Below are 57,343 nucleotides of genomic sequence, written 5' to 3' on the forward strand. Positions count from 1 at the left end.
CGTCTGCATCGCCGACTGCGGCGTGCGCGTAAAAAGCGGCGGATCGTCCGGCTGCTGCACGCGGCAGTTGTACTTCGCGAGATCTTCCTTCAGCGCCCGGCGGGCAGCTTCGTCGATCATGGTTTGTTGTCGGGCCATTGACTTCAAGCCTCCGCGATCACAGCGTCGTAGGAAATCGGCGGCCGCTCGCCCGCGACCGCCCCGCGCACGGTGGCGACCAGGGTCGCGACGTCTTCGGGGAGGGCGTCAGCGCGCCACGCCACTTGCCCGTCCGGGCGCACCAGCACCAGCCGGCGTTCATAGAGCTTTTCGACGGTCTCGCCCACGAGGTCGACCACTCGCAGCGGCAGCGGCACCCTGGCGGCCGCTTCACGAAGCCGGTCGACCGCTGGCGGATTCGCGCCCAAACGCAGCAGCACGAACCCCTGGCCGAACAGGTCCAGCGTCGACTTGCCTTCGGCGATCCAGGCGTGCGGCGCGCGGGAACCCGGCCGCGCCGTCGGCGTGTAGCTCGAGGTTTGAAGCGGGGGGGGCGGCGTTCCGTCCGGCACCACGATGGGCGAACCTTCATAGACATAGCCGAGGTGTATGCCGATGGAGAACCACTCGCGCCGCATCATTTCCGTATACCGCTGTCCGTATTCGCGCCGCGCGGCCTCTGCCGCGGGATCGCTGCTGTCGAACATGCGCGGATCCGGCTGCAGGATGCGCGGCGACAGCATGCGCCGCAGGTTCTCGGTGGCCTCGCCCACGTTGCGGACTGCAACCGGGAGCTGTTCCACTTCGTAGCTGTCCAGCAGATGTTCACCGCCCCAACCTTCGATGACGGCAGCCAGCTTCCACGAAAGGTTGACCGCGTCGAGCAGGCCGGTGTTCATGCCGAAGCCGCCCGTGGGCGAGGTGAGGTGGGCGGCGTCGCCGGCGATGAAGGCACGGCCCTTGCAGTACTGCCGCGCCACCAGCTGGCGCCTCACCCACGGCAGCATGGAGAGGATCTCGAATTCAAATGGCCTGCCCACGGCACGAATGATCGCGGCTCGCGCTTCCGCCTCGGTCAGCGTGCGCTTGTCCGCGTCGCCGATCAGGGAGAACCTCCACTGGTCGCGCCCGTTGATGGCGACCAGCGTGGCCCAGGTGCCTTCCGGTCCGATGAAGATGAACCGGTAGCCCGGCTTCTTGTCGTGCAGTTGCTCCAGGTTGTCGCAGCGGAAGATGATGTTGGTGGTGTAGGTGAGCACCGCCTCGCCCACCATCTCGATACCCAGTTGCTGCCGAACGATGCTGGCGCCGCCGTCGCAGCCGACCAGGTAGTCGGCCCGCACCGTGCGCGTCTCGCCGGTGCGAACGTCGCGCACCCGTGCCACCACGCCGTCGCCTTTGTCGTCGAAGTCCAGCAGTTCCGTGTTGAACTCGAGGGAGACGCAAGGGGAGCGGCGGGCGAAGCGCTGCAGCACGGGGTCGAAGAAGTTCTGCGGGCAGCGCTCGCGCTTCTGCGGGCTGTGCACCGGGGGCTTTTCCTGGCTGATGGCGGGAAATGGCTCGCGCCCGAATTCGTAGCCGTTGAGGTCGGTGACCCACGCGCAGTCCTGCGGGTAGTCACGGTTGTAGCCCGCCGACTCGACCCAGTCGACGATGCCCCAGCGGCGACAGAACTCCATGGACCGGATGCCGACCATATCCATTTTCGGCTGGGCAACGGTGCCGTCGCCCTTCTCGACCAAGGTGCAGGAGATGCCGCGCCAACCGAGATCGCCGGCCAGCGCCAATCCGATGGGGCCGCCGCCGATGATGAGGACTGAGGAGGAGGAATTCGCCATGGTAGTGAAGCGGGTAAAAAAAATGGTCAGACCATGTTGGTCAGACCAAGATGGTAGGACCAGGTCGGCAAAAGCGCAAATCCCGAGTCGGCGGCTGGGTTATTGGCACGACCACGGCCGCATGAGAGCCATCCGGATGGGCCATGCGTCGGCCGCGTGGATTCTTCTTCTCCGATGCGCATGCGCGTTATAGGCGCAGCAGCAAACCCGCAAGTTCATGCTGTTACGTGCTTGAGGCGCAAGCGATGGCCCCCAGCGCGGGGCTGCGAGTCGCGCAGATACCAGTTCAGGAACGTCAGCGTGCGGGTCCACGCCTCGCGTGCCGGTAGGCGGGCCTGAAATCCTCGTCGAACGCGTGGGGCGCGCCCGCGTAGCGGAGCAGTTCGGAGGTGCGTCCATGCGCGTCGAGGGCGCTCTCGAGCGCGTCGACGTCGGCGGGCGGAACGAATCAGTCGACCGAGCCGTAATGTGAGAGCTCCAGCGGCTCGATCGGCTTGCGGCTCGAGAGGGTGCGATAGCGCAGCCCGTCCCACCTGGCAGCCAGCCAGTAGCGCTTAACTGCCGCCGATGCAGAAGCCCAGCGCGCCGACGCTGACCGCGTTCTGGTTCTGCAGCTTCCGCACGACCGCTTGAACCTGCTGCAGGACTCGACCGTCTTCGACCTGATCGACTGCGGCCAGGATCTTCTGCGGGGAAGAAAGATCCGGCGCCGCGCCGCCTTCGAAGTCGTTCACGGTTTCGGTCGGCCATCCGGCCCCGCCCAAGCGCCGTGCCAGAAGGCTGACCCGCCGTTGGACCGAGGGAAGACCCTATGGTCAGATCCAGCGACGCAAGATACAAACCGGTGGGTCGGTATTTAAAAACCGACGGGTCGGCAACTAACCGGGCGCTGAAGGGGCCCGTGAACCAAGGTCATGAATTCTTCCTCTGCCACATCTGTTCTGCCCTGCATTCGCGACCTCGACGAACTCATCGAGACCATCGACGCGAAAAACTGCACGCCTGGCTGGATAGACCGTGCCCATCCGCTGATGTGGCCGCGCCCGCAGTCCTCGTTCGTGCCGGTGCACTGGCGCTATGCCGAGATCCGGCCCGCGCTCGTCGCCGCCGGCAGGCTGATCGGGACGGATCTGGCAGATCGACGCAATTTCGTGTTGCGCAATCCAGTTGCAGGCAATGATTTCGCCACCACGCGAACCCTCGTCGGCGCGTACCAGTCGATCCTTCCTGGCGAGCGAGCACGCTCCCACCGTCATTCCGCGAACGCGCTGCGCATCATCATCGAGGCGCGCGGTTCGTACTCCGTCGTGAACGGCAAACGTCACTTGATGGAAAGCGGCGACATCGTGCTGACGCCGGGCGGTTGCTGGCACGGGCATGGCCACGACGGCTCCGAACAGGCCTTTTGGTTCGACTGCCTCGACCTGCCCCTGGTGCACCTGCTGGAACCCATGACGGCGGAGGAGCATCCGGATCAGTGGGAAGCCGACGCACAGGAGGAGTCCGCTTCGCCGATGCGCATCTCCCATCACAGTCTGCTGGCCCGTCTGGGGTCTGCCGAAGCCGCCGACCCGTACTTCGGGCGCACCGTCGAAGTCAGCTCTCCAGCGATGCGCACCGTCACGATCAAGGCGCACCAATGGCGAGCCGGGTGGAGCAACCGGCCCTACCGCCAGTACGCGAACCAGATCTATGTGGTGCTGGGCGGAGCAGGCACCAGCGAGGTAGGCGACAGGCGTTTCGATTGGTCCTTCGGCGACGTGTTCGTCGCTCCGCTGGCGACGCGCATCGCGCATCGCATTCGCGAGGACGCCCTGCTGGTGGCGCTCAGTGACGAAGCGCTGATGAAGTTCTGCGGCTTCCACCAGCTGCAAGCCGCTTGAGGGAAAAGCACATGGACAAGCGCATGGAAGAGCCGCCGATCATTGTCGTCGGCGGCGGGCTGGGCGGCGTCGCCAGCGCGCTGGCCCTTGGGCAGCAGGGCCGGGCGGTGCGTCTCCTGGAGCAGTCAGCCGAAATCGCGCCGATCGGTTACGGGGTCCAGATCGGGCCGAATGTGCTGCCTGTCCTGGCGCGGCTCGGCCTCGCAGAGGAAGTGCGGAGCGCGGCCTATCTGCCGGATGACCTGCTGCTGCTGGATGCCTACTCTGGCCAGACGCTGTTCCGAATCCCGTTGAAGGGCGCAGCCTTCGAACAGCGGTTTGCGACTCCATACATTGCGATCCACCGGGTGGATCTGCACGAGATCCTGCTGCGTGCGTGCCGCCGATTGCCGAATATCGACCTGAACCAGGCCACCACTGTCACGGGCTTCAGCCAGGACGGCAATTCCGTGCAGGTGCATGCTGCCGACGGCCGCACCATCACCGGATGCGCGCTCATCGCGGCGGACGGCCTGCGTTCCCGTTTGCGCGCGCAACTTCATCCGGCCGACACATGGCGGGATACAGGGTATGCCGCATACCGCACGATCATTTCCCGGGACGAGGCTCCCCAGAGCATGCGGAACCGGCGCGGCGTCACGATGCTGACGGCCGACGGGTTTCACGTCATCTATTACCCGCTGAGAGGCGGCAGCGAGATCAACATCGTCGGTGTATTCCAGGTGCCCGGCAGCAATGACGCGACTGAAGCTGCCCATCACGACCTGGTCAAGGCGGTCACGGCGCACGCGGTGCCGGAAGTCCATGACGTGGTGAGTGTGCTCAACCTGACCCGTCGCTGGTCGATCGCCGATCGCGAGCCTGTGCGGCGCTGGCACCAGGGACGCATGACGCTTCTGGGTGATGCCGCACATGCGACGCTGCAGTCGCTCGCCCAGGGAGCAGGCATGGCGCTGGAGGATGCCGTCACCCTCGGCGACCTGATGGCGGCCTACCCCGCCGACCCGGCGCGGGCCTTCGCGCAATTCGAGCGCGAGCGCTTTCTGCGCACCACCCGCGTGGTCCTGGAGTCACGCGCGCTGTGGACCATGTACCACTGCGGGGGCCTGGAGGCGGAAGTGCGCAATCAGCAACTGCAGGAACGCACGCCCGAAGACTACTACCGCTGCCTCGAATGGCTGTGGCAGCCGAGGAAGGAAGCTCAATGAAGTTGTGTCGATTCAACGGCGACCGCCTGGGACTCGTCGAGGGCGATCAGGTTCTCGACGTCACGGCCGCACTCGATGTGCTGCCGCCGGTGCGTTGGCCGGTTCCGCTCGGCGATCCGCTGGTGAAGCACCTTGATTCCCTCGTTGCCGCGGTCCAGCGCGTGCGAGGCACTGCCAAGCGGCTGCCGCTCTCTGCAGTGCTCCTGAACAGCCCCCTCACGAACCCCAGCAAAGTGATGGCCGCACCGGCCAACTATCGCCTGCACGTGGAACAGGACACGAAGGATGCCGGCGTCGACCAAGGCGTCCACCGCAAGGCCCTCGAGGGCGTGGAGCGGCCGACCGAGACATACGGCCTGTTCCTCAAGGCGACGTCCGCGATCGTGGGCCCTGCGGAGGGGGTGCAGGTGATCCTTCCGGAGCGTCGCACCGACCACGAGGTCGAGCTGGCCGTGGTGATCGGAAAGCCAGGCCATTCGATCTCCCGTGCCGAAGCGATGAATCACGTCGCGGGGTACTGCATCGGCATGGACATGACCGTGCGCGGAGCCGAAGACCGCAGCTTCCGCAAGTCCCCGGACAGCTACACCGTGCTCGGCCCCTGGCTCGTCACCGCGGACGAAGTTCCCGACCCGCACGCGCTGACCCTCTCGCTCTGGGTGAATGGGCAAAGGCGCCAGCACAGTTCCACGGGTGCGATGACGGTGGACATTCCTGACCTGATCGCGATCGCTTCGTCTATGTACACCCTGCACCCGGGCGATGTGATTCTGACCGGTACGCCCGAAGGCGTCGGCCCCGTCCTGCCTGGAGACGTGGTGCGGGTCGCGTGTGAACCGCTTGGAGAAATGACCTTCAACGTCTCTGCACATGGATAGATGACCATGAAAAAGCCACAACAGGCAGCCGAGAGGCCGCGGCGACACCGGACGCAGGCAGAGCGGACCCAGGAAACGCAGGAAAGTCTGATCTGCTCCGCGATCGAACTGCTGAAGAAGCGCCGGTACGCGGGCTTGCGCACCTCGGACGTCGCGGAGCACGCCGGGGTTTCCAAAGGGGCCGCGACGCACCACTTCCAAACAAAGGACTCACTGGTGCTGCGTGCCCTCGAGGAGATGTATCGCTACACGCAGCAGCGGGCACTCAACCGTCTCGCCAGCGCCGGCCTCGCCACGGACAAGCTGCTGGAAGCCATGGTGGAGGACAGCAAGGCCTTCTTTCTGAGCGACGATTTCCTGCTGTCGCTCGACCTCGTGATGGTCGCCCCCGATTCGGAGCTCGGCGCCGCAGTCAAGGAACTGGCCCGCGCCTACCGCATTCCTGTCGAGCAGGCCTGGATCGACGCCCTGCTGCGTGCCGGCCATCGCCGGCAAGACGCGGAGAACGTCGTCCGCCTCACGTTTGCGGTTGCACGTGGTTCCGGTATCCGCCAATTGATCGCAGGTCCCGAAGCGGCCGCCGACAGCCTGATGGACACCTGGCTCGAGATGGCCGGATCGATGCTGCGCACGACGCCGATCACTTCACCTCCACAAGGACTCGAGGAGACATGATGAGACATTCTTGCCACCCCACCCGCCGGAGCGCTCTGCTGCAACTCGCTGCCGGCGCAGCGGCCTTGTGCCCGTCACTCCAGACACTGGCGCAACCGGCAGGTACTTACCGGGTCGTAGTGGGCAGCCCTCCGGGCGCACTCGGGGATGTGCTGGCCCGACTGGTCGCACAAAAGCTCGGCGAGGCCACTGGACAGCCCGCGATCGCGGACAACAAACCCGGCGCAGCGGGCGCGATCGCCGCTGACACCGTCGCCAAATCGGCCGGTGACGGCCGCACGCTGCTGGTCTATCCCGACGCCGTGATGGTGGTGAACCCGTTCGTCTATCCGAAGCTTCCCTATGACCCGCTCAAGGATTTCCAACCGGTCGCGTTGCTCGGGAAAGCTTCTTTCGCACTGATCGTCAGCCCGAAGTTGAACGTGAAGACGATCGCGGAGTTCGTACAGTTGGCGAAATCACAACCGAAGGCCATCAACTTCGGCAGTGGGGGCGCGGGACACCCGACGCACATGGTGATGGAGTTGTTGAACCAGAGGCTCGGGATTCAGCTGACCCACGTCCCGTATAAAGGCACATCTCCGTCGATCCAGGCGCTGCTCGCCGGCGACGTGGGTGCCATGATTACCGGAGTGGTCGAAGCCATGCCGCACATCAAGGCCGGAACCGTTCTTCCGCTTGCTGCGAGCGGGCCTGCGGCCAAGGAGATCTTTCCCGCCTTGCCGCAGTTCAAGGACCTGCATGAGGATCTTGATGTCTCCGTGTGGTTCGGAGTGTCCGCTCCGGCCGCGACGCCGCGTGATGTGGTCTCCAGGCTCAATGCGCAGATCAACCGGGCGCTTGCCGAGCCAGACGTGCAGAAGCGCTTGAGCGAGTTCGGGATCACGCCAGCGCCGTCGGCACCCGCCGAACTCGAGAGGCTAGTGAAGCAGGATCTCGCACGCTTTGGGCCGCTGGTCAAGTCGCTCGGGCTCGTGGTGAACTGAGGCAGAGACGTCGAGCAAATCCGGCTGCGAGCTTCGGGGCTCTCGTCGTCTCGCTGCCGGAATTCAAAGCATCTTGAGCGCGAAGCCGGGCTCGCGCGCCTGAGCCGGCGAAACGCGGGTGTGCTTGGCCAGAAGCCTGCGCGCCAGCATATGATCTGCCGGCCGGTTCACCGATTCGACGGCGCACAGCACGCCGTCGGAAATGCAGAGGACGGATAGATTCCCGGCGGTCGGATCGCCAAGCACCACGCGTTCATCGGCGTCGCCGCGCAGCCGTGACTGGCAGCCTCCGTGGCCGCGAGCCGATCGCGATGACCAGATGGTCGTAGGGCAGGGACTCTCCATTCTGGAGTGTGACCCGATGGGCTTGCCGGTCGATGCTTTCTGCGAGCCCGCGCACGAGGGTGAGGCGCTGCTCTCTGAAGAAACTTTCCGCGCGAAAGGCCAGATCGGCCGCGGATGTCTGGCCGAGCAGGTAGCCTTTGGAAAGAGGCGGGCGCTGGTAGGGCAATCTGCCCTCATCGGAGACAAGCGACACGCCGCCGGTGAAGCCTTGCTGGCGCAAGGCGGCTGCGCATTGGAAGCCGGCGTGTCCGGCTCCGAGTATCACGATGCTCTGCATGGTCAGCTACTTCGGTGTGAGGTAGTCATGTTCCGCCGGGCTCACCCGCGCGTATGTCCCGCTGTGGGGGACGGCGGAGTCCCTCGTCAGGGGACATACGCCGGAGGGCGGGGTGCCTTTAGTGCTCATACCCTGATCTACGAAAAGCCGCTGAAATCCGGGGGCGCGATTGATACGCATCGCGCTTGTCGGCCGCACGGCCGCATCGGCAGCCGGATCGCACAGGAGGCGCTCGCCCGCGGCCACCACGTTGTCGAGGTGCTGCGCGCGGACGTCGATCTTTTCGATCCAATACGCATTGGCCCCGGCGCTGCGCGGGAACGACGTCCTGGTCAGCGCGTACGGCGGGTTGCTGGCGAACTGCATTTCGCCCCCGCAGCCGAGCCGCAGAAGCTTCCGCAGGCAATGCGTTCGATGCTGCAGGCGACGGCGTCGGCCTGACTGCGGCGCGTGCTGACCGTCGGCGGTTGTGGGGGCTGGCGGTTCCCGAAGGAGGGCGCCTAGCCGACACCGACGGGTGCTACAACCGCCAGTTCGATCCGCTGCCGAACAGCCTCGCGATCTGCTCGCGCAGCCAGCGGCTGCGCGGATCCTGGTCGTAGCGCCGGTGCCAGTGCTGCTGGATGGGGAACTTCGGGATGTCGTAGGGTGGCTCGACCAGCACGATCTGCCCCAGGTCTGCGAAGAAGCGGCCGACGGCGGACGGCACCGTCGCCACGAGATCGGTGGATGCGACCAGCACGGGCAGCGTGAGGTAATGCATGGTGCGTAGCCGCACCTTGCGGAAGATGTGGCGCCGGTCCAGATAGTTGTCGACCAGTTCCAGGCTGCGCGTCGGCGCTTCCACCAGCACATGCTCCAGCTCCGAGAACATGGCTTTCGTCAGCCGCCGGGCGGCCGGATGGCCGGCGCGCAGCATGCACGAGAAGCCGTGCATCATCAGCCGCTGCTTGAAGAAGGCGCTGCCCTTGAGGTCGGGAAAGTAACCGAACGCGATGTCGACCTGTCCGGATTCCATAGCCAGCTCCAGGTCCCTCGGCGCATAGGACGCGGTGTGGAGCGTGGCCCTGGGCGCCGCGGTGCGGAACGCCTCGATCAGCGTGGGCATGAAAGTCATCTCGGCCACATCCGGCATCGCGAACCGGAACTCGGTGGTCGTCTCCTCGGGCACGAAGTGCGGGCCATTCAGCACCTTCTCGTTGACCCGCTGCAGCACGGCACGCGCTTCATCGGCCACGGCCGTCCCGCGGGGTGTCGGCCGCATGCCTTCGGAGGTGCGCACGAACATCGGATCGCCAAAGTGCTTGCGCAGACGCGCCAGCGCGGTGCTCAGTCCCGGCTGGCTCATCCCGAGCTCCTGTGCTGCGCGCGTGACGCTGCGCGTGGCATCGAGCGCAACGACGACCTGCAGCAGGTTGAGATCGAATGTCGCCGGCTTCATCTGTGAAAACAATATTGGAAATCAACCTCATTTTATTGAGAAATTCAAGAGCGAAACCTAGACTGCACCGAACTTGACACAAGCGCAGGAGACAGTCAGTGAGTTCAGCAACGATGGCCCGCGGCCCCGAAGCCGCTGCGAACGGGTTCGATCTGTTCAACCTTCCCGATGCGTACTACCGCGACCCGGTGCCGTTCTACAAGGCCCTGCGCGACCACGAACCGCTGCACTGGAACTCGGATGGCTCGGTGCTGCTCTCGCGGTACGACGACATCAAGACAATCTGGCGAGATCTCACCGGCAAGGTCAACCGCGCCGAAGCCTATGCGAAGAAGTTCGGCGAGGGCCCGCTGCTGGAGCACCACACCAGCACCATGCTGTTCCGTGATCCGCCGGACCACGACCGCCTGCGCGACATCGTGAACCCGTTCTTCACCCAGGCCTCCATGGAGCGGCTGCGCGTCGGCCTGCGCGAGATCGTGGCGGAACTGCTAGCCGAGGTCGAGGAGAAGCGGGAGATCGAGTTCGTTTCCGAGTTCTCCTCGCGCATTCCGATCCAGGTGATCTGCGACATCTTCGGCGTGCCGCGCAGCGACGGTCCGATCATCCGCGACCTTGGCGCGCAAGTGCTGCTGCCGCTGAACCCTGCCGTGAGCCAGGAGGTCATCGCCGCCGGCCACGAGGCCACCCGAAAGTTCAAGGAGTACCTGCTCGTCCACATCAACGAATGGCGCCGTCGTCCAGTTGAGGACGTTCCGTCCAACATCATCAGCGCGCTGGTCGCCGCCGAGAAGCGCGGCAGCCCGCCGATCAGCGAGGACGAAATGGCGCACATGTGCATCCTCGTGCTCAATGGCGGGCACGAGACCACCACCAACCTGATCGGTCTGTCGACCCTGGCGCTGATGAACCATCCCGAGGAACTGGCGCTGATGGCCGACGATCCCGGGGCGGTGGGGCCGGGCATCGAAGAGTGCCTGCGCTATGCGACGCCGCTGCAGCTGCAGGGCCGGCGCACCACCCGCGAAGTGCAGGTGCCCTCGGGGACGATCCCGCCGGACACCGAGGTCATCATCGCGCAAGTCTCCGCCAACCGGGACGAGCGCATGTTCGCCGACCCCGACACCTTCCGTCTGAAGCGCGCGCCCAATCCGCACCTGGCGTTCGGCGCTGGCATCCACGTCTGCCTGGGCCGGCCGCTTGCGCGGCTCGAGGCGGGCGAGGCACTGCCCGCGCTGGCACGCCGCTTCCCGAACATGCAGCTCGCAGCCGAGCCGGTGTTCAACCGCAACGCGCGCTTCCGCGGCATCCAGCAGATGCGCGTGCGGCTGTATTGATCCGATGGCCACGCTGACCGCCATGGAAGCCGGAGTCGTCGTCATCGGCGCGGGCCACGCTGCGTGCCAGTTCGCCGCGTCGTTGCGTCAGCTGGGGTGGAACGGTGCACTGACGCTGGTAAGTGCCGAGCCGCACCTGCCCTACCAGCGGCCGCCCTTGAGCAAAGCCTGCCTGCAGGGCGGCGTCGCCCAGTCGGACATCCTGCTGCGTCCGGCGGCGTTCTACGAGTCGATCGCCTGCCGGCTGCTCGCCGGCCGCGCGGTGGTCGCGATCGATACGCGTCGCAAGCTTGTTCGCCTTGACGGCGGCTCGGAGCTGCCGTACGCGCAACTGGTGCTGGCAACCGGTGCCGCAGCGCGGACCTGGCCGAGGCTGCCCGCCGGCGAATCGGTGCATGTGCTGAGAACCTGGGACGACGCACAGGCACTGGGCGCCGCACTCGGACGCATCCGCCGCCTAGCCGTCCTCGGCGCCGGCTACATCGGCCTGGAGGTGGCCGCGGCCGCGCGCAAGCGCGGCGTGGCCGTGGACGTCTTCGAGGCGGCGCCGCGTGTGCTGCAGCGCTCGGTGGGCATGGCCACCTCGGCACACGTCGAGAACCTGCATCGCGCGCAAGGCGTGGCGCTGCATCTCGGCACCGCCATCACCTCAGTACGCGCCGAGGACCACGCTATCGCGCTCGAGACTTCACACGGCCTCTTCACCGCCGACGCGCTCGTGATCGGCATTGGGGCCCAGCCGCGTGTCGAGCTGGCGCGCGAGGCTGGCCTGCAGTGCGGGCACGCGATCCGCGTCGACGCGCAATGCAGGACCAGTGCGGACGAAGTGTTCGCCATCGGCGACTGCACCGAGCAGGTCCTGCATCCCGGCGCCGAGCCGGTGCGGCTGGAGTCCGTGCAGAACGCGACGGACCAGGCCAAGTGCGTGGCTGCCGTGATCGCGGGCCGGCCGGTTCCGCCCATGCCGGTGCCCTGGTTCTGGTCCGACCAGTTCGACCATCGTATCCAGGTGGCCGGCCGCGCCGGCGCCGGCGACGCGACCGTGCTGCGTCCCCAGCCTGGCAAGCCGCAGGCGCACGCCGCCTGGTACCTGCGCGAGGGGCGAGTGACGGCGGTCGAGGCTGTCGATGCGCCCGAGGACTTCATGGCCGCGCGCCAACTGATCAAGACCGGCCAGCGTGTGGACATGGCACGCCTGGCCGACCCGGAGGTGGCGCTGCGCTGCCTCGCCGCCCCTGCCGCGTAAACAAGGAGAGAGCATGCCAACCCTTCATTTCCAGACCCCAGCCGGGGAGCACATCGCGCTGGACGCGCAAGAAGGCCTGTCCGTGATGGAGGCCGCGGTCGCGGCCAACGTGCCGGGCATCGATGCGGATTGCGGCGGCGCGTGCGCGTGCGCCACCTGTCACGTCTACGTCGACGAAAGCTGGGCCGCCCGCCTGCCGGGGCGCACCGACATCGAAGTGAAGATGCTCGAGTTCGCTGTGGCGGTGCAACCGAACAGCCGCCTGAGCTGCCGCCTCGTGGTCGGTCCCGACACAGAGGGACTGACGATGCGCATCCCCGACTCGCAACATTGAGGGGCACGGAGAACCCATGAAGATCTGCCGTTTCGACGACAACCGCCTCGGCCTGGTCGAGGGCGACGAGGTGCGCGACGTGACCGCCGCGCTCGAAGTGCTGCCCTCCCAGCGCTACCCATTGCCCACCGTCGATCCGCTGGTGGCGAACCTGCCGCGCGTGATGGACGAGATTCGCCGGATTGCGCCCTCGGCGCAGACGCTGCCGCTCGCGGGACGGCGCCTGCTCGCGCCGGTGGCGAATCCCGGCAAGGTCATCGCTGCGCCCGTGAACTACCGCAAGCACCTGGAGGAAGCGCGCGGCGACGCGTCCATCCACTTCGAGAATCAGGTGCACGAAATCCAGCAGATCGGCCTGTTCCTCAAGGCGACCAGCTCGATCGTAGGCCCGAGCCAGGGCGTGGAGATCCAGCACCCGGACCGCCGCAACGACCACGAGGCCGAGGTGGTGCTGGTGATCGGCAAGGCCGGCCGCAACATCCCGCGCGAGCGCGCCTGGGACCACATCGCCGCGTACACCGGCGGCCTGGACATGACGGTGCGCGGGCCGCAGGAGCGCAGCATGCGCAAGTCGATCGACAGCTACACGGTGGTCGGCCCCTGGATGGTCACGGCCGACGAACTGCGCAATGCACAGGAGCTGGACTTCTGGCTGACGGTGAACGGCCACCCGCGCCAGCGCGCGAACACGCGCGACCTGGTGCTGGACATCCCCACCCTGATCGCCACCGCATCCTCCTACTACACGCTGCACCCGGGTGACCTGCTGTTCACCGGGACGCCGGAGGGCGTCGGGCCGGTCGTGGACGGCGACGTGATCGAGGTTGAGTTCGGCGGCATCGGCCGGATGCTGGTCGATGTGCGCAACGCGCAAGGGAGATATGCATGAACGCCATGCTCGCGACGGGCGGCAGCCCGGATGACCTGGCGCAGCAGCGCCGCGCCTTCTACGACCGCATCGGCCAGGCGCACTGCACGCCGCTGTGGGAGGTGCTGCACAGCCTGGTGACGAAGGAGCCGAACACGCCCTGCCTGCCGAACCTCTGGCGATGGGACCAGGTCTGGCCCTGGCTGCAGGAGAGCGGCACGCTGATTTCCGCGATGGAAGCCGAGCGCCGCGTGCTCGTGTTGGAGAACCCGGGCCTGCGCGGGCGGACCCGGATCACCCACAGCATGTACGCGGGTCTGCAGCTGATCCTGCCGGGGGAGCTCGCACCCTCCCACCGGCACTCGCAATCGGCGCTGCGCTTCATCATGCACGGTGCGGGCGCCTACACCACGGTCGACGGCGAGCGGGTCACCATGCAGGTGGGCGACTTCGTCATCACGCCTTCTTGGACCTTCCACGAGCACGGCAACGAGTCGAGCGAGCCCATGGTGTGGTTAGACGGCCTGGATCTGCCCGTGGTGGAACTGCTGGATGCCCAGTTCCGCGAAGACGGTTCGCGCACGGCGACCGAGGCAGATCGCGGGGCCAATGCAAACCTGGCGCGCTTCGGCAACACCATGAAGCCGGTGGGTTTCCGCAGCCGCAGTCGGACTTCGCCGCTGTTCTGGTATCCGTACGAACGCACCCGCGAGGCGCTCCAGACGCTGCGTCGCAGCGAGGATCCGCACGCGTGCTGGGGCCACAAGCTGCAGTACACGAATCCGGTCACCGGAGATTGGGCCATTCCCACCATCGGCACCTTCATGCAGTTGCTGCCGGCGGATTTCCGCGGCACGAGCTATCGCTCCACCGACTCTACTGTCTACGTGGTGGTGGAGGGTGAAGGCCGCTGCGTGATCGGCGAACAGGTGCTGGCGTTCGGGCCGAAGGACGTGTTCGTCTGCCCGTCCTGGATGCCCTACCGGCTCGAGACTAGCTCCGACACCGTGCTTTTCAGCTATTCGGACCGGCCCGTGCAGGAGGCGCTCGACCTCTGGCGCGAGCAGTACTGAAACTACACCAGACCCACAGGAGACAAAGATGAAATTCACGCGCGCAATGCTGTTGGCCGCGACGCTCGCCGCCGGCGCGACCGTGCAGGCCCAGGAACCGGTCCGGATCGGCTTCATGGCCGAACTCTCGGGCCCGCAGGGTGTGCTGGGCCAGGAGCAGTACGACGGCTTCATGCTGGCCGTGGAGCGCAACGGCGGCAAGCTTGGTGGAGTGCCGGTGCAGGTGTTCCGCGAGGACTCGCAGCTCAAGCCGGAGGTGGCCGTGCAGCTCGCGCAGAAGCTGATCGAGAAGGAGAAGGTCTCCATCATCACGGGCATCACCTTCTCCAACATCATGATGGCCGTGCACAAGCCGATCACGGACAAGCAGGTGTTCCTGATCGGCTCCAACGCGGGCCCCGGCCCGATCGCCGGCGCCCAATGCTCCCCCTACGGTTTCGTTGTTTCGTGGCAGAACGACGTGCAGTCGGAGGTGGTCGGCAAGTACGCCGCGGACAAGGGGTTCAAGAAGGTGTTCGCTCTGGCCCCGAATTACCAGGCCGGCAAGGACTACATCGCGGGCTTCAAGCGCTACTACAAGAGCGAACTGGCCGGCGAAACCTACACGCCGCTGAACCAGCAGGACTTCTCGGCCGAGATCTCCCAGATCGCTGCCGCGAAGCCCGATGCGGTGTTCGTCTTCTATCCGGGCGGCCTGGGCATCAACTTCGTGCGCCAGTACCAGCAGGCCGGCCTCATGGGCAAGATCCCGCTGTTGTCCACCGGCACCACGGACGGCTCCACACTGCCGGCGCTACGAGAAGCTGCCCTGGGCGCGATCACCGGATCGTTCTGGGGGCCCGAGTTCGACAACCCGCAGAGCAAGCGCTTCGTCGAGGAGTTCGAGACGAAGCACAAGCGCATTCCCTCGCAGTACGCTGCCCAGGGTTACGACTCGGCGATGCTGCTGGATTCGGCCATCGCCAAGGTGCGCGGCAACGTCGGCGACAAGCCGGCCTTCACGGCGGCGATCAAGGCGGCGGATTTCAAGTCCGTGCGCGGCCCCTTCAAGTTCAACCACAACAACTTCCCCGTCATGGACATGCCGGTGCTGCAGGTCGCCAAGGACGCGCGGGGCCGGATGAGCCTCAAGACGGTGGATTTTCCCCTGCGCAATCACGAGGACGCATACCACCGGCAGTGTCCGCTGAAGTAAACGTGACGGGCTGGACACGATGACTCTCGAGCTTTTCCTGACGCAGCTGCTCAACGGCGTGCAATTGGGCATGCTGCTGTTCCTGCTGTCCGCCGGTCTCACGCTGGTGTTCGGCATCATGGGCTTCCTGAACCTCGCTCACGGCTCTTTCTACATGTTGGGCGCCTACCTGGGGGTGGCCGCCTGGCAGGCCAGCGACTCCTTCGCCGTGGCGCTCGCCGCTGGTGTGGGCGCCTCGCTCCTCTTGGGCGTGGTCATCGAGCGGCTGGTGCTGTTGCGGCTGTACGAGCGGGACCACCTGTACCAGGTGCTCGCGACGCTCGGCCTGATCCTTTTCTTCAACGAGCTGGTGCGCATCGTCTGGGGCCCGTCCTCGCTGTTCATGGCGGCGCCGCAATGGCTGGCGGGCGCCGTCGACCTGTTCGGCCTCAGCTACCCGGCCTACCGCCTTGCGATCGTTGTCGTCGGCGGGGCCGTCGCGGTGGCCACCTGGTGGCTGATGCACCATACGCGGGTGGGCATGTTGATCCGGGCTGGCGCGACCGATGCCGCAATGGTCTCTGCGCTGGGCGTCAACATTCGTCGCCTGAACACGCTGGTGTTCGGACTGGGCGCTGCGCTGGCGGGACTGGCGGGCATCATGGCCAGCCCGATCCTGTCGGTGCAGTCGGGGATGGGCGAGCCGGTCCTGATCCTCACGCTGGTCGTGATCGTCACCGGCGGCATCGGCTCCGTGCGCGGCGCCTTCCTCGGCGCCCTCATCGTGGGCATGGTCGACACCATCGGCCGCGCCTTCCTGCCGGTGCTGCTGCCTCACGTGCTCCCGGGCGCAGCGGCCAAGACTGCGGGCCCGACGATCGCTTCCATCCTCATCTACCTGTTCATGGCGGTCGTGCTGGCGATCCGCCCGCGCGGGCTGTTCCCTGTCAAGCATGGCTGAATCCAGAAAATCGACTGTTGCGGCCTTCGTGGTGCTGATCGCCCTGGCTGCCGTTCCCTGGCTGGCGCAGGCGCTGGGGCAGGACTACTACGTGACCTTCCTTTCGCGCGTGCTGATCCTGGCGCTCGCGGCGATCGGCCTGAACCTGGTGCTCGGGTTCGGCGGGCTGGTCAGCATGGGCCACGCGCTGTACCTGGGCGTTGGCGTGTACGCGGTCGGCATCCTCGCCAACAACGGCGTGACCAGCGGCTGGGTCCACCTGGCGACGGCGCTGCTGGCCGCAGCAGTTCTGGCGGTGCCGCTGGGCCTGCTCTGCCTGCGCACCAGCGGCATGGCGTTCATCATGATCACGCTCGCCTTCGGCCAGATGGCGTACTACGTGGCCGTGACCCTGCGCGACTACGGTGGCGACGACGGCATGGCGATCCCGGCACGCAGCGATTTCGGGCCGTTCTCGCTCGACGACAACGCCGTGCTGTATTGGGTGGTGTTCCTGCTGCTGCTGCTGGCTCTGTACGCCAAGCAGCGCCTGGTACGTTCACCCTTCGGCATGGTGCTGCGGGCGATCCGGATCAACCCACGGCGAATGGCCGCGCTGGGCTACCCGACGCTGCGCTACCAGCTGGCCGCATACCTGCTGTCGGCGCTGGTCTGCGCGCTCGCGGGCGTGCTGCTCGCCAATCTCGCGCGCTACATGTCGCCTTCTTACCTGCAGTGGCAGGTTTCGGGCGAACTGGTGATGATGATCGTGCTGGGCGGCATGGGAGCGGTGATTGGGCCTCTGTACGGGGCACTGGCGCTCCTGGTGCTGGAGGAGTTGCTGGTCTCGCTCCCGTTGCCGCTGCCGTGGGGCCTCGATGCGATCGTGGCGAAGCATCCGATGGCGGTGGTCGGCCTGTTCATCGTGGCGGTCGCGATCGGGATGAAGGGCGGGCTGCACGGGCTGCTGGCGCGCGGCCGGCCGGATCGGGCGCCGGTTGGCGCCGGCGCCGAAGCGGGCAAGCCCGGGCCGGTGCCTGCGAAGGAGCCGGCATGCTGACCGTCGAGAACCTGCAGAAGCGCTTCGGTGGCCTGACCGTCACCGACCGCGTGAACCTGTCGCTGGTGCCCGGCGAGCTGCATGCGCTGATCGGGCCCAACGGCGCGGGCAAGACCACGCTGGTCAACCAGCTCGCGGGCGAGATCGCGCCCAGCGGCGGCCGGATCCTGTTCGACGGCGTCGACATCACCGCGCTGCCCACCTGGCGGCGCTCGCTGCTGGGCATCGGCCGCTCGTTCCAGATCTCATCGGTGTTCGGTGAGTTCACCGCGCTGCAGAACCTGCTGCTGGCCGTGCGGCCACGGCGCGGCCACAGCTTTCGCTTCTGGCGCGCTGCCGAGAGCGACCAGGCGCTGGTCGCCCGGGCGCGGCAGGCCTTGCGCGACGCCGGCCTTGCGGCGCGCGCCGATCAGCCGGTCGCGCGGCTCTCCCACGGAGAAATGCGCCAGCTGGAGCTCGCGATGACCCTGGCCACCGAACCGCGCCTGCTGCTGCTGGACGAGCCGATGGCCGGCATGAGTCCGAGCGACGCCGAAGCGGTGATCGGCGTACTGCGTGGGCTGAAGGGCCGCTACACGACCGTGCTGATCGAGCACGACATGGATGCGGTGTTCGCGCTGGCGGACCGCATCAGCGTGCTGTTTTATGGCCGGATCCTGGTGACGGGCACGGTGGACGAGATACGCAGCAACCCGGTGGTGCGCGATGCCTATCTCGGGCATGACGAAAGGAACGCGTGATGTCCACTCTGCTCCAGGTGCGTGACCTCGAGGTGTTCTATGGCACAAGTCAGGCATTGTTCGGCGTGTCGCTCGAGGTTTGCGAGGGTGAGTGCGTCACGCTGATCGGGCGCAACGGCATGGGCCGCTCGACGCTCGTCCACACCGTGATGGGCATGCTCCGGCCGCGCCGGGGCGCGATCACGCTGCGCGGCCGGCCGGTGCACGAGCTGCCCAGCTTCCGTGTGGCCCAGGCCGGCATCGGCCTGGTCCCGGAGGGCCGCCGCATCTTCCCGACCCTCACCGTACGCGAAAACCTCGTGGCCACCGCGCGGACCAGGCCTGATGCGCGCGCGGGATGGACGCTGGAACGTGTCTACGCCATGTTCCCGCGGCTGCGCGAACGCGAGCGCAACCTGGGCGCCAACCTGTCCGGCGGAGAACAGCAGATGCTGGCGATCGGCCGGGCGCTGCTCACGAATCCCGACCTGCTGATCCTGGACGAAGCGACCGAAGGCCTGTCGCCCCTGGTGCGGCAGGAGATCTGGCGCAGCCTGGCGGCGCTCAAGGCGGAAGGGCTGTCGCTGCTTGTCGTCGACAAGGACCTGGAGGCGCTGATGCGGCTGGGCGACCGGCACATCGTGTTCGGCAAGGGTCGGGTGGCCTGGACCGGCAACTCGCAGCAACTGCGCGCAGCGCGGGAAGTGCAGGATGCGTACATCGGGGTCTGAGCCGCCACGCCAGCAACAAGCTCTTAAACACTCACACGGCGGCGAGCACGGTCTTTACCGACGCCAGAAACGCTTGCGCAACGGCTTGGTCGACCCGATCTCGCGCATGAAGTGAGTAACACTCCATGATCACGGCCGGCTCGCTATCGATTGGCGCCCGCGGCCCTGGTGCGCGATGCCGCCGGCCGCAGCGCGATTTCCTACGAGGACTTCGCCTGCGTGGTCATCGACGAACTGGAGGCGGTCCAGCACCTGCGCCAGTTGGCGGGCACAGGGCATTGAGCCTCAGGCACCTTCCCCATAGGCCGCCATGAACACCCTCACGGCCTCGCGCAGGAGGGCCCTGTCCTCGCGCGTGTCCGGCAGCTCTAGCATCAGCAGCCCACGGACGTGGCCATCGCCCATGAACATCGACAGGAACAGGTTCGCTGCCTGCCGCGGGTGCCGCACCTTCAGCGTGCCCGCCGCATGGGCGCGACGCAGGTAGGCGGCCAGTTCCTCCATCAGCCGCTCGGGCCCCTGACGGTAGAACGCGCGGCAAGCCTCTGGCTGCGCCCCAGCGGCGCCGTAGACCGAGCGGAACTTGCCCAGCGCCTCGTCCTCGCGCGTGAGCGCGAGGAACTGTTCGCCGATCTCCAGCAGCGCCTTTTGGGGCTGCTGCGGGTCCAGCGACTCGACCCCGGCGACGCCGCCGATGACACGTTCCGTGCGTTCCCGCACGACCGCCTCGAACAGCCCTTCCTTGGAGCCGAAGTTGCTGTACACGGTCATCTTCGAGACGCCTGCCTCGGCCGCGATGGCCTCCACGCTGGCGCGTTGCAGGCCGTGCGCATAGAAGTGGCTCTTCGCCGCCTCCAGGATGCGCCTGCAGCGCTCGGGGTCGCGCGGCCTGCCGCGTTGCGGCTTCGGTGCGGATTCGTCCTTCTGGGGCATGGTCAACTTTAATGTACTTGACAGTTCAGTATATATCATCCACACTTACTGTACTCACTAGTACAGTTTATGAAGCCACTCGCCCAACTTCCCCTTCGCCGGGCCGCCCCGCCCCTGGCACTGGCGGCATTCACTCTCCTGTCGGCATGCTCGGTCGCCCCCGTGCAGGCCCCATCACCGTCCGTGCCTCTGGCGGCCGCCTTCGGTCAGGCAGGTCCGGCGACGGGCGCCCGTCACGACCTGGACAGCACCTGGTGGCCCGGCTACGCCGATCCGACGCTGACTGCATTGATTGATGAAGCGCTGGCCGCCAACCAAGACGTCGCCATCGCGCTGCAACGCGTCATCCAGGCCCGCGCAGGCAGTGATGCCCAGAGCTCTCGGCTCTGGCCCACGGTCGGTCTGCAGGCGTCGGTCTCGCGCAGCGACAGCGGCCTGCCCGCCCCGGTCAAGCAAGGCCTGCCGGACACGCGCGCGCTGCGCGCCGGTATCGAACTGGCCTGGGAGATCGACCTGGCCGGTGGCGTGCGCGCCGCACGCGATGCGGCACGGGCCGACACCGCCGCGGCCGAGGCCGGCGTGCAAGGAGCCCGGCTGCTGGTGGCGAGCGAGGTGGCGCGCCAGTACTTCGTGCTGCGCGGCACCGAGGAACGGCTGCGCATCGTCCAGGCCCTGGCAGCAGCCCAGCGCGAGACGTCCGCCCGCGTGGCCAGCCGCCTGCGTGAAGGTGAGGCCAGTGCCTTCGACCTCGATCGTGCGCGCGCCGAGGCCGACGCGCTCGATGCGCAGGTGCCCGCTCTGCGCACGCTGGCCGGCATCTCGCAGACGCGGCTCGCCGTGCTGCTGGGCCGCAACCCGTCGTTGCGCGTGATCGACCCCACGGTGGCGTTCGCATGGCCCGCGGCGCGGGAGATCGGCACCGGCCAGCCCAGCGAACTTCTGCGGCGCCGGCCTGACCTGATCGCCGCCGAGGCGCGCTTCGGGGCCGAGACGCTGCGCGGCAGCGAGGCGCGCGCCCAGTGGTGGCCCAAGCTCTTCCTGAGCGCCCTGCTCGGACGCCAGGACCTGCGGCTGAACGCGCTGGATCTCGCGCCGGTGCCCTTCTCGAACGTGGCGCTCGCCTTTGCAGCGCCGATCTTCAACGCGGGGCGGATCGACGCCGGCATCCGCGCCCAGTCCGCGCGTGCCGAGGAGGCGTTGCTGGCCTGGCAGAAAGCGGTGCTGGTGGCGGTCCAGGAAGTCGAAGACAGCCTCCTTGCACGCAGAGAAGAGGCCAAGCGTGGCGCCGCGCTGGCCACGGCCGTGGAACACCGCCGCCGCTCATTGCAGCGCGCCCAATCGCTGCAACGCGAAGGCCAGATCGATCTGCTGGTGCTGCTGGACGTGCAGCGCTCGGTGTTGGCCAGTGAGCTGGCCCTGTCGGACAGCCGCCTTCAGCAGGCGCTGGCCGACGTGCAACTCTACAAGGCACTGGGCGGCGGCTTCGCGCCAGCCCGACCCGCCTCCGCCATCACTTCCCAAGCCGAGAGAACGAGCCCATGAACCGCATCTCCCCTGCACTGTCCCGCGCAGCCGTTGCCACCGCCTGCGCGCTGCTGGCCGCCTGCAGCGACCCGCCCGCCCCTGTCGCGGTGACCAGGCCGGTCTTCGTGACCACCGTGACCCCCTCCGCATCGCTCCAGACACGCACGTTCACATCGATCGTCCGTGCCCGTGTCGAGACGGACCTGGGTTTCCGCACCGGCGGCAAGATCGTGGAGCGGCTGGTCGATGTCGGCGACACCGTGAACGCCGGCCAGGCGCTCGCCCGGTTGGACCCGGCCGACTATCAGCTGGCCGCGCGTGCCGCCGCCGACCAGGTGCAGGCTGCATCGGTCGACGCGCAGCAGGCCGCGTCTGACGAAGCGCGGTTCCGGCGGCTGCTGGCGGACGGTTCCGTCGGCGCCGCCGACCATGAGCGTCAGAAGGCGCGCGCCGACGCGGCCGCGGCCCGTCTGGACCAGGCGCGCCGCCAACTCGAGCTGGCCCGCAATCGCGAAGGCTACGCGACGCTGACGGCGCCCTATGCTGGGGTGGTCACCGGACTGCGCTTCGAGCGCGGCCAGGTGGTGGCCGAGGGCCAACCCGTGCTGTCGCTGGCGCGGGACGGCGAGCGCGAGATCGTCGCGGACCTGCCCGAAGAATGGGTGGGCCGGGCACGGACGCTCAGCGCCACGGCCACGCCCTGGCATGACGCGAAATCGCCGCTTTCGCTGGCGCTGCGCGAAGTCTCGCCGCTGGCCAACGCGCAAGGCCGGACCTTCCGCGTGCGCTACGCCGCGGCTCCGCAGTCGCGCGCGCAGATCGCCGCCCTGCCTCTCGGCAGCACCGTGCAGTTGCACCTGTCCGCAGCAGCGGCCGGTCCGGTGGCCAGCGTCCTGCCCGTCACCGCGCTGGTGAAGGCCAGCCAGTCCGCGGGAGTGTGGATCCTGGACGCCAAGGGCTCCGGCCTGGTGTGGACCCCTGTGCAGGTTGTTGCCATCGACGACGCTTCCGTTCACGTCATCGGCCTGGCTGCTGGCAGCCGCGTCGTCACCGTCGGCGCGCAGAAGCTGGACGCCGGCATGGCCGTGCGCGCCGTCGAGCGTTCCCCCGAAACCGGTCCGGCCCTGGCCGCCAAGAGCACCTCATGAAACGCTTCAACCTGTCCGAATGGGCGGTCACGCATCGCGCGATGGTGCTGTTCCTGATCATCGCGACCCTCATCGTCGGCGGCTTCTCCTTCAGCCGGCTGGGCCGCCTGGAGGACCCGAACTTCGACGTGCCCCAGATGACGGCCATCGTCGTGTGGCCGGGCGCCAGCGCGCAGGAGGTGCAGGACCAGGTCCTCAACCGCATCGAGCGCCGGCTGCAGGAGCTGGACCACTTCGACTACGTGCGCAGCTTCGCGCGCCAGGGCTACGGCGGCATCACGCTGTGGATGAAGGGCGGCAGCAGCAAGGCGGAGCTGGACAACGCCTGGTACCAGGTGCGCAAGAAGATCGGCGACGTGCGCCAGGAGTTCCCCGAGGGCGTGCGCGGGCCATTCTTCAACGACGAGTACAACGACCGCTACAGCGTGCTCTACGCGGTGAGCGCGCCCGGCCTGTCGATGGCCGAGCTGCTGGCCGTCACCGAGGACGTGAAGCGGCGCATCCAGGGCGTGCCCGGTGCCGGCAAGGTGGACGTGCTGGGCAAGCAGGCCGAACGCGTCTTCGTGGAAATCTCCACGCGGCGGCTGGCGGCGCTCGGCGTTCCGCCCACGACGGTGTTCGATGCCCTGGCGCGCCAGAACCTGGTGACGCCGGCCGGCTCGGCCGACACCACGCACGACCGCGTGCAAGTGCGCGTGGACGGCGGGGTGCGCAGTGCCGCGGATGTGGCGAACGTGACGCTGGAGGTGGGCGGCCAGCTGCTGCGGCTGGCGGACATCGCCACCGTGCGCAGCGGCTACGAAGACCCGCCGAGCTTCAGCATCCGCCACAACGGCGTGCCGGTGCTCGCCATCGGCGTGACCATGCAGCCCAAGGGCAACGTGCTGGATTTCGGGCGCGCGCTGGAACAGCGAATGGCGCAGGTGCGGCAGGAACTGCCCGTGGGCGTGGAGATCCAGCAGTACGCCGACCAGCCGCGCGTGGTGGCCGAGTCGGTCTGGGAGTTCGAGCGCTCGTTCCTGGAGGCGCTGGCGATCGTGCTGGCCGTGTCCTTCCTGTTCCTGGGCTGGCGCACCGGCATCGTGGTGGCCGCGTCGGTGCCGCTGGTGCTCGGGCTGGTGGCGGCCGTGATGTATGCCGCCGGCTGGAACCTGGACCGCATCTCGCTGGGCGCGCTGATCATCGCGTTGGGCTTGCTGGTAGACGACGCCATCATCGCCGTGGAGATGATGGTGGTGAAGCTGGAGGAAGGCTGGGACCGTGTGCGCGCTGCCACTTACGCCTACACCTCCACGGCGTTTCCGATGCTGACCGGCACACTGGTCACGGCCGCCGGCTTCATGCCGGTGGGCTTCGCGAAGTCGATCGCCGGCCAGTACGCGGGCGGCATCTTCTGGGTCGTCGGGGTGGCGCTGATCCTGTCCTGGGTGGTGGCCGTGGTCTTCACGCCCTACCTGGGCGTAGTGCTGCTGCCAAAGAAACTGGCTACCGGTACGCACCACGACGTCTACGACCGGCCCGTGTACCACCGGCTGCGGCGCGTGGTCGACTGGGCGGTGCAGCATCGCGCGTGGGTCCTGGCCATCACGGTGCTGGCCTTCGGCATCGCCGGCGCCGGCATGCTGAAGGTGCAGCAGCAGTTCTTCCCCACCGCCTCGCGGCCCGAGCTGCTGGTGGAGTTGCGCCTGCGCGAGGGCGCGTCGTTCGCCGCCACCGAGCGGCAAGTCAAGCTGCTCGAAGCGCGGCTGGCCAAGGACCCCGACGTGGAATTCTTCACCGCCTACACCGGTGCCGGCACGCCACGCTTCTACCTGTCGATCCAGCCGGAACTGCCCAACCCCGGCTTCGCGCAGTTCGTGGTCAAGACCGCCGGCATCGAACAGCGCGAGCGCGTGCGCGCGCGCCTCATGGAGCTGTTCGCCAAGGACGAGGCCCTGCCCGACGTGAAAGCGCGCGTCACGCGCCTGGAATTCGGCCCGCCGGTGGGCTTCCCGGTCCAGTTCCGCGTCATCGGCCCTGACAAGGCCCAGGTGCGGGAGATCGCCTACCGGGTGCGCGACACGGTGCGCCAGAGCCCGCTGGTGCGCGACACGCAACTGGACTGGAACGAGCAGGTCCGCTCGGTGCAGGTCCGCGTCGATCAGGACAAGGCACGGCTGCTGGGCCTGTCCAGCGCCGACGTCCAGGGCTTGGTGCAGACCGTGCTGGACGGTGCCCCGGTGACGCAGATCCGCCGCGGCGAGGAACTGGTGGATGTGGTCGTACGGGCCACGCCGGAAGAACGCAAGCGCATCGGCCAGCTGGGTGACCTGCAGGTGTTCACGCGCAGCGGCGTCACCGTGCCGCTGTCGCAGCTGGCGCGCGTGGAGCCGGGCTTCGAGGAACCGGTGCTGTGGCGACGCAACCGCGACATGGCACTGACCGTGCGCAGCGACGTCGTCGACGGCGTGCAAGGCCCTTACGCCACGGCGCAGATCCGGCCGTCGCTGCAGACTATCATCGACAGCCTGCCCCCCGGCTACCGCATCGAGGAAGGCGGCGCGATCGAGGAGAGTGACAAGGCCAACGAGGCGCTGTTCGCGGTGTTCCCGGCGATGTTCGCGGTGATGCTGACGCTGCTGATGATCCAGCTGCAGAGCTTCTCTCGCCTGTTCATGGTCTTCATGACGGCGCCGCTGGCGCTGATCGGCGTGGTGCCGGCGCTCTTGCTGTTCCAGGCGCCGTTCGGCTTCGTGGCGCTGCTCGGGGTGATTGCCCTGGGCGGGATGATCATGCGCAACTCGATCATCCTGGTCGACCAGATCGACCAGGACATCGCGCGCGGCACGGCGCCGTGGGCTGCGATCGTCGACGCTACCGTGCGGCGCTCGCGCCCCGTGGTGCTGACGGCCGCCGCCGCGGTGCTGGCCATGATCCCGCTCACGCGCAGCGTCTTCTGGGGACCGATGGCCATCGCTATCATGGGCGGCCTGGTGGTGGCCACGGCGCTGACGCTCGTCTTCGTGCCGGCGCTGTACGCTGCCTGGTTCCGCGTGCGGCGCGATTCCCCCGCTCAGGCGCCAGCCGCAGGGCCGGCCACCCTGGCCGTGCAAAGCGCGAGCGAAGCATCCCATGCTTGAGCTCGCCGACACCGGGGGCCGCAGGCGCAAGCAGGCGCGGCCCCGAGAGCTGCTCGATGCCGCACTGGCGGTCTTTGTCGAAAAAGGGTTCGCGGCCGCCCGGGCGGATGAGATCGCCGCGCGGGCTGGCGTTTCCAAGGGAACGCTGTACCTCTACTTCGACAGCAAGGAAGACCTGCTTAGGACGCTGATCGCCGAGGGCTTCTCGTCCCGGATCGAGCTGCGGGCGCATCAAGTGACGGCAAGCTCCGGAGCAAGCGGTGAGCTGCTACTACAGGCCTTGACGGCGTGGTGGTTTTCGCTGGCGGAAGGCCAGGCTGGAGGCATCTTCAAGCTGATGCTCACGGAGGTGCGCAACTTCCCGGGACTGGCGGATTGTTGGAACCGCGAGGTGATGGATCCGGTGCGCGGCCTGGTTTCGCGCATCGTCCTGCGCGGCATCGATCGCGGCGAGTTCCGTCCTGTAGACCCCGACCTGGTGGCGCACGCGCTGATGCTGCCCATCGTGATGGCCTGCTTGCACCGGCACACGATCGGCCCACGCGTGCCGGACGACTTTCTGATGCACGCCCCCGATCTCCTCGGCCGCCATATCGAACTCGTTCTGGAAGGCTTGAATTGGCATCCGGACCGCGGCCAGGAAGGCGGCGCTGCGAGCGCGGGCGCCTAGATTTCTTCACACAGGAGCAACCAATGTCCAACGGACAAGAGCAGCAGCAAAGCCCCGTAGCGATCGTCACGGGAGCATCGGGCGGTATCGGAGAGGCGACCACGCGGGCGCTGGCAAAGGCTGGGTACCGAGTCTTCGGAACCTCTCGCAAGACTCCGCCGCGGCAATCCACAGGAGTGGAGCATGTGGCTTGCGACGTGACCCGCGATGATTCCGTCGAGACTGCGATCGGACAGATCCTCGCGAAAACCGGCCGCATCGACTTGCTGGTCAACAATGCCGGAATCGGCCTGGTTGGAGGGGCGGAGGAGTCTTCGCTCGAACAGGCGAAGTCGCTCTTCGACGTCAACCTGTTCGGCGTGATCCGGACCACCAAGGCCGTCCTTCCGGTGATGCGTAGTCAGCGCTCCGGCCGCATCGTGAACATCAGCTCCGTGATGGGATTGATCCCAGCGCCCTACTTCGCGCTGTATGCGTCGAGCAAGCACGCGCTGGAAGGCTACTCCGAGTCACTGGACCACGAGGTGCGCGACGTCGGCGTCAGGGTGATCCTCGTGGAACCGGCCTACACGCGCACGTCGTTCGAGAGCAATCTGCTCCAGGCCGACCAGCCGCTCGATGAGTACAAGTCGGCGAGCGCGAACGCGCAGGCCGTGATGCGCGAGGTGATGATGAGTGCCGACTCGCCGGAACTGGTCGCTGACGCCGTGCTGAATGCCGCGACGGCGGCAAAGCCGCGCGCCAGGTACACCGCGGGCGGATTCGCGCGGCAAGTGAGCCTGCTGCGCCGTTTCGTTCCGCAGTCCGCGTTCGACAAGAGCCTGCGCAAGCAACTGCGTTTGCCAACATAGGCACGTGCGCTATGGAAGGTCGTGACGGTTCTACTCGAAGGAGCCAAGAACCTGGGCAGCTTCTGGACGAGCTACGCCAACGGCCCGATCATGATCGGTGGCGGTTACGAGCAGAACCGTCGTGACGACGACATCGCCGTGATCCTCGGCACCTGCAACTTCGACGTGGTCAAGCTCGGCGCTGGCTACAGCCAGGTCGACACCGTGGCCATCGCTGGTCCGAAGCGCAAGAACCGGAACCTGATGGCCACCGCACCTGTCGGTGTCGTCACGCTGAAGGCCGGCTACAGCCAGAGCAAGGCCGAAGGCACCGAGCTGAAGACCAAGAAGATCGGTCTTGGCGGCGAGTACGTCCTGTCCAAGTGCACCCACGCCTGCGCCAAGGCCCTGGTGCGCGAGGGCGCGCAGGTGGTCATCGTGGCACGCACCGAGGGCCCGCTGCGCGAGGCCGCGGCCGAGTTCGCGGCCCTGGGCCCGGGCCCCGTGGCCTGGGTCGCGGCCGACCTGGCGAGCGCGGATGGGCGCGCGCGCATCTTCGCGGCCCATCCCGAGTTCGACATCCTGGTCACCAACGCCGGCGGCCCGCCGCCGGGCGACTTCCGCCATTGGGACCGCGAGGCCTGGCTGCGCGCGATCGACGCCAACATGCTGGCGCCGATCGAGCTGATCAAGGCCACGGTCACCCGAGGAGCTGCGCGCCGCGCGCCTGGCCAGGCACCCGGCCCACCGCTTCGGCCAGCCCGAAGAGCTCGGCAACACCTGCGCCTACCTGTGCAGCGTCATGCGGGCTACATCAACGGCCAGAACCTGCTGATGGACGGGGGCTCGTTTCCGGGGGTGTTCTGACGGTTGCGTCCACGACGCATCGCCGGGCCTTCGACCGGCACGCCTTGTAAAATTCAAGGACTGTTGAACCAGCCGCCGAAGGCGAAGAAGGTGGACCCCATGCGCTGCACCAGCTGTGGGTTCGAGAATCCGGCAGGCGCCAAGTTCTGCGAGGAATGCGGTGCCAGACTGGTGCGTGTCTGCCCGGCCTGCGGACACGAGGCTGGTGCGAGCGCCAAGTTCTGCAGCGAATGCGGCGCACCATTGGGCGGGCCGCCCTCGAGCGCGCCCGCGACCGGCGCACCCATCGACTACACCCCCGCCCATCTGGCCGAGCGCATCCGCGCCGCCCAGGCCGCGATGGCCGCGCGCGGCGCGGGGGGTGGCGAGCGCAAGACCATCACCGCGCTGTTCGCCGACATGGCCGGCTCGACCGCGCTGATCCAGGACCTCGACCCGGAAGACGCGCGCCGCCTGCTCGACCCCGTGCTGGCGCTGATGATGGACGCCGTGCACCACTATGAAGGCTATGTGGCCAAGTCCATGGGCGACGGCATCCTGGCCTTGTTCGGCGCGCCGATCGCGCACGAGGACCATGCGCAGCGCGCCCTGCTGGCGGCGCTGCGCATGCAGGAGGAGATGCGCCGCTACGCCGACGGCGTGCGGCAGGCCCAGGGCATTGCGCTGCAGATCCGCGTCGGCGTCAATTCCGGCGAGGTCCTGGTGCGCGCGATACGCACCGACGACCTGCACATCGACTACGACCCGGTGGGAAACTCGATCCACATCGCTTCGCGCATGGAAGGCATCGCGGTGCCCGGCTCCATCGTCGCGAGCGAAGACACGCACAAGCTGAGCGAGGGCTATTTCGCGTTCAAGCCGCTCGGCGCGACGTCGATCAAGGGGCTCACCGAACCGCTGCCCATCTTCGAAGTGCAGGGCCTGGGCCCGCTGCGCACCCGGCTGCAGGTGGCAGGCAGCCGCGGGCTGGCGCATTTCGTCGGCCGTGTCCGCGAGCTCGAGCAGCTGCGCGAGGCGCGGGCGCGCGCACATGCCGGGCATGGCCAGATCGTCGGCGTGGTCGGCGAACCTGGGGTCGGCAAGTCGCGCCTGTGCCACGAGTTCAGGCTGCTCGCGCCGCGCGAAGCCCTGGTGCTCGAGACCTTCTCGGTTTCGCACGGCAAGGCCTATCCCTATCTGCCGCTGATCGAGCTGCTGAAGAACTACTGCCAGATCACCGCGCAGGACGACGAGCGCCGGCGGCGCGAGAAGCTCACCGGCAAGCTGCTGACCCTGGACCGCGCGCTGGAAGACAGCCTGCCTTACCTGTCCCTGCTGCTGGGGATCGCCGAGCCCGGCTCGGCCCTGGCGCAGATGAACCCGCAGATCCGCCGCCAGCGCAGCTTCGAGGCGGTCAAGCGGCTGCTGGTGCGCGAGAGCCTGGCCCAGCCGCTGGAGCTGATCGTCGAGGACCTGCAGTGGCTGGACAGCGAGACCGAGGCCTTCCTCGGCTTTCTCGGCGAGAGCGTGGCCAACGCCCGCATCCTGCTGCTGGTCAACTACCGGCCCGAGTACCGCCACGATTGGGGGAACAAGAGCTACTACACCCAGCTTCGACTCGATCCCTTGGGCGAAGCCGAGGCCCGCGAGCTTCTGCACGAGCTGCTGGGCGCGGACACGGGGCTGGCCCCGCTCGAGCAGCGGATCCTGCAGCAGACCGAAGGCAACCCCTTCTTCATCGAGGAGCTGGTACAGACACTGGTCGAGGAGGGGGCGCTGCGCGGCGAGCGCGGGCATTACCGTCTCGAGAAGATACCGACCGCTCTGCACATCCCGACCACGGTGCAAGGCGTTCTCGCCGCCCGCATCGACCGGTTGGAGCCGGCCGAAAAGGCGCTGCTGCAGACCCTGGCCGTGATCGGCAAGGCCTTCCCCTGGAGCCTGGTCGCGCGCGTGGTCGACCTGCCCGAGGCCAGGCTCAAGAGCCTGCTCGCGCGGCTGCAGGCCGGGGAGTTCATCTACGAGCAACCGGCGTTTCCGGAAGTGGAGTACTGCTTCAAGCATGGGCTGACCCAGGAGGTGAGCTACGGCTCGCTGCTGATCGAGCGGCGCCGCGCGCTGCACGAGCGCACGGGCCAGGCCATCGAAGCCCTGCACAAAGACCAGCTCGAAGAGCACTGCAGCGAGCTGGCCCATCATTTCAGCCGCAGCGGCAACGCGGCCAAGGCGGTGGAATACCTGCATTGCGCCGGGCGCCAGGCGGTGCAGCGCTCGGCCGAAGCCGAAGCGGTCGCCCACCTCACCAGGGCCCTGGCCTTGCTCGAGACCCAGCCCGATGGTCCCGAGCGCACCAGGCAGGAACTCGCGCTGCAGCTCACCCTCGGCCCGGCCTGGATGGCCGCCAAGGGGTTCGCTGCCCCGGAGGTGGAGGCGACCTACGAGCGGGCGCTGGCGCTGTGCCGCCAGCTCGGGGAAACGGTCCAGCTTTTTCCCGCCCTGCTGGGGCTGCGCACGTTTTACATGGTCCGTGCGGAACTCCCGACCGCACGCAAGCTGGGCGAGCAGCTGCTTGCGCTGGCTCAAAAGGAGCAAGACCCAGCCTTGCTCGTGCAAGCCCATCGGGCCTTGGGCAGCAGCTTGTTCGATCTCGGCGAGCTGGACGCTGCTCGGGCGCATCTGGAGCAGGCCTTGGCCCTCTACCAGCCTCGGCAGCACGACTCGCCCGCCATCTTCCACGGACTGGATCCCGGCGTGTTGGGGCTGGGCTTCTTCGCCATGGACCTGTGGCTGGCGGGCTACCCGGATCAGGGCCTGGCGCGCAGCCAGGCAGCGCTCGATCTGGCTCAGACCCTCTCACATCCTGCTGCCTCGGCCGATGCCCTGGTCTTCGCCGCCGAGCTTCATCTGTACCGCCGCGAGGCCCAGCCGTCGCGTGAGCTTGCAGAGGCACTCATCGCGCTCGCGACCGAGCACGGCCTCCCCTTCTGGTTGGCCTACGGAATCATCCTCTCGGGCTGGGCGCTGGTCGAGCAGGGACGAGCAGCAGAGGGCATAGAACAGATGCAGCAGGGCTTGAGCGCCTACCGGGCCACCGGCGCGGAGTTTCATCGGACGCATTTCCTGGCGCTGCTGGCCGAAGCCTACGCCAGAGCGGGGCAGGTCGAGGCAGGCCTCCAGACGCTGACCGAGGCGCTGGCCACGGTGGAGCGCACGCAGGAGCGCGTGTACGAGGCGGAGCTGTACCGGCTCAAGGGAGAACTGACGCTGCTGCAGCCAAACCGCGAGGGCGAGGAGCCCGGTGGCAGGGGCGAAGCCGAAGCCTGCTTCCAGCAAGCCATCGCGATCGCGAGGCGCCAGGGCGCCCGGTCCCTGGAACTGCGCGCGCTGATCGCCTTGAGCCGGCTGCGGCGGCAGCAGGGCCAGCCGGGAGACGCACGCCGGATGCTGGCCGAGGCCTACGACTGGTTCACCGAAGGCTTCGACACCGCGGACCTGCGGGAGGCGAAGGTGCTGCTTGACGAGCTGACTTGAAGCAGCCGTCGTGGCAAGGCAATACGCTGTGCATGATCGGCGTCTTGGATGAGGCACTGGCCGGATTCTTGCGCGTGCATTGTTCGGGCAGAGCGAGGAACTGGGCCGCCAGCATGTTGGCGCGCGGCGTGACCATCACAACCTGCTGCCCGGCACCTTCGACATCGCGCGCCTGGCCAAGCACCCGGCCCACCGCTTTGGCCAGCCTGATGAGCTCGGCGACACCTGCGCCTACCTTTGCAGCGCGCACGCCGGCTACATCAACGGGCATGCTGATGGACTGGGGCGTTTCCGGGCGTGTTCTGAGGCATTGCTGCGCGCGAAGGATGCACGCCTCCACCTTCCGCCGGGCCGACGCGTGTTGCACGCGTTCTGTGGTCCGCGCTCGTGGGCGGGCCCATGGGCCGGCTGGCTTGGGGGCGTCAGCACCGCGTGCCTCATAGCAGGCGAACCCGTCACGGTGCTAATGCCGGAGCGTTGCGGTATTGGGCGGTTGACGGTGCGGCATAGCCAGTTTCCGCAAGCCGGCGGGCAGCCGTTTGGGCATCATTGGGTTTCCCCGTCCGCGTCCATCGGAAAGAAAACACCATGCTCGACGCCCCGCCGCTCGGTCACTACTTCAGTTCCGAACACGAACTGTTTCGTGCCGCGCTACGGGATTTCGTCACGCGCGAGATCACGCCGCACGTCAACGACTGGGACGAGGCCGGCAGCTTCCCTCGAGATCTGTACCGCCGAGCGGCTGAGCTCGGCCTGCAGGGCATTGGCGTGCCCGAAGCCTATGGCGGTACGCCGGGCGACATCTTCTTCAAGATCGTCATTGCCGAGGAGCTGGCGCGCTGCGGCAGCGGCGGGCTGCAGGCCTCGCTGGGTTCGCACACCATTGGCCTGCCACCGGTGGTCGCCGCAGGTACCGAAGCACTCAAGGAGCGCGTGGTACCTGCCGTCGTCTCGGGCGAGGCCATCATTGCGCTGGCCATCACCGAGCCTGGCGGAGGATCCGACGTTGCCAGCTTGAAGACCACCGCCGCGCGTGACGGCGATCACTACATCGTCAACGGAGAAAAGACCTTCATCACCTCGGGGATGCGCGCCGATTTCATCACCACCGCAGTGCGAACCGATCCAACCAACAAGGGGGCCGGCGGCGTCTCCATGCTGCTGATCGATGGCGACACGCCGGGTCTGACGCGTACCGAGCTCAAGAAGATGGGCTGGTGGGCCTCGGACACGGCGCATCTGCATTTCGACAATGTCCGTGTCCCGGTGGGCAACCTGCTGGGTGCGGAGGGGAAGGGCTTCCCGATCATCATGAACAACTTCAATAGCGAGCGCCTGTTCATGTCGGCCCTGGCCTGCGGCTTTGCCGAGGTTTGCTTGACGGAAGCGCTCGAATGGGCGCGACAGCGCAAGACCTTCGGCGCGCCGCTGTCGGAGCGCCAGGTCATTCGCCACAAGCTGGTCGACATGATGGCGCGCATCGATGCGGCGCGCAGCCTGCTGTACGAGCTGGCCTACCGCATCGAGCACAGGGCTGCCGACCCGGCGCAGCTGGTGGCGCGTATCTGCATGCTGAAAGTCGTGGCGACGCAGGCGATGCAGTACTGCGCCGACCAGGCGGTGCAGATTCTCGGGGGCATGGGATTCATGCGCGGCACGCAGAGCGAACGTATTTACCGCGAGGTCAAGGTCATGATGATCGGCGGCGGTGCCGAGGAGATCATGAAAGATCTGGCTGCACGCCAACTGGGCATCTAGGGAGTGCAAGGCAATGAAAGACGCCTGCGCCGACCTGTTGGCCGAATACCGCGACCTGGCCGAACTGGCCCAGGCGCTGACGCCCGCGCAGTGGCAGGCGAACACGGCCTTCCATGGCTGGACGCCCTGGGACCAGGTCGCGCACCTGTGCTACTTTGACGAGACCGCGCTGCAATCGGCCACCGACCCCGATGCCTTCGCGCGAGACGCGATGGCGCTGGGGGCCCGCTTGGCGCGCGGCGAGGCCATCGGCGCCGTGGCACGCGCAAGATATGCCAATCTGGACGGCCCGGCACTGGCGGCGCGCTGGCGCGATACGTTCGAGGATCTGGTAGCCGTGTTGTCGCGGCTGGATCCAAAGGCGCGTCTGCCGTGGTATGGGCCGCCGATGAGTGCACGATCCTTTGCCAGCGCGCGCCTGATGGAAACCTGGGCTCACGGCCAGGATGTCTGGGACCTGCTGCGCCGCAAGCGCGCAGCCACGGCGCGCCTGAAACACATTGCCCACATCGGCGTCACCACCTTCGGCTGGACTTTCGCCAACCGGAAGCTGCCGGTGCCGGCGGTACAAGCATTTGTCGAGCTGGCAGCGCCCGGCGGTGGCGTATGGACCTGGGGCGACCCTGATAGCCCAGACTTCGTGCGCGGCCCAGCCGAGGACTTCTGCCTGCTGGTCACGCAGCGTCGTCACCTCGACGACACCGGCCTGGAGTACAGCGCGGGCGCTGTACAGCAATGGCTGTCGATGGCCCAATGTTTTGCCGGGCCACCGGCCGACGGACCTCCGCCCGGGGGGCGCGTGGTGCAAAGCTGATTTCACGGCATGGATGCAGCGCGGCCACTGGATCCGGACCTGCCGCCGGAGATTGACAAGGCGCTGCGCCGCCTGCGCGAGGGCATGGCTGAAGCCTGTTTGTCAGAGTTCTCGTTCACCAACCTGTATCTGTTTCGACGCGAGCACGATTACCGCTACCTGGCCGGAGAGCACCCGTGCGTCTCAGGACGCACCTACGACGGCGCTAGGCACCTGCTGCCGCTGTTCCCTCTGCATGAGGCTCCGCCAGCGACGCTCTGCCGCCTGCTGGCCGAGCATGATTGCTTCTATCCGCTGGCGCATTCGCAGGTAGCGCGGCTCGATCCGCAGTGTTTCGCAGCCAGCGCATCACGGGACGACGCCGATTACCTGTACCGCGCCGACAGCTTCCGCCACTACCGCGGCAGCGTGCTGGCCAAGAAGCGCAACCTGATGAAGCAGTTGCTGGCCAGCGGCAGCGTGCGCGCGAGCCGCTATTCGCAGGCCTGGCACGCCGACGCATTGGCCGTTCTCGAGGGGTGGATGGCCGACAAAGGCAAGCAGCCAGGCGAAGCGGACCAACTGGCCGGCATCGAAGCTCTGGCGCGGGCCGATCAGCTTGGCCTGGAAGGCTTCGTCTATCACCTCGATGGACAGCCGGCCGGCTTCCTGCTTGCCGAGGAAGTGCAGGCCGGCGTCTTCGTCATGCGCTTTGCGAAGGGACTGGATGCCTTCAAGGGCATCTACCAGTACATGTTTCAGCACTTTTGCGCCAGCTTCGACAGGCCCGTGCATTGGCTCAATTTCGAGCAGGACCTTGGCATGGCCAATTTCCGTCATACCAAGCTCTCTTACCAGCCGGCCGCGCTGCTGAGCAAGTTCCGGGTGCGGCCCGCGCGCTGAGCGTCTAGCCAGAACACGCAAGACGGCGGGGCGCTGTCCCGGTACGCTGGAGTCACTATGGCACTGATCGAATCCACCATCTCACCCAGCGCTGAGGCTTTTCAGTCCAATCGCAGCGGCATGCTGGCGCTCCTCGATCGCCTCCGTTCCATCGAGGCGCGCACGGTCAAGGCTTCCGAGGCCTCGCGCGAGCGCTTCGAAAAGCGCGGGCAGCTGCTGCCGCGCGAGCGGCTGGCGCTGCTGCTCGACCCGGGAGCGCCCTTCCTCGAGCTGTCGACCCTGGCGGGCTTCGGGTGCGACAGCCCCGATCCCGAGAAGAGCGTCGCCGGCGGCGGGGTCATTTCGGGCATCGGGTATGTCTCTGGTATCCGCTGCATGGTCACGGCGTCCGATGCCGGTATCGATGCGGGTGCGCTGCAACCAATGGGCCTGGACAAGCAGCTGCGCGTTCAGGAACTGGCGCTGGAGAATCGCCTGCCCTATGTGCAATTGGTCGAAAGCGCAGGCGCCAACCTGATGGCCTACCGTGTCGAGGAGTTCGTCCGCGGCGGCAACCTGTTCCGGAACCTGGCGCGCCTGTCGGCCGCTGGCCTGCCGGTCGTGACCGTGACGCACGGCTCGTCGACGGCGGGCGGCGCCTATCAGACCGGCCTGTCGGACTACATCGTGATGGTGCGCGATCGCTCGCGGGCCTTCCTGGCCGGCCCCCCGCTGCTGAAGGCAGCCACCGGCGAGGTCGCCACGGAAGAAGACCTCGGCGGCGCCGTGATGCACACCTCCATCTCCGGCCTGGGCGACTACTTGGCCGAGGATGACCGCGATGCCCTGCGCATCGCCCGCGAAATCATGGCCACGATCGACTGGAACCGCGAACTGCCGCACGAGCGGCGCAGCTTCAAGCCGCCGCGCTACGACGCCGAGGAGCTGCTCGGCATCATGCCGATGGACCACAAGCGTCCGGTCGACATGAAGCAGGTGATCGCGCGCATCGCCGACGACTCCGAGTTCCTCGAGTTCGGCGAGAACTATGGTTCCGCCACCGTCTGCGGAACGATCAAGATCGAAGGCTGGCCGCTTGGCGTTGTCACCAACAACGGGCCGATCGACGTGGCCGGCGCCAACAAGGCTACGCACTTCATCCAGGCCTGCTGCCAGGCGCGCACACCCATCGTGTACCTCAACAACACGACCGGCTTCATGGTAGGCCGCGCCACCGAACAGGCCGGCATGATCAAGCATGGCTCCAAGATGATCCAGGCGGTGGCCAGCGCCACGGTGCCGCAGTTCACCATCTACTGCGGCGCCTCCTTCGGTGCGGGTAACTACGGCATGTGCGGCCGCGGCTTCCATCCGCGCTTTTGCTTCTCGTGGCCGAACGCCAAAACGGCGGTGATGGGCGGCGAGCAGGCGGCCAGGACCATGGCCATCGTCACCGAGGCGGCGATGAAGCGCAAGGGCGCGGTCGACCAGGCCAAGCTCGACGAGTTGCAGCGCAAGATCATCGACCGCTTCGACCGTCAGATGAGCGTGTTCACCACCAGCGCGCTGCTGCTCGACGACGGCGTAATCGACCCACGCGACACCCGCGCCGTGCTGGCCAAGGTGATGTCGATCTGCCGCGACGCAGAGGCCAAGACGCCGCAACCCATGCAGTTTTCCGTCGCGAGGCCCTGAGATGCAGCTGACTCCCGAACACGAGGCGCTGCGCGACACCGCGCGCCGCTTCATCGACGAACAGATCAGCCCCCATGTCGATGCGTGGGAGGACGCCGAAATCTTCCCGGCACACGAGCTGTTCCGCAAGATGGGTGCGCTCGGCCTGCTTGGTGTGACCAAGCCGGTCGACAACGGCGGCATGGGCTTGAGCGCCTCGTTCGGCGCGGTGCTGGTCGAGGCCCTGGGCGACATCCATTGTGGCGGCGTGCCCATGGCCATCGGCGTGCAGACCGACATGGCCACGCCGGCGCTGGCGCACCGGGGCAGCGATTGGCTGCGCGAGCAATTCCTGGAGCCGGCCATCCGCGGAGAGTACGTGGCCTGCCTGGGCGTATCGGAGGCCGGCAGCGGTTCCGACGTGGCCTCGATCAAGACCACGGCACGCAAGGACGGCGACGACTATGTCATCAGCGGCGGCAAGATGTGGACCACCAACGGCACACAGGCCGACTTCTGTGTGGTGCTTGCCAATACCTCCGACGGACCGGTACACAAGAACAAATCGCTGATCGTCGTGCCGATAAAGACGCCTGGCGTCGAGGTCGCGAAGAAGATCCGCAAGATCGGCATGCACTCATCGGATACGGCGCAGCTGTACTTCGACGAGGTGCGCGTGCCGCAGCGGCACCGCATCGGCGAAGAAGGCATGGGCTTCATCTACCAGATGGAACAGTTCCAGCACGAGCGGCTCTGGGGCGCGCTGCACAACTGCGCCGTGCTGCGCAGGGCGATCGCCGTCACCATAGCCTACACGCGCGACCGCAAGGCCTTCGGCCGTGCCATCCTCGACAACCAGTGGGTGCACTACAAGCTGGCCGAGCTGCAGACCGAGGTCGAGGCCCTGCATGCGCTGTGCTGGAAGGTGGTCGAGACCATGGAACATGGGGGTGACGCCACCTACCTCGCGACAGCTGCCAAGCTGAAGGCGGGGCGGCTCGCACGCGAGGTCTCCGATAGCTGCCTGCAGTTCTGGGGCGGCATGGGCTATGCGCACGAGAGCGCCATCTCACGCATCTACCGCGACACCCGCCTGACCTCGATCGGCGGAGGGGCCGACGAAGTGATGCTGCAAATTCTCTGCAAATTCATGGGCACCTTTCCGGCCGGCAACTGATATGACGCACCCCACAAGCTTCCACAAGATCCTCATTGCCAACCGCGGCGAGATCGCCTTGCGCGTGATCCGCAGCGCGCGCGCGCTGGGCTACCGCACTGTGGCCGTGTACTCCAGCGCAGACGCCAAGTCGCTGCATGTCGCAAAGGCCGATCAAGCCGTTTGCATCGGCGAGCCCTTGCCCGCCCAGTCCTACCTGCGCATCGGCGCGATCATTGATGCTGCCAGGCAAAGCGGCGCCGACGCGGTGCATCCCGGCTACGGCTTCCTGGCCGAGAACGAGGAATTCGCGCAGGCTTGCCGAGACGCCGGGCTGGTGTTCATTGGACCGTCGCCCGAGGCGATCGTCGCGATGGGCGACAAGGCCGGCGCCAAGCGCCTGATGATCGAGGCCGGCGTGCCCTGCGTTCCCGGCTACCAAGGCGACGACCAGAGCGAGCTGCGCTTGAGCCAGGAGGCCGAGCGCATCGGCTTTCCGGTCATGATCAAGGCCACCGCGGGCGGCGGCGGGCGCGGCATGCGCCTGGTGTCTTCGGCCAGGGAGTTCCCCGAACTGCTCAAGAGCGCCAAGTCCGAGGCGAAGGGAGCATTCGGCGACGATACGGTGATCCTCGAGCGCGCCATCGTCGAGCCGCGCCATATCGAGATCCAGATCTTTGCCGACCGCCAAGGCAACGCCATTCACCTGGGCGAGCGCGACTGCTCGGTGCAGCGCCGCCACCAGAAGCTGATCGAGGAAGCGCCGTCGCCGGCGGTCACGCCCGAGCTGCGCGAACGCATGGGTGCCACCGCGGTGGCGGCCGTCAAGGCCATCCGCTATGAAGGCGCGGGTACGCTGGAGTTCCTGCTCGACCGCGAGGGCAACTACTACTTCATGGAAATGAACACGCGGCTGCAGGTGGAGCACCCGGTCACCGAAGCTGTCACCGGCCTCGACCTGGTGGAGCTCCAGCTGCGCGTTGCCGCCGGCGAGCCTCTGCCCTTGGCGCAGCGGGATGTGAAGTTCTCAGGTCATGCCATCGAGGTGCGGTTATGTGCCGAAGACGCCGACAAGGGCTTCATGCCCCAAAGCGGCACGATGGCGCTCTGGCAACCGAGTGCCGCCCTGCGCGTCGAGCATGCGTTGCGTCCCGGCTCGGACATCCCGCCTTACTACGACTCGATGGTCGCCAAGCTCATCAGCCATGGCCGCACGCGCGACGAGGCGCGCCGCAAGCTGGCGCGCGGCCTCGAAGACACGGTGGCACTGGGCGTCACGACGAACCAGGTCTTTCTCGGCCGCTGCCTTGCGCACCCGGTGTTCGCCGAAGGCGGGGCGACCACCGCGTTCATCGGCCAGAATGTCGACGCACTGCTGGCGCCGGACGACGGACTGCGTCTGCGCGCGGCCGCGGTGGCGGCGGTGCTGCTGCATGAAACCTCCGGCGATCGCACGCGGCTGCTGCGTGAATCGGGTCGGGCGCTGACCCACTCGCTGGTCATTCCGCTGCGTTTCGACGTCGACGGACGCAGGCAGGAAGGGGCGCTGAGCCTGAAGAGCCGTCAATGCTTCGCCGTGGCCCTGGAGGGCCACGATGTCGCGATCGAGCTGGTGGAACTGGCACGCGACCATGCGCGCATCGTCTGCGACGGCGTGATGGACAGCGCCGTGTTCCACCGCGACGGAACTCGTCTGCTGCTGCATTTCCGCGGCTGCCCCTTCGTGGTCGACGACCACTCGCGTGCCGCGGCGACGCGGCAGGGCGAGGGCGGCGGCGATGGCAAGCTGCGTGCGTCGATGAACGGCCGTGTGGTTGCCGTGCTGGTTGCGCCGGGCGATCAGGTCGAAGCGGGTCAGCCGATGGTCACGCTCGAAGCCATGAAGATGGAGCATATCCATGCGGCGCCGGTGGCCGGCAAGGTCACGGCGCTGCATGTTGCGACCGGCGACCAGGTCGCGGCCAGCCGCGTCGTCGCCGAAATCGAGCCGCTCACTCCTCAGAACCAAGACTCATGAACGACACTTCTGCAGTCCTGCGCGAAAAGCGCGGCCAAGCCTACTGGATCACCATCAACCGAGCGGACAAGCGCAATGCCATCAACGCCGAGGTGGTCGAAGGCATCCGCGCCGGTTACGCCGAGGCTCATGCCGATCCCGAGGTGCGCGTCATCGTGCTCACCGGCGCGGGCGACAAAGCCTTCTGTGCCGGCGGCGATCTGCAGCCGGGCAAGGGCTTTGCGTTCGACTTGGCCAGGCCCAACCTGGCCTATGCCGACATGATGCGCGAGGCGCAGAACGCCACGCTGCCTTGCATCGCGCGCGTCAACGGTGTGTGCATGGCCGGCGGCATGGGTCTTGTGGCGATGGTCGACCTGGCGGTCGCTGCCGACAACGTGCTGTTTGGCTTGCCTGAGGTGAAGGTTGGCGTGTTCCCGATGCAGGTGCTGAGCCTGCTGCAGAACCTCGTCCCGCGCCGCCTGGTGCAAGAGTGGTGCCTCAGCGGCGAGCCGTTCAGCGCCAGCGAGGCGCGTGAGGCCGGGCTGGTCAATCATCTCGTTCCTTTGAGCGAGCTCGATGCCAAGACCGACTGGCTGATCCAGCGCATCGCCGACAAGTCGCCCACGGCCATTCGTCGCGGCAAATACGCCATGCGCGCCATCGCGGCGATGTCCTTCGATGAAGCCATTGCCTACACGGAAAGTCAGATCGCGCTGCTGGCGATGACCGAGGATGCGAAGGAAGGCCTGGCAGCATTCAACGAGAAGCGCAAGCCGATGTGGACAGGACGCTGAAGCACAAGGAGCCGAGATGATCAAGACCAGCACGCATGACGGCATCACCACCATCGCATTCGACCGGCCCGAAACCTTGAACGCGCTGACCCGCGAGCTTGGAGAGCAGGCGCTGTGCGCGCTGCGCGATGCCGCGGCCAGCGGTGCGAAAGCGGTCGTTCTGACCGGCACCGGGCGTGCGTTCTCGGCCGGGGCCGATCTCGTGGGCTTTTCCGCTGTTGGCGCGCAGGGCGGTGAAGCGCTCGCACAAAGCGTTGGGCGCGACATGCGGGAGGCCATGAATCCGCTGAGCGAGGCGATCGCCGACTCGCCGATCCCGGTCATCAGCGCGGTCAATGGGCCTTGTGTCGGCGGCGGCGTCGGCATCGCGCTGGCGGCCGACGTCGCCATCGCTGCGCGGTCGGCCTACTTTCTCCTGCCACAGGTTACCCAGCTGGGCATCGTTCCCGATCTCGGGGCGACCTGGGCGCTGCCGCGCAAGCTGGGTCGCGCCCGCGCGCTCGGCGCTTCGCTGCTTGGCGAGCGCATTGATGCCGAACGCGCTGAAGCCTGGGGACTGATCTGGAAATGCGTCGACGATGCAGCGCTGATGGACGAAGCGATGGCCATCGCGCGGCAGCTCGCGCGCTCGCCTTCAGCTGCGGTACGCGCGACGCGGGCGCTGATCGACGCTGCGCCGAGCGCCACCTTACACACGCAGCTCGAGCAGGAACGCCTCTGCCAGGTCGAGTTCGTCGGGTCGGCGTTCTTCCGCGAAGCCGTTGCACGCTTCGTCACAGTGTCGTCAAATCTGGGGAGGTAGCCTCCACGCTGACCGCCAAACCACAGGCAACAGAAGCCGTCCGAAACAGCGCAACGCCAACGAGAAACACCCTCTTGCGCCCATGCTTGTCTGCCAACCCGCCGGATGGGATCAGCATCGCGGCATAGACCACGGTGTAGGCATTGAGAACCCACGAAAGGTCTGCCGCAGTGGCCTGCGGAAAACCTGCCCGCAAGGTGGAGATGGACGGGTCGGTCGATCACGTGGCCTGCTGCCTGCTCGCGTTGGGGCTGCAGCGGGGCGACCGCATCGGCGTGCTGGGTCTGATTGCGTTGATCGGCTGCCCCACGTCCTGGCTGGTTCACGCCTTCTTCAATCTCCTGCTCGCTTTCTCGTCAACCGCGCCACAGCGCAATCAAACGCCATGTCCATTGATCCCACCATCGGTCGCCCTCTTCAATCCGTGCTGAAGCCGCAGCGAATTCGCGCCGCACTGGTCCGCCAGGTCGGAGGTCCCTTCATCGTCGAAGACCTGTCGCTGTCGCCGCCAGGCCGCGGCGAAATCATGGTGCGCCTGCATGGCACGGGAATCTGCCATACCGACCTGGTTTGCCGAGACGGCTTTCCGGTGCCGCTACCCATCGTGCTGGGACACGAAGGCGCAGGCACTGTGGTGGCGCTGGGGGACGGGGTCGAGTCGCTGCAGGTCGGCGACCCGGTGGTGATGTCCTTCGGCAGCTGCGGCCAGTGCCCCAACTGCGCACGCCACCAGCCAGCGTACTGCCACAGCATGGTGCCAATCAACTTCGGCGGCCAGCGTTGGCCCGACGGCGGTACGGCGCTGCAGCAAGGCGACCGCCCGGTGCATGGCCATTTCTTCGACCAGTCTTCGTTCGCCACCTATGCGATCGGCCAAGCCCGAAGCGCGGTCAAAGTGGATCCCGACCTGCCGCTGCACCTGCTCGGGCCTCTGGCATGCAGCATGCAAACCGGCGCCGGTGCCGTGATGCGTTCGCTGCGACTGCAGCGCGACGAGAGCTTCGCGGTGTTCGGCGGCGGTGCCGTCGGGCTCAGCGCGGTGATGATGGCGCGGCATCTCGAGGCCAGCCATATTGTGGTCGTCGAGCCCGTGGCGGCAAGGCGAGCCCTGGCGCTGGAACTCGGCGCGACTGCGGCGATCGATCCGCGCAGCACCGGCGATGTCGTGACGGCGCTGCGCGAGGCCACCGGAGGAGGGGTGTACCGTGCTCTGGACACCACCGGCTTGCCGCAGGTCATCGAGCAGGCCTTCCAGGCGCTCGCGCCGAACGGCCTGCTGGGCTTGCTTGGCGTCTCGGCGCCGGATGCACAGCTGCCCGTGCGCATCATGGACCTGGTGCTCCGGGGAGCTGGCGTAAAGGCGATCCTCGAGGGGGACAGCGACCCGCAGACCTTCATTCCGCAGTTGCTGGCGCTGTATCGCTCCGGTCGTTTTCCCTTTGATCGGCTGGTGCGCACATACCCGTTCGAGGCCATCAACGAGGCCGCTCGCGCTGCGGCCAGCGGCGAGGTGATCAAGCCCGTGCTGCTGTTCGGCGCGTGAGGGTAAACACCGAGTCTTGCTCAGCGACCGTCCGGGTCGCTTAGCAAGCTGGCACAAGACTCAGGCGCATGCGCCGCCTAACATGTGTACAGCGTCATATCAAGGGCACGCCCAACATTCGGAGCGGCCCGTACAGGAGACAAACGCATGCGCTCTACGCCCGCACACCGCGCGTCCGATCGCTTGATGTGGATCACACCCGACCGGGTGTTCTACGTGGGGCTCCTCGGAGCGCCGTCGGTACGAACGATGGGCGCGGTAATCGCCTACGTGGCCGCGGAAGGGGCGATTCGCGTGAGCATTGACGGCGGTGAATGGCAGACCACCCAGCTGGCCGTGGTGCCGCCTTACGTTCCGCACCGTGTGATGTCCGAGGCTCGACTCATCCACATGGTCAAGCTGGAGGCGGAGACGGTGGACATGGCCCATCTGCCGGCGCCGATGGGGGCGTGTGGCGCCGTCGATGCGCCGTGGTTCGTCGAACGCGTTCGCCACCTCCATCGCGAGTTGAGCACGCAAGGGTGTGACATCGATCTGATGGCGCTCGATTTCGACAGAGTGTTCTTCGGCCAGGCGATTCCTTCGCAGCCTCTCGACCGCCGCATCCGCGCCGTGATCGATCGCATCAAGGCTGACCCCTCCGCGCCGTCGTGCGCCGAGACATGCGCCGAGCAGGTCCATCTGTCCTTCTCGCGCTTCCTGCATCTGTTCAAGCAGGAGGTGGGCATGCCCTTCCGCAGCTTCCGCACGTGGAAGCGGGCTCGAAGCCTCCTGCACCACGTCAACCGTGACTCCAACCTGGCGCATGTGGCCCTGGACACAGGTTACCCAGACTCCACTCACTTCAGCCACTCGATCCGCCAAGTCTACGGGCTGAAGCCGAAGGACATTTTTGCCGGTTCCCGTCGATTGGCGATCTACGCGCAGACCGCGCCTGCGTCATGCAGGACCGCTTTTTCTGCGGCCTGACTCCGTTCGATCGGACTCTTTTATTGACCACTTTTCGCAAGATGGTCCCCGAGCCACACGGTAGTCTGCCAAGGCTGCCTGCAATGCAGGGCACCGAAAAGGAATGAACGATGAAGGATTGTGTAGTGCAGACCGCCTCCTTGGGCGAATCGTTGAGGGAAGCTGCCAAGCGCTGGCCAGCGGCTCCCGCCTTCGTGGATGGAACGAGGAGTTGGTCGTTCTCGCAGATGGACGAGTCGGTCGATCGCGTGGCCTGCGGCCTGCTCGCGCTGGGGCTGCAGCGGGGCGACCGCATCGGCGTGCTGGGTCTGAACCAGATTGGTTGGCTGCAGTTGTTTCTCGCCGCAGCGCGCATCGGCGTATGCGTGGTCGCGCTGAGCGTACGCTATCGTGATCACGAGCTGCTGGGCATGCTCGGCGACAGCGGCGCGAAGGCGCTCTTCACGGTGCGCAACGCGGACGGCGTCGACTTCGTGGAAATGGTGCGAGGGGTGCGCGATCGGTTGGATCAGCTGGTCCATGTCGGCACGTTCGAGGCCGATTCGGAAGGCGCGCTGACGCTGGCGGCACTGGAGCGCACGCCCGTCGATGTACGACGCCTGGCGCAGGCGAGCGCCGCGGTGGGTGCGGACGATGCCGCGATGGTGATTTTCACGTCGGGTACAACCGGCCGCCCGAAGGGTGCCTTGCTCACGCATGGTTCGATGCTGGCTGCAGCGCGTGCCGAGGCCGAGCATCTGAACGTCGTGCCTGGCGATCATGTGAAAGTTGCAATGCCGCTGAACCATGTCGGGGGTATCACCTGCTGCATCCTGACGATGCTGCTGGGCGGGGCATCGAGCGAGCTGGTGCCTGCCTTCAAGGCGGAGGCGGTGTTGCAGATGATGGCGGCACGCCCGCCGACCGTGATCGTCGGCGTGCCAACGATGCTGACGCTGCTGTTGATGCACCGGGAGAAGGTGTCGGTGGACCTGTCGGGCGTGCGCCTGGTGATCACAGGGGGATCGAACGCCGACGGCGAGCTGCTCAGCCGGTTGATGGCGGCGATGCCCCGCGCCGCAGTGATGAATTTGTACGGCTTGTCCGAGTCGTCCGGCGCGCTCGTCATGACCCCGTGGAATGCCGATCGCGCTGCCGTGCTGTCCTCGATCGGCCGGCCATTGCCGGGCGTGGAAACGCGTGTCGTCGATTCGTCAGGGGTCGAGGTGCCGGGCGGCGAAGTCGGCGAACTGTGGTTCCGAGGCCTTGGCGTGGTCAAGGGCTATCTTGGCGGGGAGGCGACGGAGGGGTCGTTCGGGCCCGATGGTTGGCTGCGCACCGGCGACATGGGCTGCATCGACGAGAGCGGCTACATCCATCTGCGCGGCCGCAAGAAGGACATGTTCATCCAGGGCGGTTTCAACGTGTACCCGGCCGAGGTGGAGAACTTCATCGCCAGCCACCCCGCGGTGCTGATGGTGGCGGGGATTGGCGTGCCCGATCCAGTGATGGGCGAGATAGGGCGCTATCACGTGGTGCTGCGGCCCGGCGCAGCCCTGACAGCGGAGGAACTGTGCGCGTATTGCGCCCAGCATCTGGCCGACTACAAGGTGCCACGGCAGGTCGTGTTCCTCGACCAGTTGCCGCTCACTCCGACTGGCAAGGTGCACAAGGCTGCGTTGCGCGATGCAACTGGCAATCAATGAACCTCTCTGTGCAATAGCTCGCCACGGTATCACCCCTCGAAACACCCACCGTCCGATATGTCCTCCTCCACACTACCCGACACCTTCCTTCTTTCCATCGACGGCCAGGGAGTTGCCGGTCTTGACGAATTCGATGTGATCGACCCGGCCACGGAGGAGCTGGTCGCTCGATGTCCGGCAGCCGATGCCAGCATGCTGACAGCGGCGGTGGCCTCAGCGAGCCGCGCCTTCCCGGCCTGGCGATCCACTCCATGGAGCGAACGCAGCGCGGCCTTGAAGGCCCTGGGGCAGTTGCTGCAAACGCACCGCGAAACGCTGGTGACCTTGCTGGTGCGCGAACAGGGCAAACCGCGTGCGGCGGCCGAGTGGGAAATTGACGGGTCTGCGGCGTGGTTCGCGGGAATTGCCGAGCAGGCGCTCGAGGACGAGGAGCGCCCGATGCTGCCCGGCGTGAAGAGCATCCTCAGGCACATGCCGGTGGGCGTGGTCGCCGCGATCGTGCCGTGGAACTTCCCGATCCTGCTGGCCGTGTGGAAGATCGCGCCGGCCCTGCTCACGGGCAACACCATGGTGCTGAAGCCGTCGCCCTACACACCGCTGACCACTCTGCACTTCGGCCTGCTGGCGCAGAGCGTCCTGCCGCCGGGCGTGTTGAATGTGCTGGCCCTGCCGGACAGTCTCGCTCCGCGGCTGACCGAGCATCCCGATGTCGGGATGATTGCCTTCACCGGGTCGACCGAAACCGGCAAGAAGATCATGCGATCAGCCTCCGCGTCCATCAAGCGGGTGACGCTCGAGCTGGGCGGCAACGATCCGGCGATCGTCCTGCCGGACGCCGACGTCGAGGCGGCCGCGCCGGCCCTGTTCTGGGCGGCCTTCCAGAACAGCGCCCAATTCTGCGTGGCAAGCAAGCGGCTGTATGTGCACGAGTCGATCTACGACCGCTTCTGTGAAGCCCTGGTGGCGTATGCACGCACCGTGCAGGTGGGCAGCGGCTTGGACCCAGCTGCGGGCCTCGGACCGATTCAAAACCGCGTCCAGTTCAACAAGGTGCGCGACCTCATCGATGACAGCCGCCGAGCGGGCCACCGCTTCCTGCTGGGCGGTGAGGTGCAGGACGGGCCGGGGTATTTCGTCCCGGTCACGCTCATCGACAACCCGCCCGATCACGCGCGCTGCGTGGTCGAGGAGGCATTCGGACCCGTTCTGCCCATTCTGAAATACCGCGATATCGACGAAGTGATCGCGCGCGCAAACGCATCGCACTACGGTTTGGCCTCATCGGTGTGGGGGCGCGACGAGCAGGCTGCTGCGGACGTGGGTCGGCGCCTAGAGGCCGGCGTCGTGTGGATCAACTGCATTCACCAAATGAGCCCCGCCATTCCCATGGGGGGCGTCAAGCAATCGGGGTTCGGCGTGGAGAACGGTCCGGAAGGGCTGGCGCACTACTGCAACCTGCAAACCATCGTGCAAAAGGCTGGCTGATCCGAGCTCAAGGCCACCCATCAAAACAATAGGAGACAAACATGCCACATCATCCGCAAGTGTCTGCGCGTCCAACTACGCACCTTCCCGCCAAACGGCGCGTCGGCCCTTCCTCGGCCAGCCTCATTGCCGCAGCCATCCTGCTGCAGTACGGCGCTTCGGCCGGCGCTGGAACCATTGACCTGGGCGACGGCCTGGAGGCCGACTGGTCCCTCAACGCATCGTTCGCCAACGCCTGGCGCACAAGGAACCCTGACCCGGAGTTGATCGGCATCGGCGATGGCGGCAGCGCCTCGGCCTACACCGGCTCGGCAACCAAGAACTTCGACAAGGGCGACAACTTCACGCAGTTGCTGCGCATCGTGGGTGATGTCAATGTCCGCAAGGGCGACGACGGCCTGGTGCTGCGCGCCAAGGCATGGGACAACGTCCGACTCAGCAACCAGTCGGTCCCCTTCGGCGCACCGTCCAACGGCTTCGCCCCTAACACGCGCCTGAATGACGACGGCTTCGACACCCGGCTGTCGAAGTTCCGGGGCGCGGAGCTGCTCGATGCGTACGTCTACGGTGGATTCGACATCGCCGAGGGCTATGCGGCAAAGGTCAAGCTTGGCAGCCATGTCGTGAACTTTGGCGAGAGCCTGTTCGTGCCGGGCATCAACCAGTATTCGGTGCTGGACGTCAATGCCCTGCGCCAACCCGGTACACTGCTGAAGGAAGCGATCCTGCCGGCGCCGCAGCTGTCCTTCAATCTCGGCCTGCCCAATGGCGGCTCCGTCGAGGCGTTCTACAAATTGCGATGGGAGCGCACCAGCATCGACGGATGCGGCACCTACTGGTCGCCCTCCACTGCACTGAACTGCACGCAGGGCCAGGCCCTGGTCGCATCTGACGCCTTTGGCTCCTTTACCTCGGCTCAGTACGCCAATGGCGTGCCAGCGCTCGGCGGTCTCAACTTCAACTTCTCTCGCCTGCCCGATCGCACGCCAGGCCACAAGGGACAGTTCGGACTGGCTTACAAGCAGACGGTCGAAGCGATCGATACCGAGCTGGGTGCGTACTTCGTCAACTACAGCGCCCACCTGCCGAACCTCTCCGCTATCCGCGACCTGACCACCGTCCCTGGCTCGGCCTACTACTCGGCGGCGCCGCTAGGCTCTGCCTTCTGGGACTATTCGGCTCGCGACATCAAGGTCTTCGGCCTCAGCGGCTCGACGGTGGTGGGCGGTTGGGCCGTCGCCGGCGAGGCGTCCTACACCAAGGACTATCCGGTGCAGGTCAGTCCGGTCGACCTGTTCTTCGCTTTGGCCGTCCCGAACGGTGCCGGCGGTGTCGGCATCGGCCCCTTGGCGACACGTTATGGATCCGGTGCGGCGCCACTGGGCTCCAACGCCTACCTGCGCGGCTACGACCTGAAGAACCGAACGCAGCTGCAGGTCAACACGCTGAAGGTCGTGCCCAATGTGCTCGGCGCCACGGGCATGACGCTGCTGGCCGAGGCGGTGTACCAGCACTGGAGCGGCATCGGTAATCCGTTCACCGATGTGCGCTACGGCCGTGGCTTCGAGTACGGCGCGGCACAGGCGGCGTCGTTCGGCGGTGCCTGCCCCGCCGGCAACCCCGGCAACTGCACGACCGACGGTTACTTCACGTCGAACGCATTCGGCGTGCGAATGCTCGCCGAATTCGAGTATCCCAATGCAATCGGTGACATCACCCTGAAGCCGCGGGTGTACCTCGCCCAGGACATCTCTGGCTGGTCAGCCGACGGGATGTTCGTCAAAGACCGGCGCACCCTCAGCCTGGGGCTGCGCGCGGAGTACGCCAAGCGCTACTACGCGGACTTCAGCTACACCAGCTTCAACCGCAAAGCACGTTTCGACAGTTTCCATGACCGCGATTTCATTGGCCTGGTCATCGGCGCCGCGTTCTAACCCTTGACGGAGAATTTTTCGATGTACGGTATTCAGACCCCTCATACGCTTGTCGCCGTTGCGCTGCTCGCCGCAGCGCTGCAGGCCCATGCCAAGCTCTCCGCAGCCGAAGTGGAACGGCTGGGCAAGGACCTCACGTCCGTCGGCGCCGAAAAGGCCGGCAACAAGGACGGCAGCATCCCTGCCTGGGACGGCGGCCTGACGAAGGCCCCCGAGGGCTTCGATCCGAACAAGGGTTGGGCCAATCCGTACAAGGCCGACAAGCCGCTGTTCACGATCACCGGCGCCAATGCCGACCAGTACAAGGATCGCCTGGCAGCCGGGCAACTAGCGCTGCTCAAACGCTACCCGTCGTACAAGATGGTGGTCTATCCGACCCGCCGGAGTGCGGCGTCGCCGGCCTCCGTCTACGAAAACGTGAAGAAGGAGGCGGCCGCCGCGGACACCATCAACGATGGCAACTCGGTGGTCAACGTGGCCAGGAGCACGGTGCCGTTCCCGATTCCGAAAAGCGGCACCGAGGCCATCTGGAACCACATCTTCCGCTACCGGGGGATGACGATCAGCCGCACGGTGAGCGAGTTCCCCGTGAAGACGGATGGTGGCTTCACGCCGGTGAAGCGGTCGGAGGAAATCATCTTTCCCATAGGCATGGAACCACCGGTGCCCGACAAGCTGTTCCTGTACCAGACCCGCTTCACCGCACCGTCCAGCATCGCTGGTGAAATGATCCTGGCGCACGACTTCATCGACCAGTACAAGACGCCGCGGGCTGCGTGGGTCTACAACTCCGGCACCCGGCGCGTGCTGCGGGCCCCGGAGATCTCGTACGACTCGCCGCGCCAGGGTCTAGACGGGCTCAGCACCATCGACGACTACGATGGCTACAACGGGTCGCCGGATCGCTACGAGTGGAAGCTGCTGGGCAAGCGCGAGATGTTCATCTCGTACAACAACTACGCGCTGACCGACAAGGGCCTGAAGTACGCCGACCTGGTCAAGCCCGGCGTGATGAACCAGGACTACGTTCGCTATGAACTCCATCGGGTCTGGGCGGTGGAAGCCACGCTGCGCTCGGGCAAGAGCCACATCTACGCCAAACGCGTGTACTTCCTCGACGAGGACTCCTGGCAAGTAGCCCATGGCGATCTGTACGACGGCCGGGGCGAACTTTGGCGGGTGCTGGAGCAGTACGGCGTGCAGTACTACAACGCACCGGCCTTCTGGCTCGCTGGCTCGGCGCAGTACGACCTTCAGTCGCGCCGCTATGTCTCCAGCGGCCTGGCGAACGAGGAAAAGCCGATGCTGTTCGCGCCGAACATGAAACCGGACGCGTTCTCCCCCAGTGCGCTGCGCCGCGCGGGCAACTGAGCTCGAAGCACTCATGGAAAAGCAGACGAGAAGAGCGGTTCTCGGCACGATGGGGGCCGCCCTGGCAGGGTGGGCCGCCACCGGCCGATGCGTGCCGGCAGGACCGGTGGACCTGCTGGGGCTGCCGGCACCCGCCACTGCGCGAGGTGCGCGGCGACGGCTGCTGAGCGTGGTGTCGGTGGGAACGAGGCTGGTGGCAGTGGGCGACTTCGGCTTGATCCTCAGCTCCGACGACGGAGGTGCGCGTTGGGAGCAGCAGCCGTCACCCGTCGCAGTGATGCTCACGGCCGCATGGTTCAACGACACACTGCATGGCTGGGCAGTCGGCCATGACGGAATCATCCTGGCCACCGAAGACGGCGGACGCCACTGGCAGCGCCAGCTGGACGGGCGGTCCATCAACCAGCAGATGCTGGAAGCCGCCAATGCGCAGCTCGAGAGGGCGCGGACCAAGCCGCCGGGCAAGGTGCCGCAGGAATTGCTCGACAACCTCGAAGACCGGGTCGCCGACGCGGAAGCGGCGGTACAGGCCGGCCCGTCCCGACCGCTGCTGGGCCTGCGCTTCGTCGACGCCCACACCGGTTTCGTTGTCGGATCGTACGGACAACTGCTGCACACCACGGATGCCGGCCGGACCTGGAAGTACATCGGCGACCGGCTCAACAATGACACCGGCCTTCACCTCAACCAGATCACGCTGGCACCATCGGGCGCGCTGTACATCGCGGCCGAGGGCGGGACGGTGTTCCGTTCGGACGATCAGGGGCAGCACTGGACGCGCATCCGGGTGGGCTACAACGGGCAGCTGTACGGCTTCGTTGCGTTGAACGACGGCTTGCTGGCCTATGGCTTCAATGGCCACCTGTTCCGCTCCGACGCGCAAGGCCAGCGTTGGACCGCACTGCCTTCGCCCACTGGCAAGAGCCTCGTGCAGGGCATGCGATTGCCCGATGGCCGGGTGCTGCTGGCGTCGCAGTCGGGTGAATTGCTGCTCGGTGATGCCCGTGCCGAGACATTCCGACGCCAAGCGTCGGGCAACGCGGAACTCAGCGGCATGACCGTGATGCCGGGATCCAACCACGTCGTCACCGTGGGCGCTCTCGGCGCCCGGGCCACGACCCTCAACCTCTCTCCGACATGAGTTCCAAGGCCCTGGGCACCTCGTCTTCAACGCTGGTGTCACGCATAGAGACAGCCTTCGAGCAAGGCCTGTTCGCGCACCGCATCCTCTGGCTGGTGCTGCTTGCACTCGCGTCGGTGCTGCTCGCCTGGCAGGCTTTGCAGCTGCGCCCAGAGGCAAGCCAGCGCAAGCTGCTGCCTGTCCATCACCCGTTCATCGAGAACTACTTGAAGTTCGAGAACGAACTGCGCCCATTGGGCAACTCGGTGCGCATCGCGATCGAGAACACCCAGGGCGACATCTACGATCGGGCGTTCCTCGACACGGTGCGCAAGGTCACCGACGAGGTGTTCTACATCCCCGGCGTGGACCGGGGCAACCTGCGTTCGCTGTGGACCCCGAACGCGCTCTGGGTCGAAGCCACCGAAGACGGCCTGCGCTCCGGCAAGGTGGTGCCGCCCGACTTTGCCCGTCTGTCCGACGGCATCGAGCAGGTCCGCAGCAACATCGTCAAAGCGGGCTTCATCGGCAGCATCGTCGCCAACGACCACCGCTCCACGGTGATCGTTGCGCCGCTGCTCGAGACCGACCCCGACACGGGCCAGCCCCTGGACTACGGCGCGTTCACGCAGAACCTCGAGGATCGCATCCGCGCGAAGTACCAGAACGAACACGTGCGTGTTCATATCGTCGGCTTCGCCAAGCTCGTGGGCGACCTGATCCACGGCAGCCGTGACATCGCGCTGTTCTTCCTGCTGACCGTGGTGCTCACGGCGGCGCTGCTCCTGGTGTATTCACGCTGTTGGCGCAGCACCCTCGCCACCATCGGCTGTTGCCTGCTGGCGGTGGTGTGGCACCTGGGAATCATCCGCCTCCTGGGTTTTCGCCTCGATCCGTATTCCATCCTGGTGCCGTTCCTGACATTCGCCATCGGTGTGTCCCACGCGGTGCAGAACATCAACACCTTCGCAGGAGCGGTACGGGAAGGCAAGAGCAGGACCGACGCAGCCCGCGCGACCTTTCTGCTGCTGTTCGTGCCCGGCACGGTGGCACTGCTGTGTGACGTCGTCGGCTTTTCCACGCTGCTGGTGATCGACATCGGCGTCATCCGCGAACTGGCGCTGAGCGCGAGCGTCGGCATCGCGGTGATCATCTTCACGAAGATGTTCCTGCTGCCGATCCTCATGTCCTATGCCGGCATGTCCGAGGCAGGCCGCATCCTGGCCGAGCGGCGGCACCACGGGCGGCACAGGCTGGCGCGCGTCATCGCATCACTTGCCGACCGGCGCTGGGCCGTGATTGCGCTGGTGGCCAGCGCGCTGCTTGCCGCCTGGGGCGTGCTGACCAGCCGGCATCTTCAGATCGGAGACATCGATCCAGGAGCGCCCGAGCTGCGCACCACTTCCATCTACAACCGCGACACGGCGTTCTTCGGTGAGCACTACTCGACCAGCAGCGATGTGTTCGTGGTGATCGTCAAGACGCCACCGGACAAGTGCGGCGCCTATCCCACCGCATCGTTGGTCTCGCGCCTGCAGTGGGCACTGGAAGAAACGCCCGGGGTGGAGAGCACGCTGTCCCTTTTCGACTGGATGAGGCAGATCGTCGCCGCCAATTACGGCGGAACGGTCCAGTGGGCCTCGATCACGCGGAACCATTACGTGTCCAATGCGGCCCATAAGGCGATCCCGCAGTCCTTCTACAACAACGATTGTTCGATGCTGCCCGTGATCGCGTATCTGGCAGACCACAAGGCCGCCACGCTGGAACGGGTGGTCGACACCGTCCAGGCCTATCAGACGAGCAATCCGAATCCGGAGGTGGAGATTCTGCTTGGCGCCGGCAACGCCGGCATCGAAGCAGCAACGAATTCGGTGGTGCATGCGGCCTGGCTGCCGATGCTCGCGCTCGTGTACGCCATCGTCGCCTGCCTGCTGCTGCTGGAGTTTCGCTCGCTGAAGGCGATGATCTGCATGCTTGTACCGCTGATCATCACGTCCACTCTGTGCGAAGCCGTCATGGTGAAGCTGGGGCTCGGGGTCAAGGTCGCAACGCTGCCCGTCATGGTGAAGCTGGGGCTCGGGGTCAAGGTCGCAACGCTGCCCGTCATCGCGCTGGGCGTCGGCATCGGCGTGGACTACGGGATCTATCTCTACAACCGGCTGGAGACCTACCTGGAGCAGGGCCTGCCTTTGCGGGAGGCTTACTTCGAGACCATGAAGACCACCGGCCTGGCGGTCGCGTTCACCGGCATCACGCTTGCCGCCGGGGTGTTGACTTGGGCCTTCTCCGAGATCAAATTCCAGAGCGACATGGGGATACTGCTGACGTTCATGTTTCTTTGGAACATGGTCGGCGCCGTGGCGCTGATCCCGGCGATTGCAGCGATCCTGAACGTCGGCGGCCGCCGCACCTCCCAGGACACACTTGAAGTGAGCTGACGCCCCTGCCACTGCGACCAGTTCGCGCAAGACCCGTGGCACGGCGCGCTGCAAGCTACACGATCCCGAGCAACGGAAGACAGGTAATGACGACTCTGCGCGACAAGACTCTTTTCATCACGGGCGCGAGCCGCGGCATCGGCAAGGCCATTGCGCTGCGGGCTGCGCGCGATGGCGCACGAATCATCGTGGCAGCCAAGACTGCCGAGCCTGATCCGCGCCTTCCCGGCACCATCCACACTGCGGCATCCGAGATCGAGGCGGCCGGCGGTGTGGCGCTCCCTTTGGTCGTCGACGTGCGCGACGACGCGAGGGTACATGACGCGGTGGCGCGTGCGGTCGAACGGTTCGGCGGCATCGACATACTCGTGAACAATGCCAGCGCGATCCATCCCCACGGCATCCTCGACACGCCGGCCAAGCGCTATGACCTGATGATGGACATCAACGTGCGCGGAAGCTTCCTGTGTGCCCAGGCCTGTTTGCCGCATCTGCTCAACGCAGCCAATCCGCATGTTTTGACGCTGTCCCCGCCGATCGACATGAACCCGCGCTGGTTCAGCAAGCATGCGGCGTACACGACGTCCAAGTACGCCATGAGCCTGATCGCACTTGGAATCGCCGAGGAATTTCGGGCAAAGCGCGTCGCTTCGAACTCGCTGTGGCCGCGCACCTTGATCGCAACGTCGGCGCTGAAGCTGGCCGCACCGGGACTGGCAGAGAAGGCCCGCACGCCCGACATCATGGCCGACGCCGCGCATTGGATTCTCACGCAGGACAGCCGGGAGGTCACTGGCAGATCGTTCCTCGATGAGGAGGTGCTGCGTGCTGCGGGCGTCGTGGACTTCGACCGCTACCAGTTCACCCCGGGCGCCGAGCTGGAGCTGGATTACTTCGTCGAGCGCTGAGCGCGCGATGAACTCGGTTTTCGATGCCGCCTCCAGGCGCCGCGTGACCGGTGGCGAGGTCATCGGCACGCGCGAGCCGGGTGACATCCACGCTTGGCGCGGTATTCCCTATGCCAGGGCGCCCATCGGAGACTTGCGCTGGCGTGCGCCGCGTCCTGCCATGCCGTGGAGCGGTGTGTTCGAGGCCCGCACCCATGGGTCGATGGCACCCCAATATGCCGATCTGCTCGCTGGTGCGTCGGCGCGGGAACGAGGCCGGATCGTGGGTGACGAGAACTGCCTCACTCTCAACATCTTCGCGCCTGCGTCCGAGTCTCGCGCCGTGCCGGCTGCCGGCCAGCGCCGCCCGGTCATGGTGTGGATCCACGGTGGCGGCAACAGCGTGGGCACGTCGGCCACCTACGATGCGGCGCGCAGCTACGCGAGCCACGATGGCCTGATCGTGGTCACAGTCAACTACCGGCTCGGCGTGCTGGGTTGGTTCACCCACCCGGCCTTGCTCGAGGCCGACGATGCTACATCCGAGGAACGCTCGGGCAACTTCGGCACCCTCGACCTGATTGCCGCATTGCGCTGGGTGCGAGACAACATCGCTGCCTTTGGCGGTGAGCCCGACTGCGTGACGATCTTCGGAGAATCCGCTGGCGGGCAGAATGTGTTGACCCTGTTGGCGAGCCCGTTGGCTCAAGGGCTGTTCCATCGTGCGATTGCGCAGTCACCGGTGACCGGGACCTTCAGCGTCGAGGAGGCGGTGAATTGGCGCGACGACCCGCAACCCGGCCACCGCGACAGTGCCCTCGAAGTCACGGCGCGGCTGTGCGTCGCAGAGGGCCTGGCCAGCGACCGCGAAGCGGCGAAGAAGAATCTCGCGACTCTGCCCGCTGCAGAAGTAGCGGCCTTTCTGCGCTCGCTCAGTCCGGCCCGGCTGCTGAGCGGCTTCACCCCCGGTAGTGTGGGTCTCTACTGGGCACCGCGCCCAGTGCGTGACGGCGTGGTACTGCCGCGCAAGCCGCTGACCGAGGTCTTCGCCTGCGGCCACTGGAACCGCGTGCCGGTCATCCTGGGCAGCAACCGCGATGAGTACAAAGCTTTCATAGCCGACAAGCCTGAGCACTCGCGCATGCTGCTCGGCAAGCTGCCGATGCTGCGGGACCGGCGCGCCTACCTTGTCGAGGCGCAGTACATGTCGAATGCGTGGAGAGCGCTGCATGTCGACGCCCCGGCCGACGCGATGCTGGCAGGCGGACACGCCGACGTATGGACCTACCGCTTCGACTGGGACGAGGCCCCCGCCATCCCCCTGGTCCGTCCTGACCTGCTGCTCGGCGCTGCGCACGGCATGGAGATGGCCTTCGTCTTCCGCGACACGGTGGGCGAGCTCGACGTCTTCGGCGTCAATACGCCATTCAACCGGTCCGGCCGAGCCGCGTTGGCCCAGGCAATGGGAGATGCCTGGACATCCTTCGCACGCGACGGCGTACCGACGCTACCAACTCACGAGTGGTTGCGTCGCAGTCTCGAGGCAGAACAATCCGACTGCCTGCTTTTCGACACCGCGCGCGATGGCGGCATCCGCATGATGCGCATACGCACGGACATGGCAGCCGTCAAGCAGGCGCTCAAGAGCGACGCAGCGGCCGAGCCCGCTACGCTGCGATGCCGCATCTACGCTCGCCTTTTCATATTGAGTCCGCTGTTCGCAGGCCACGGCGATGCATCCGAGTACGAGCGATGGTGTCGCGAGTTCGGATGTACCGTCCCGGCCGTTGAATTCCGACCACGGGTCGAAATCTGATCAAGCGCTGGCAGGCTGCTCATCAGCCACTTTCCGCAAGACCACCGGGCCTCTCGTCTGGGACCTTTACACCTTGTTCTGACGAATGGAATCCGCGATGAACGACATGAAACCGACGGCACGCGTGGTGCGCATCGGCGGGGCCTCGGGCTTCTGGGGCGACAGCATGGTTGGCGCACCCCAGCTCGTGAATTCGGGCCTCCTCGACTACCTGGTGTTCGACTACCTGTGCGCCAGCCCTCACGGCTCGGGCTTCAGCCCTTCTCGTGATTGTCAGGATTCGCGCATCGCAGCTCGAATGTCCGGATCGTTCCGGTCGGCTGGTCTCAACACCCCGCCCGCGCCTACCCCCCGTCAACGCTTCATCCATACCCTCGGGTACGTGTACGCAAGTCCAGCGGACACCGTAGCCGGCCAAGCCATCGACCTCTGACCTATTCATTCACAACACCTTGCCGGTTTTGACCGGCGCACGGAGACGACATGATGCAACCCAAATCCCCAGCGCTGAGCGACGGGTTCGGAGGCATGCCCGCCCCCCAACCCAGGATCGGCATGGGCCAGTGGTTCACCGAGCGCGCGCGGCGCGACGGTGGCCGCCTGGCCCTCACTTTTGAGGGCCAGACCTGGACCTACGCCGA

At 66.6% G+C, this 57,343-nt stretch carries 50 protein-coding genes and 3 pseudogenes (2 of these 53 only partly in view); 44 read left to right on the forward strand and 9 right to left on the reverse strand.

From position 1 onward, the window contains the following. From FFS10_RS00860 to FFS10_RS00875, 3 genes are all read right to left on the reverse strand, one after another. A protein-coding gene (locus FFS10_RS00860) for a cupin domain-containing protein (protein WP_212744061.1) crosses the window boundary here: on the reverse strand, positions 1–120 show its 5' end (the start). Its footprint begins 939 nt before the window's first position; the window shows 120 of its 1,059 coding nt (coding positions 1–120); it begins with the start codon at positions 118–120; its stop codon lies off the left edge, out of view. 23 nt (positions 121–143) lie between these two features. After that, entirely contained in the window at positions 144–1,817 is a 1,674-nt protein-coding gene (locus FFS10_RS00865; RefSeq protein WP_137890499.1) for an FAD-dependent oxidoreductase, read from the reverse strand. Between the two features lie 554 nt (positions 1,818–2,371). After that, positions 2,372–2,551: a dienelactone hydrolase family protein gene (locus FFS10_RS00875; protein ID WP_171015972.1), complete on the reverse strand. Its 180-nt coding sequence runs from the start codon at positions 2,549–2,551 to the stop codon at positions 2,372–2,374. A 180-nt stretch (positions 2,552–2,731) separates the two neighbouring features. On the opposite strand from FFS10_RS00875, the gene FFS10_RS00880 reads away from it, so the two are divergent. The 5 genes from FFS10_RS00880 to FFS10_RS00900 all read left to right on the forward strand — a co-directional run bounded on the left by FFS10_RS00880 (position 2,732) and on the right by FFS10_RS00900 (position 7,447). Next, on the forward strand, positions 2,732–3,700 hold the full coding sequence (locus FFS10_RS00880; protein ID WP_137890502.1) for a cupin domain-containing protein: 969 nt from the start codon (positions 2,732–2,734) through the stop codon (positions 3,698–3,700). 11 nt (positions 3,701–3,711) lie between these two features. Beyond that, a complete protein-coding gene (locus FFS10_RS00885; RefSeq protein ID WP_137890504.1) occupies positions 3,712–4,908 on the forward strand; it encodes an FAD-dependent monooxygenase in 1,197 nt (398 codons plus the stop codon). Beyond that, positions 4,905–5,786, forward strand: coding sequence for a fumarylacetoacetate hydrolase family protein (locus tag FFS10_RS00890; RefSeq protein ID WP_137890506.1), 882 nt, complete (start codon positions 4,905–4,907; stop codon positions 5,784–5,786). Before FFS10_RS00885 ends, FFS10_RS00890 begins: the two co-directional genes overlap by 4 nt. Positions 5,787–5,792: 6 nt before the next feature. After that, on the forward strand, positions 5,793–6,461 hold the full coding sequence (locus FFS10_RS00895) for a TetR/AcrR family transcriptional regulator (protein WP_171015973.1): 669 nt from the start codon (positions 5,793–5,795) through the stop codon (positions 6,459–6,461). Positions 6,462–6,610: 149 nt separating this feature from the next. Further along, positions 6,611–7,447: a Bug family tripartite tricarboxylate transporter substrate binding protein gene (locus tag FFS10_RS00900; protein WP_171015974.1), complete on the forward strand. Its 837-nt coding sequence runs from the start codon at positions 6,611–6,613 to the stop codon at positions 7,445–7,447. A gap of 63 nt (positions 7,448–7,510) precedes the next feature. Here the strand turns inward: FFS10_RS00900 and FFS10_RS23625 are convergent, their stop codons facing one another. From FFS10_RS23625 to FFS10_RS00920, 4 genes are all read right to left on the reverse strand, one after another. Next, positions 7,511–7,792, reverse strand: a complete 282-nt coding sequence (locus FFS10_RS23625) for an oxidoreductase C-terminal domain-containing protein (RefSeq protein WP_137890512.1) — start codon at positions 7,790–7,792, stop codon at positions 7,511–7,513. Next, positions 7,701–8,069, reverse strand: a complete 369-nt coding sequence (locus tag FFS10_RS23800; protein ID WP_137890513.1) for an FAD-dependent oxidoreductase — start codon at positions 8,067–8,069, stop codon at positions 7,701–7,703. The genes FFS10_RS23625 and FFS10_RS23800 overlap by 92 nt, the downstream gene beginning before the upstream one ends. A gap of 6 nt (positions 8,070–8,075) precedes the next feature. After that, the gene (locus FFS10_RS23805) at positions 8,076–8,435 is read right to left on the reverse strand and encodes a hypothetical protein (protein WP_137890515.1); all 360 of its coding nucleotides are present in this window, start codon (positions 8,433–8,435) and stop codon (positions 8,076–8,078) included. Between the two features lie 154 nt (positions 8,436–8,589). Continuing rightward, entirely contained in the window at positions 8,590–9,510 is a 921-nt protein-coding gene (locus tag FFS10_RS00920; RefSeq protein WP_137890517.1) for a LysR family transcriptional regulator, read from the reverse strand. 98 nt (positions 9,511–9,608) lie between these two features. Here FFS10_RS00920 and FFS10_RS00925 point away from each other — a divergent pair, with 98 nt between their 5' ends. From FFS10_RS00925 to FFS10_RS23630, 11 genes are all read left to right on the forward strand, one after another. Beyond that, positions 9,609–10,847: a cytochrome P450 gene (locus FFS10_RS00925; protein WP_212744062.1), complete on the forward strand. Its 1,239-nt coding sequence runs from the start codon at positions 9,609–9,611 to the stop codon at positions 10,845–10,847. A gap of 4 nt (positions 10,848–10,851) precedes the next feature. Beyond that, complete coding sequence (locus FFS10_RS00930; protein ID WP_137890519.1) at positions 10,852–12,093, forward strand: NAD(P)/FAD-dependent oxidoreductase; 1,242 nt, start codon at positions 10,852–10,854, stop codon at positions 12,091–12,093. 13 nt (positions 12,094–12,106) lie between these two features. Beyond that, the gene (locus FFS10_RS00935; RefSeq protein ID WP_137890521.1) at positions 12,107–12,427 is read left to right on the forward strand and encodes a 2Fe-2S iron-sulfur cluster-binding protein; all 321 of its coding nucleotides are present in this window, start codon (positions 12,107–12,109) and stop codon (positions 12,425–12,427) included. Between the two features lie 16 nt (positions 12,428–12,443). Continuing rightward, positions 12,444–13,316, forward strand: a complete 873-nt coding sequence (locus tag FFS10_RS00940; RefSeq protein ID WP_137890523.1) for a fumarylacetoacetate hydrolase family protein — start codon at positions 12,444–12,446, stop codon at positions 13,314–13,316. Continuing rightward, entirely contained in the window at positions 13,313–14,368 is a 1,056-nt protein-coding gene (gene gtdA, locus FFS10_RS00945; protein WP_249931110.1) for a gentisate 1,2-dioxygenase, read from the forward strand. The genes FFS10_RS00940 and gtdA overlap by 4 nt, the downstream gene beginning before the upstream one ends. A 28-nt stretch (positions 14,369–14,396) precedes the next feature. Further along, positions 14,397–15,563 (forward strand): ABC transporter substrate-binding protein, encoded by a 1,167-nt coding sequence (locus tag FFS10_RS00950; RefSeq protein ID WP_137890525.1) that lies wholly within the window; start codon positions 14,397–14,399, stop codon positions 15,561–15,563. A 19-nt stretch (positions 15,564–15,582) separates the two neighbouring features. Further along, positions 15,583–16,503, forward strand: coding sequence for a branched-chain amino acid ABC transporter permease (locus FFS10_RS00955; RefSeq protein WP_137890527.1), 921 nt, complete (start codon positions 15,583–15,585; stop codon positions 16,501–16,503). Beyond that, positions 16,496–17,542 carry a branched-chain amino acid ABC transporter permease gene (locus FFS10_RS00960; RefSeq protein ID WP_137890529.1) on the forward strand — a complete coding sequence of 349 codons (1,047 nt, stop codon included), beginning with the start codon at positions 16,496–16,498 and terminating at the stop codon, positions 17,540–17,542. The genes FFS10_RS00955 and FFS10_RS00960 overlap by 8 nt, the downstream gene beginning before the upstream one ends. After that, the gene (locus FFS10_RS00965; RefSeq protein WP_137890531.1) at positions 17,536–18,282 is read left to right on the forward strand and encodes an ABC transporter ATP-binding protein; all 747 of its coding nucleotides are present in this window, start codon (positions 17,536–17,538) and stop codon (positions 18,280–18,282) included. Before FFS10_RS00960 ends, FFS10_RS00965 begins: the two co-directional genes overlap by 7 nt. Next, complete coding sequence (locus tag FFS10_RS00970) at positions 18,282–18,992, forward strand: ABC transporter ATP-binding protein (protein WP_137890533.1); 711 nt, start codon at positions 18,282–18,284, stop codon at positions 18,990–18,992. Before FFS10_RS00965 ends, FFS10_RS00970 begins: the two co-directional genes overlap by 1 nt. A gap of 150 nt (positions 18,993–19,142) precedes the next feature. Next, positions 19,143–19,274: a hypothetical protein gene (locus FFS10_RS23630; protein WP_283957564.1), complete on the forward strand. Its 132-nt coding sequence runs from the start codon at positions 19,143–19,145 to the stop codon at positions 19,272–19,274. A 3-nt stretch (positions 19,275–19,277) separates the two neighbouring features. Here FFS10_RS23630 and FFS10_RS00975 read toward each other — a convergent pair whose 3' ends face one another. Beyond that, on the reverse strand, positions 19,278–19,925 hold the full coding sequence (locus FFS10_RS00975; protein WP_137890535.1) for a TetR/AcrR family transcriptional regulator: 648 nt from the start codon (positions 19,923–19,925) through the stop codon (positions 19,278–19,280). A gap of 69 nt (positions 19,926–19,994) precedes the next feature. On the opposite strand from FFS10_RS00975, the gene FFS10_RS00980 reads away from it, so the two are divergent. From FFS10_RS00980 to FFS10_RS01055, 15 genes and pseudogenes are all read left to right on the forward strand, one after another. Further along, complete coding sequence (locus tag FFS10_RS00980) at positions 19,995–21,467, forward strand: efflux transporter outer membrane subunit (RefSeq protein WP_137890537.1); 1,473 nt, start codon at positions 19,995–19,997, stop codon at positions 21,465–21,467. After that, the gene (locus tag FFS10_RS00985) at positions 21,464–22,597 is read left to right on the forward strand and encodes an efflux RND transporter periplasmic adaptor subunit (protein ID WP_137890539.1); all 1,134 of its coding nucleotides are present in this window, start codon (positions 21,464–21,466) and stop codon (positions 22,595–22,597) included. The genes FFS10_RS00980 and FFS10_RS00985 overlap by 4 nt, the downstream gene beginning before the upstream one ends. Then, positions 22,594–25,716 (forward strand): efflux RND transporter permease subunit, encoded by a 3,123-nt coding sequence (locus FFS10_RS00990; protein WP_137890541.1) that lies wholly within the window; start codon positions 22,594–22,596, stop codon positions 25,714–25,716. The genes FFS10_RS00985 and FFS10_RS00990 overlap by 4 nt, the downstream gene beginning before the upstream one ends. Continuing rightward, entirely contained in the window at positions 25,709–26,386 is a 678-nt protein-coding gene (locus FFS10_RS00995; protein WP_137890543.1) for a TetR/AcrR family transcriptional regulator, read from the forward strand. The genes FFS10_RS00990 and FFS10_RS00995 overlap by 8 nt, the downstream gene beginning before the upstream one ends. Positions 26,387–26,409: 23 nt before the next feature. After that, positions 26,410–27,237, forward strand: coding sequence for an oxidoreductase (locus FFS10_RS01000; protein ID WP_137890545.1), 828 nt, complete (start codon positions 26,410–26,412; stop codon positions 27,235–27,237). Positions 27,238–27,258: 21 nt separating this feature from the next. Then, positions 27,259–28,083, forward strand: a pseudogene (locus tag FFS10_RS23635) (SDR family oxidoreductase). Between the two features lie 99 nt (positions 28,084–28,182). Next, positions 28,183–31,593 carry an adenylate/guanylate cyclase domain-containing protein gene (locus FFS10_RS01010; RefSeq protein WP_137890639.1) on the forward strand — a complete coding sequence of 1,137 codons (3,411 nt, stop codon included), beginning with the start codon at positions 28,183–28,185 and terminating at the stop codon, positions 31,591–31,593. A gap of 588 nt (positions 31,594–32,181) precedes the next feature. After that, positions 32,182–33,351: an acyl-CoA dehydrogenase family protein gene (locus FFS10_RS01020; RefSeq protein WP_137890547.1), complete on the forward strand. Its 1,170-nt coding sequence runs from the start codon at positions 32,182–32,184 to the stop codon at positions 33,349–33,351. A 13-nt stretch (positions 33,352–33,364) separates the two neighbouring features. Then, positions 33,365–34,165 (forward strand): TIGR03084 family metal-binding protein, encoded by an 801-nt coding sequence (locus FFS10_RS01025; RefSeq protein WP_137890549.1) that lies wholly within the window; start codon positions 33,365–33,367, stop codon positions 34,163–34,165. Between the two features lie 9 nt (positions 34,166–34,174). Beyond that, positions 34,175–35,047 carry a phosphatidylglycerol lysyltransferase domain-containing protein gene (locus FFS10_RS01030; protein WP_137890551.1) on the forward strand — a complete coding sequence of 291 codons (873 nt, stop codon included), beginning with the start codon at positions 34,175–34,177 and terminating at the stop codon, positions 35,045–35,047. Between the two features lie 57 nt (positions 35,048–35,104). Then, on the forward strand, positions 35,105–36,721 hold the full coding sequence (locus tag FFS10_RS01035) for an acyl-CoA carboxylase subunit beta (protein WP_137890553.1): 1,617 nt from the start codon (positions 35,105–35,107) through the stop codon (positions 36,719–36,721). Position 36,722: 1 nt separating this feature from the next. Next, positions 36,723–37,877, forward strand: coding sequence for an acyl-CoA dehydrogenase family protein (locus tag FFS10_RS01040; protein ID WP_137890555.1), 1,155 nt, complete (start codon positions 36,723–36,725; stop codon positions 37,875–37,877). A 1-nt stretch (position 37,878) separates the two neighbouring features. Continuing rightward, positions 37,879–39,873 (forward strand): acetyl/propionyl/methylcrotonyl-CoA carboxylase subunit alpha, encoded by a 1,995-nt coding sequence (locus tag FFS10_RS01045; protein WP_137890557.1) that lies wholly within the window; start codon positions 37,879–37,881, stop codon positions 39,871–39,873. Further along, positions 39,870–40,649 (forward strand): enoyl-CoA hydratase/isomerase family protein, encoded by a 780-nt coding sequence (locus FFS10_RS01050; protein WP_137890559.1) that lies wholly within the window; start codon positions 39,870–39,872, stop codon positions 40,647–40,649. The genes FFS10_RS01045 and FFS10_RS01050 overlap by 4 nt, the downstream gene beginning before the upstream one ends. Positions 40,650–40,665: 16 nt before the next feature. Next, positions 40,666–41,451 carry an enoyl-CoA hydratase-related protein gene (locus FFS10_RS01055; protein ID WP_171015976.1) on the forward strand — a complete coding sequence of 262 codons (786 nt, stop codon included), beginning with the start codon at positions 40,666–40,668 and terminating at the stop codon, positions 41,449–41,451. 4 nt (positions 41,452–41,455) lie between these two features. Here the strand turns inward: FFS10_RS01055 and FFS10_RS01060 are convergent. After that, positions 41,456–41,659: pseudogene (locus tag FFS10_RS01060) on the reverse strand (MFS transporter); the annotation flags it as partial. On the opposite strand from FFS10_RS01060, the gene FFS10_RS23115 reads away from it, so the two are divergent. The 13 genes and pseudogenes from FFS10_RS23115 to FFS10_RS01125 form a co-directional block, all read left to right on the forward strand. Continuing rightward, positions 41,595–41,882: a hypothetical protein gene (locus tag FFS10_RS23115; RefSeq protein ID WP_137890563.1), complete on the forward strand. Its 288-nt coding sequence runs from the start codon at positions 41,595–41,597 to the stop codon at positions 41,880–41,882. The pseudogene FFS10_RS01060 and the gene FFS10_RS23115 sit on opposite strands and share 65 nt — an antisense overlap. Beyond that, positions 41,837–42,994, forward strand: a complete 1,158-nt coding sequence (locus FFS10_RS01070) for an NAD(P)-dependent alcohol dehydrogenase (protein ID WP_137890565.1) — start codon at positions 41,837–41,839, stop codon at positions 42,992–42,994. The genes FFS10_RS23115 and FFS10_RS01070 overlap by 46 nt, the downstream gene beginning before the upstream one ends. Before the next feature lie 147 nt (positions 42,995–43,141). After that, entirely contained in the window at positions 43,142–43,963 is an 822-nt protein-coding gene (locus FFS10_RS01075; RefSeq protein WP_249931111.1) for a helix-turn-helix transcriptional regulator, read from the forward strand. A 125-nt stretch (positions 43,964–44,088) separates the two neighbouring features. After that, positions 44,089–45,648 carry a class I adenylate-forming enzyme family protein gene (locus FFS10_RS01080; RefSeq protein ID WP_249931112.1) on the forward strand — a complete coding sequence of 520 codons (1,560 nt, stop codon included), beginning with the start codon at positions 44,089–44,091 and terminating at the stop codon, positions 45,646–45,648. A gap of 57 nt (positions 45,649–45,705) precedes the next feature. Further along, entirely contained in the window at positions 45,706–47,133 is a 1,428-nt protein-coding gene (locus FFS10_RS01085) for an aldehyde dehydrogenase family protein (RefSeq protein WP_137890569.1), read from the forward strand. A 41-nt stretch (positions 47,134–47,174) separates the two neighbouring features. Beyond that, the gene (locus FFS10_RS01090; protein ID WP_137890571.1) at positions 47,175–49,067 is read left to right on the forward strand and encodes a DUF1302 domain-containing protein; all 1,893 of its coding nucleotides are present in this window, start codon (positions 47,175–47,177) and stop codon (positions 49,065–49,067) included. A gap of 21 nt (positions 49,068–49,088) precedes the next feature. Then, complete coding sequence (locus FFS10_RS01095; RefSeq protein WP_137890573.1) at positions 49,089–50,438, forward strand: DUF1329 domain-containing protein; 1,350 nt, start codon at positions 49,089–49,091, stop codon at positions 50,436–50,438. Between the two features lie 13 nt (positions 50,439–50,451). Then, positions 50,452–51,579: a WD40/YVTN/BNR-like repeat-containing protein gene (locus FFS10_RS01100; protein WP_137890575.1), complete on the forward strand. Its 1,128-nt coding sequence runs from the start codon at positions 50,452–50,454 to the stop codon at positions 51,577–51,579. Beyond that, positions 51,576–53,999, forward strand: coding sequence for an efflux RND transporter permease subunit (locus FFS10_RS01105; RefSeq protein ID WP_137890577.1), 2,424 nt, complete (start codon positions 51,576–51,578; stop codon positions 53,997–53,999). The genes FFS10_RS01100 and FFS10_RS01105 overlap by 4 nt, the downstream gene beginning before the upstream one ends. Positions 54,000–54,085: 86 nt before the next feature. Next, the gene (locus FFS10_RS01110) at positions 54,086–54,907 is read left to right on the forward strand and encodes an SDR family oxidoreductase (protein WP_137890579.1); all 822 of its coding nucleotides are present in this window, start codon (positions 54,086–54,088) and stop codon (positions 54,905–54,907) included. Between the two features lie 7 nt (positions 54,908–54,914). Next, a complete protein-coding gene (locus FFS10_RS01115; RefSeq protein WP_137890580.1) occupies positions 54,915–56,702 on the forward strand; it encodes a carboxylesterase/lipase family protein in 1,788 nt (595 codons plus the stop codon). Positions 56,703–56,808: 106 nt separating this feature from the next. Continuing rightward, positions 56,809–56,931: pseudogene (locus FFS10_RS01120) on the forward strand (acyclic terpene utilization AtuA family protein); the annotation flags it as partial. Between the two features lie 254 nt (positions 56,932–57,185). Further along, on the forward strand, positions 57,186–57,343 hold the beginning of the coding sequence (locus tag FFS10_RS01125) for an acyl-CoA synthetase (protein ID WP_212744063.1). Its footprint extends 1,429 nt past the window's final position; only the first 158 of its 1,587 coding nucleotides appear in the window; it begins with the start codon at positions 57,186–57,188; the stop codon falls past the right edge of the window.

It is taken from the genome of Ramlibacter sp. 2FC, from assembly GCF_005503345.1.
Lineage (GTDB): Bacteria > Pseudomonadota > Gammaproteobacteria > Burkholderiales > Burkholderiaceae_C > SCMQ01.

What these genes read in the sequence shown, in the direction of transcription:
- FFS10_RS00865 (WP_137890499.1), bottom strand. Translation starts at nt 1,817, where the DNA reads ATGGCGAATTCCTCCTCCTCAGTCCTCATCATCGGCGGCGGCCCCATC.
- FFS10_RS00880 (WP_137890502.1), top strand. Translation starts at nt 2,732, where the DNA reads ATGAATTCTTCCTCTGCCACATCTGTTCTGCCCTGCATTCGCGACCTC.
- FFS10_RS00885 (WP_137890504.1), top strand. Translation starts at nt 3,712, where the DNA reads ATGGACAAGCGCATGGAAGAGCCGCCGATCATTGTCGTCGGCGGCGGG.
- FFS10_RS00890 (WP_137890506.1), top strand. Translation starts at nt 4,905, where the DNA reads ATGAAGTTGTGTCGATTCAACGGCGACCGCCTGGGACTCGTCGAGGGC.
- FFS10_RS00895 (WP_171015973.1), top strand. Translation starts at nt 5,793, where the DNA reads ATGAAAAAGCCACAACAGGCAGCCGAGAGGCCGCGGCGACACCGGACG.
- FFS10_RS23625 (WP_137890512.1), bottom strand. Translation starts at nt 7,792, where the DNA reads ATGGAGAGTCCCTGCCCTACGACCATCTGGTCATCGCGATCGGCTCGC.
- FFS10_RS23800 (WP_137890513.1), bottom strand. Translation starts at nt 8,069, where the DNA reads ATGCAGAGCATCGTGATACTCGGAGCCGGACACGCCGGCTTCCAATGC.
- FFS10_RS23805 (WP_137890515.1), bottom strand. Translation starts at nt 8,435, where the DNA reads ATGCAGTTCGCCAGCAACCCGCCGTACGCGCTGACCAGGACGTCGTTC.
- FFS10_RS00920 (WP_137890517.1), bottom strand. Translation starts at nt 9,510, where the DNA reads ATGAAGCCGGCGACATTCGATCTCAACCTGCTGCAGGTCGTCGTTGCG.
- FFS10_RS00930 (WP_137890519.1), top strand. Translation starts at nt 10,852, where the DNA reads ATGGCCACGCTGACCGCCATGGAAGCCGGAGTCGTCGTCATCGGCGCG.
- FFS10_RS00935 (WP_137890521.1), top strand. Translation starts at nt 12,107, where the DNA reads ATGCCAACCCTTCATTTCCAGACCCCAGCCGGGGAGCACATCGCGCTG.
- FFS10_RS00940 (WP_137890523.1), top strand. Translation starts at nt 12,444, where the DNA reads ATGAAGATCTGCCGTTTCGACGACAACCGCCTCGGCCTGGTCGAGGGC.
- gtdA (WP_249931110.1), top strand. Translation starts at nt 13,313, where the DNA reads ATGAACGCCATGCTCGCGACGGGCGGCAGCCCGGATGACCTGGCGCAG.
- FFS10_RS00950 (WP_137890525.1), top strand. Translation starts at nt 14,397, where the DNA reads ATGAAATTCACGCGCGCAATGCTGTTGGCCGCGACGCTCGCCGCCGGC.
- FFS10_RS00955 (WP_137890527.1), top strand. Translation starts at nt 15,583, where the DNA reads ATGACTCTCGAGCTTTTCCTGACGCAGCTGCTCAACGGCGTGCAATTG.
- FFS10_RS00960 (WP_137890529.1), top strand. Translation starts at nt 16,496, where the DNA reads ATGGCTGAATCCAGAAAATCGACTGTTGCGGCCTTCGTGGTGCTGATC.
- FFS10_RS00965 (WP_137890531.1), top strand. Translation starts at nt 17,536, where the DNA reads ATGCTGACCGTCGAGAACCTGCAGAAGCGCTTCGGTGGCCTGACCGTC.
- FFS10_RS00970 (WP_137890533.1), top strand. Translation starts at nt 18,282, where the DNA reads ATGTCCACTCTGCTCCAGGTGCGTGACCTCGAGGTGTTCTATGGCACA.
- FFS10_RS00975 (WP_137890535.1), bottom strand. Translation starts at nt 19,925, where the DNA reads ATGCCCCAGAAGGACGAATCCGCACCGAAGCCGCAACGCGGCAGGCCG.
- FFS10_RS00980 (WP_137890537.1), top strand. Translation starts at nt 19,995, where the DNA reads ATGAAGCCACTCGCCCAACTTCCCCTTCGCCGGGCCGCCCCGCCCCTG.
- FFS10_RS00985 (WP_137890539.1), top strand. Translation starts at nt 21,464, where the DNA reads ATGAACCGCATCTCCCCTGCACTGTCCCGCGCAGCCGTTGCCACCGCC.
- FFS10_RS00990 (WP_137890541.1), top strand. Translation starts at nt 22,594, where the DNA reads ATGAAACGCTTCAACCTGTCCGAATGGGCGGTCACGCATCGCGCGATG.
- FFS10_RS00995 (WP_137890543.1), top strand. Translation starts at nt 25,709, where the DNA reads ATGCTTGAGCTCGCCGACACCGGGGGCCGCAGGCGCAAGCAGGCGCGG.
- FFS10_RS01000 (WP_137890545.1), top strand. Translation starts at nt 26,410, where the DNA reads ATGTCCAACGGACAAGAGCAGCAGCAAAGCCCCGTAGCGATCGTCACG.
- FFS10_RS01010 (WP_137890639.1), top strand. Translation starts at nt 28,183, where the DNA reads ATGCGCTGCACCAGCTGTGGGTTCGAGAATCCGGCAGGCGCCAAGTTC.
- FFS10_RS01020 (WP_137890547.1), top strand. Translation starts at nt 32,182, where the DNA reads ATGCTCGACGCCCCGCCGCTCGGTCACTACTTCAGTTCCGAACACGAA.
- FFS10_RS01025 (WP_137890549.1), top strand. Translation starts at nt 33,365, where the DNA reads ATGAAAGACGCCTGCGCCGACCTGTTGGCCGAATACCGCGACCTGGCC.
- FFS10_RS01030 (WP_137890551.1), top strand. Translation starts at nt 34,175, where the DNA reads ATGGATGCAGCGCGGCCACTGGATCCGGACCTGCCGCCGGAGATTGAC.
- FFS10_RS01035 (WP_137890553.1), top strand. Translation starts at nt 35,105, where the DNA reads ATGGCACTGATCGAATCCACCATCTCACCCAGCGCTGAGGCTTTTCAG.
- FFS10_RS01040 (WP_137890555.1), top strand. Translation starts at nt 36,723, where the DNA reads ATGCAGCTGACTCCCGAACACGAGGCGCTGCGCGACACCGCGCGCCGC.
- FFS10_RS01045 (WP_137890557.1), top strand. Translation starts at nt 37,879, where the DNA reads ATGACGCACCCCACAAGCTTCCACAAGATCCTCATTGCCAACCGCGGC.
- FFS10_RS01050 (WP_137890559.1), top strand. Translation starts at nt 39,870, where the DNA reads ATGAACGACACTTCTGCAGTCCTGCGCGAAAAGCGCGGCCAAGCCTAC.
- FFS10_RS01055 (WP_171015976.1), top strand. Translation starts at nt 40,666, where the DNA reads ATGATCAAGACCAGCACGCATGACGGCATCACCACCATCGCATTCGAC.
- FFS10_RS01070 (WP_137890565.1), top strand. Translation starts at nt 41,837, where the DNA reads ATGTCCATTGATCCCACCATCGGTCGCCCTCTTCAATCCGTGCTGAAG.
- FFS10_RS01075 (WP_249931111.1), top strand. Translation starts at nt 43,142, where the DNA reads ATGCGCTCTACGCCCGCACACCGCGCGTCCGATCGCTTGATGTGGATC.
- FFS10_RS01085 (WP_137890569.1), top strand. Translation starts at nt 45,706, where the DNA reads ATGTCCTCCTCCACACTACCCGACACCTTCCTTCTTTCCATCGACGGC.
- FFS10_RS01090 (WP_137890571.1), top strand. Translation starts at nt 47,175, where the DNA reads ATGCCACATCATCCGCAAGTGTCTGCGCGTCCAACTACGCACCTTCCC.
- FFS10_RS01095 (WP_137890573.1), top strand. Translation starts at nt 49,089, where the DNA reads ATGTACGGTATTCAGACCCCTCATACGCTTGTCGCCGTTGCGCTGCTC.
- FFS10_RS01100 (WP_137890575.1), top strand. Translation starts at nt 50,452, where the DNA reads ATGGAAAAGCAGACGAGAAGAGCGGTTCTCGGCACGATGGGGGCCGCC.
- FFS10_RS01105 (WP_137890577.1), top strand. Translation starts at nt 51,576, where the DNA reads ATGAGTTCCAAGGCCCTGGGCACCTCGTCTTCAACGCTGGTGTCACGC.
- FFS10_RS01110 (WP_137890579.1), top strand. Translation starts at nt 54,086, where the DNA reads ATGACGACTCTGCGCGACAAGACTCTTTTCATCACGGGCGCGAGCCGC.
- FFS10_RS01115 (WP_137890580.1), top strand. Translation starts at nt 54,915, where the DNA reads ATGAACTCGGTTTTCGATGCCGCCTCCAGGCGCCGCGTGACCGGTGGC.